This is a genomic window from Acinetobacter sp. SK-43, from assembly GCF_015351505.1.
In the GTDB taxonomy this organism is placed as follows: domain Bacteria; phylum Pseudomonadota; class Gammaproteobacteria; order Pseudomonadales; family Moraxellaceae; genus Acinetobacter; species Acinetobacter junii.
In genome coordinates this window covers 1-52,630 of record NZ_JADKPY010000050.1, presented here as the reverse complement: position 1 = coordinate 52,630, position 52,630 = coordinate 1, and the positions used below count along the sequence as shown (strand labels likewise).

The 52,630-nt window shown below is 37.5% G+C and carries 48 protein-coding genes and 2 pseudogenes; 19 read left to right on the top strand and 31 right to left on the bottom strand.

Annotated features, from left to right (window positions below; genetic code table 11):
• Positions 1-43 precede the first annotated feature (43 nt).
• Positions 44-865: an AraC family transcriptional regulator ligand-binding domain-containing protein gene (locus tag IRT38_RS10695; protein ID WP_227592158.1), complete on the bottom strand. Its 822-nt coding sequence runs from the start codon at positions 863-865 to the stop codon at positions 44-46.
• A gap of 123 nt (positions 866-988) precedes the next feature.
• Between IRT38_RS10695 and IRT38_RS10690 the strand changes: the two genes are divergently transcribed.
• The gene (locus tag IRT38_RS10690) at positions 989-1,687 is read left to right on the top strand and encodes an NAD(P)H-dependent oxidoreductase (RefSeq protein WP_194597663.1); all 699 of its coding nucleotides are present in this window, start codon (positions 989-991) and stop codon (positions 1,685-1,687) included.
• Between the two features lie 66 nt (positions 1,688-1,753).
• Here the strand turns inward: IRT38_RS10690 and IRT38_RS10685 are convergent, their stop codons facing one another.
• Entirely contained in the window at positions 1,754-2,500 is a 747-nt protein-coding gene (locus IRT38_RS10685) for a TenA family transcriptional regulator (protein ID WP_004954430.1), read from the bottom strand.
• 394 nt (positions 2,501-2,894) lie between these two features.
• Between IRT38_RS10685 and IRT38_RS10680 the strand changes: the two genes are divergently transcribed.
• Positions 2,895-4,073: a GGDEF domain-containing protein gene (locus IRT38_RS10680; protein ID WP_227592159.1), complete on the top strand. Its 1,179-nt coding sequence runs from the start codon at positions 2,895-2,897 to the stop codon at positions 4,071-4,073.
• A gap of 99 nt (positions 4,074-4,172) precedes the next feature.
• On the opposite strand, the gene aroC is transcribed toward IRT38_RS10680, so the two are convergent.
• From aroC to IRT38_RS10625, 11 genes are all read right to left on the bottom strand, one after another.
• A complete protein-coding gene (gene aroC / locus IRT38_RS10675; RefSeq protein ID WP_004954434.1) occupies positions 4,173-5,264 on the bottom strand; it encodes a chorismate synthase in 1,092 nt (363 codons plus the stop codon).
• Positions 5,265-5,275: 11 nt separating this feature from the next.
• Positions 5,276-6,286, bottom strand: a complete 1,011-nt coding sequence (prmB, locus tag IRT38_RS10670) for a 50S ribosomal protein L3 N(5)-glutamine methyltransferase (RefSeq protein ID WP_042893544.1) — start codon at positions 6,284-6,286, stop codon at positions 5,276-5,278.
• A gap of 125 nt (positions 6,287-6,411) precedes the next feature.
• Positions 6,412-7,617 (bottom strand): tryptophan synthase subunit beta, encoded by a 1,206-nt coding sequence (gene trpB / locus IRT38_RS10665; protein WP_125298696.1) that lies wholly within the window; start codon positions 7,615-7,617, stop codon positions 6,412-6,414.
• Between the two features lie 37 nt (positions 7,618-7,654).
• Positions 7,655-8,842: a vWA domain-containing protein gene (locus tag IRT38_RS10660; protein WP_004915807.1), complete on the bottom strand. Its 1,188-nt coding sequence runs from the start codon at positions 8,840-8,842 to the stop codon at positions 7,655-7,657.
• A 12-nt stretch (positions 8,843-8,854) separates the two neighbouring features.
• Positions 8,855-9,706, bottom strand: a complete 852-nt coding sequence (locus tag IRT38_RS10655; RefSeq protein ID WP_004915804.1) for an AAA family ATPase — start codon at positions 9,704-9,706, stop codon at positions 8,855-8,857.
• Between the two features lie 39 nt (positions 9,707-9,745).
• Positions 9,746-10,132: a hypothetical protein gene (locus tag IRT38_RS10650; protein ID WP_125298695.1), complete on the bottom strand. Its 387-nt coding sequence runs from the start codon at positions 10,130-10,132 to the stop codon at positions 9,746-9,748.
• A complete protein-coding gene (locus IRT38_RS10645; protein ID WP_004961809.1) occupies positions 10,125-10,430 on the bottom strand; it encodes a YcgL domain-containing protein in 306 nt (101 codons plus the stop codon). The genes IRT38_RS10650 and IRT38_RS10645 overlap by 8 nt, the downstream gene beginning before the upstream one ends.
• 102 nt (positions 10,431-10,532) lie before the next feature.
• Positions 10,533-11,675 carry a ribonuclease D gene (locus IRT38_RS10640; RefSeq protein ID WP_194597662.1) on the bottom strand — a complete coding sequence of 381 codons (1,143 nt, stop codon included), beginning with the start codon at positions 11,673-11,675 and terminating at the stop codon, positions 10,533-10,535.
• Positions 11,676-11,962: 287 nt separating this feature from the next.
• Positions 11,963-12,559 carry a recombination mediator RecR gene (gene recR / locus IRT38_RS10635; RefSeq protein WP_004915789.1) on the bottom strand — a complete coding sequence of 199 codons (597 nt, stop codon included), beginning with the start codon at positions 12,557-12,559 and terminating at the stop codon, positions 11,963-11,965.
• A 67-nt stretch (positions 12,560-12,626) separates the two neighbouring features.
• Positions 12,627-12,956, bottom strand: coding sequence for a YbaB/EbfC family nucleoid-associated protein (locus tag IRT38_RS10630; protein WP_004915785.1), 330 nt, complete (start codon positions 12,954-12,956; stop codon positions 12,627-12,629).
• A gap of 12 nt (positions 12,957-12,968) precedes the next feature.
• Complete coding sequence (locus IRT38_RS10625) at positions 12,969-14,156, bottom strand: O-succinylhomoserine sulfhydrylase (RefSeq protein ID WP_004954447.1); 1,188 nt, start codon at positions 14,154-14,156, stop codon at positions 12,969-12,971.
• Between the two features lie 346 nt (positions 14,157-14,502).
• Here IRT38_RS10625 and IRT38_RS10620 point away from each other — a divergent pair, with 346 nt between their 5' ends.
• The 5 genes from IRT38_RS10620 (at position 14,503) to IRT38_RS10600 (ending at position 19,003) form a co-directional block, all read left to right on the top strand.
• Positions 14,503-15,588, top strand: a complete 1,086-nt coding sequence (locus IRT38_RS10620; RefSeq protein WP_004915776.1) for an alpha/beta fold hydrolase — start codon at positions 14,503-14,505, stop codon at positions 15,586-15,588.
• Positions 15,589-15,591: 3 nt separating this feature from the next.
• A complete protein-coding gene (locus IRT38_RS10615; RefSeq protein WP_194597661.1) occupies positions 15,592-16,464 on the top strand; it encodes an NAD(P)-dependent oxidoreductase in 873 nt (290 codons plus the stop codon).
• A gap of 351 nt (positions 16,465-16,815) precedes the next feature.
• Positions 16,816-17,085 carry a YARHG domain-containing protein gene (locus IRT38_RS10610; protein WP_004954451.1) on the top strand — a complete coding sequence of 90 codons (270 nt, stop codon included), beginning with the start codon at positions 16,816-16,818 and terminating at the stop codon, positions 17,083-17,085.
• A gap of 89 nt (positions 17,086-17,174) precedes the next feature.
• Complete coding sequence (locus tag IRT38_RS10605) at positions 17,175-17,588, top strand: HIT family protein (RefSeq protein WP_004954452.1); 414 nt, start codon at positions 17,175-17,177, stop codon at positions 17,586-17,588.
• A gap of 248 nt (positions 17,589-17,836) precedes the next feature.
• Positions 17,837-19,003 (top strand): porin, encoded by a 1,167-nt coding sequence (locus tag IRT38_RS10600; protein ID WP_194597660.1) that lies wholly within the window; start codon positions 17,837-17,839, stop codon positions 19,001-19,003.
• A 62-nt stretch (positions 19,004-19,065) separates the two neighbouring features.
• On the opposite strand, the gene IRT38_RS10595 is transcribed toward IRT38_RS10600, so the two are convergent.
• Together IRT38_RS10595 and IRT38_RS10590 are read right to left on the bottom strand one after the other, a co-directional pair.
• Positions 19,066-19,692 (bottom strand): YidB family protein, encoded by a 627-nt coding sequence (locus tag IRT38_RS10595; protein ID WP_075696476.1) that lies wholly within the window; start codon positions 19,690-19,692, stop codon positions 19,066-19,068.
• Positions 19,693-19,823: 131 nt separating this feature from the next.
• A complete protein-coding gene (locus IRT38_RS10590) occupies positions 19,824-20,285 on the bottom strand; it encodes a DUF6231 family protein (RefSeq protein WP_125297330.1) in 462 nt (153 codons plus the stop codon).
• Positions 20,286-20,322: 37 nt separating this feature from the next.
• On the opposite strand from IRT38_RS10590, the gene IRT38_RS10585 reads away from it, so the two are divergent.
• Entirely contained in the window at positions 20,323-21,192 is an 870-nt protein-coding gene (locus IRT38_RS10585) for a DUF2797 domain-containing protein (RefSeq protein WP_004954464.1), read from the top strand.
• A gap of 42 nt (positions 21,193-21,234) precedes the next feature.
• Here the strand turns inward: IRT38_RS10585 and lpxB are convergent, their stop codons facing one another.
• Positions 21,235-22,410, bottom strand: coding sequence for a lipid-A-disaccharide synthase (gene lpxB / locus IRT38_RS10580; RefSeq protein ID WP_194597666.1), 1,176 nt, complete (start codon positions 22,408-22,410; stop codon positions 21,235-21,237).
• Between the two features lie 243 nt (positions 22,411-22,653).
• Here lpxB and IRT38_RS17555 point away from each other — a divergent pair, with 243 nt between their 5' ends.
• From IRT38_RS17555 to IRT38_RS10545, 8 genes and pseudogenes are all read left to right on the top strand, one after another.
• Positions 22,654-22,947 (top strand): hypothetical protein, encoded by a 294-nt coding sequence (locus IRT38_RS17555; protein ID WP_227592157.1) that lies wholly within the window; start codon positions 22,654-22,656, stop codon positions 22,945-22,947.
• A gap of 3 nt (positions 22,948-22,950) precedes the next feature.
• Positions 22,951-24,507, top strand: coding sequence for a PepSY-associated TM helix domain-containing protein (locus tag IRT38_RS10575; protein ID WP_194597659.1), 1,557 nt, complete (start codon positions 22,951-22,953; stop codon positions 24,505-24,507).
• Complete coding sequence (locus IRT38_RS10570; RefSeq protein WP_004915745.1) at positions 24,504-24,794, top strand: hypothetical protein; 291 nt, start codon at positions 24,504-24,506, stop codon at positions 24,792-24,794. Before IRT38_RS10575 ends, IRT38_RS10570 begins: the two co-directional genes overlap by 4 nt.
• Before the next feature lie 116 nt (positions 24,795-24,910).
• Positions 24,911-25,798, top strand: coding sequence for a sulfite exporter TauE/SafE family protein (locus tag IRT38_RS10565; protein ID WP_112987505.1), 888 nt, complete (start codon positions 24,911-24,913; stop codon positions 25,796-25,798).
• 118 nt (positions 25,799-25,916) lie between these two features.
• On the top strand, positions 25,917-27,008 hold the full coding sequence (locus IRT38_RS10560) for a 3-deoxy-7-phosphoheptulonate synthase (RefSeq protein WP_194597658.1): 1,092 nt from the start codon (positions 25,917-25,919) through the stop codon (positions 27,006-27,008).
• A gap of 176 nt (positions 27,009-27,184) precedes the next feature.
• Positions 27,185-27,691, top strand: a complete 507-nt coding sequence (locus IRT38_RS10555) for a hypothetical protein (protein ID WP_099949503.1) — start codon at positions 27,185-27,187, stop codon at positions 27,689-27,691.
• A gap of 77 nt (positions 27,692-27,768) precedes the next feature.
• Positions 27,769-29,882, top strand: a pseudogene (locus IRT38_RS10550) (TonB-dependent receptor).
• Between the two features lie 3 nt (positions 29,883-29,885).
• Positions 29,886-31,350: pseudogene (locus IRT38_RS10545) on the top strand (PepSY domain-containing protein).
• 51 nt (positions 31,351-31,401) lie between these two features.
• Here IRT38_RS10545 and IRT38_RS10540 read toward each other — a convergent pair.
• The 15 genes from IRT38_RS10540 to ybaK form a co-directional block, all read right to left on the bottom strand.
• Positions 31,402-32,142, bottom strand: a complete 741-nt coding sequence (locus tag IRT38_RS10540) for an adenosylcobinamide-GDP ribazoletransferase (protein ID WP_194597657.1) — start codon at positions 32,140-32,142, stop codon at positions 31,402-31,404.
• Entirely contained in the window at positions 32,139-32,738 is a 600-nt protein-coding gene (locus tag IRT38_RS10535; protein ID WP_194597656.1) for a histidine phosphatase family protein, read from the bottom strand. Before IRT38_RS10535 ends, IRT38_RS10540 begins: the two co-directional genes overlap by 4 nt.
• Positions 32,728-33,798: a nicotinate-nucleotide--dimethylbenzimidazole phosphoribosyltransferase gene (gene cobT, locus IRT38_RS10530; protein ID WP_194597655.1), complete on the bottom strand. Its 1,071-nt coding sequence runs from the start codon at positions 33,796-33,798 to the stop codon at positions 32,728-32,730. Before cobT ends, IRT38_RS10535 begins: the two co-directional genes overlap by 11 nt.
• 1 nt (position 33,799) lies before the next feature.
• A complete protein-coding gene (gene cobU, locus IRT38_RS10525) occupies positions 33,800-34,318 on the bottom strand; it encodes a bifunctional adenosylcobinamide kinase/adenosylcobinamide-phosphate guanylyltransferase (RefSeq protein ID WP_151958353.1) in 519 nt (172 codons plus the stop codon).
• Between the two features lies 1 nt (position 34,319).
• Positions 34,320-34,943, bottom strand: coding sequence for a 2'-5' RNA ligase family protein (locus IRT38_RS10520; RefSeq protein WP_194597654.1), 624 nt, complete (start codon positions 34,941-34,943; stop codon positions 34,320-34,322).
• A 75-nt stretch (positions 34,944-35,018) separates the two neighbouring features.
• A complete protein-coding gene (mtlD, locus tag IRT38_RS10515) occupies positions 35,019-37,148 on the bottom strand; it encodes a bifunctional mannitol-1-phosphate dehydrogenase/phosphatase (protein ID WP_194597653.1) in 2,130 nt (709 codons plus the stop codon).
• A gap of 197 nt (positions 37,149-37,345) precedes the next feature.
• Positions 37,346-38,605, bottom strand: coding sequence for an MFS transporter (locus tag IRT38_RS10510; RefSeq protein WP_312847018.1), 1,260 nt, complete (start codon positions 38,603-38,605; stop codon positions 37,346-37,348).
• 24 nt (positions 38,606-38,629) lie between these two features.
• On the bottom strand, positions 38,630-40,900 hold the full coding sequence (locus IRT38_RS10505) for a TonB-dependent receptor (RefSeq protein ID WP_194597652.1): 2,271 nt from the start codon (positions 40,898-40,900) through the stop codon (positions 38,630-38,632).
• Between the two features lie 9 nt (positions 40,901-40,909).
• On the bottom strand, positions 40,910-42,145 hold the full coding sequence (locus IRT38_RS10500) for an MFS transporter (protein WP_194597651.1): 1,236 nt from the start codon (positions 42,143-42,145) through the stop codon (positions 40,910-40,912).
• Complete coding sequence (gene actB / locus IRT38_RS10495; RefSeq protein WP_004281762.1) at positions 42,142-42,513, bottom strand: protein ActB; 372 nt, start codon at positions 42,511-42,513, stop codon at positions 42,142-42,144. Before actB ends, IRT38_RS10500 begins: the two co-directional genes overlap by 4 nt.
• Positions 42,510-43,148, bottom strand: coding sequence for an acinetoferrin biosynthesis acetyltransferase AcbD (gene acbD, locus IRT38_RS10490; protein WP_194597650.1), 639 nt, complete (start codon positions 43,146-43,148; stop codon positions 42,510-42,512). The genes actB and acbD overlap by 4 nt, the downstream gene beginning before the upstream one ends.
• Positions 43,149-43,175: 27 nt before the next feature.
• On the bottom strand, positions 43,176-44,993 hold the full coding sequence (gene acbC / locus IRT38_RS10485) for an acinetoferrin biosynthesis protein AcbC (protein WP_194597649.1): 1,818 nt from the start codon (positions 44,991-44,993) through the stop codon (positions 43,176-43,178).
• Positions 44,990-46,471: an acinetoferrin biosynthesis monooxygenase AcbB gene (acbB, locus tag IRT38_RS10480; protein WP_194597648.1), complete on the bottom strand. Its 1,482-nt coding sequence runs from the start codon at positions 46,469-46,471 to the stop codon at positions 44,990-44,992. Before acbB ends, acbC begins: the two co-directional genes overlap by 4 nt.
• A complete protein-coding gene (locus IRT38_RS10475; protein WP_194597647.1) occupies positions 46,464-48,248 on the bottom strand; it encodes an IucA/IucC family protein in 1,785 nt (594 codons plus the stop codon). The genes acbB and IRT38_RS10475 overlap by 8 nt, the downstream gene beginning before the upstream one ends.
• A gap of 316 nt (positions 48,249-48,564) precedes the next feature.
• On the bottom strand, positions 48,565-49,032 hold the full coding sequence (gene ybaK / locus IRT38_RS10470; RefSeq protein ID WP_194597646.1) for a Cys-tRNA(Pro) deacylase: 468 nt from the start codon (positions 49,030-49,032) through the stop codon (positions 48,565-48,567).
• A gap of 161 nt (positions 49,033-49,193) precedes the next feature.
• Between ybaK and IRT38_RS10465 the strand changes: the two genes are divergently transcribed.
• From IRT38_RS10465 to IRT38_RS10455, 3 genes are all read left to right on the top strand, one after another.
• Entirely contained in the window at positions 49,194-49,499 is a 306-nt protein-coding gene (locus IRT38_RS10465) for a hypothetical protein (protein WP_004915688.1), read from the top strand.
• A 196-nt stretch (positions 49,500-49,695) separates the two neighbouring features.
• The gene (locus tag IRT38_RS10460; RefSeq protein WP_194597645.1) at positions 49,696-51,069 is read left to right on the top strand and encodes an ABC1 kinase family protein; all 1,374 of its coding nucleotides are present in this window, start codon (positions 49,696-49,698) and stop codon (positions 51,067-51,069) included.
• 244 nt (positions 51,070-51,313) lie between these two features.
• Positions 51,314-52,600 (top strand): acyl-CoA dehydrogenase family protein, encoded by a 1,287-nt coding sequence (locus IRT38_RS10455; protein WP_194597664.1) that lies wholly within the window; start codon positions 51,314-51,316, stop codon positions 52,598-52,600.
• Positions 52,601-52,630: the final 30 nt, after the last annotated feature.

The window sequence follows — 52,630 nt, the reverse complement described above, 5'->3', positions numbered from 1 at the left end:
TTTTTCTATCATGATTCTAGACTAACATAATCATTTTGCTAGTCTAGAGCCTTTCCAAATAACGCTGCAACGTTCTTGAAGACATATTTAACTGCTTGGCAACCTCAGATAAGTTCAATTGACCAATATTCTTTTGGATCAGACTTATTTTTATTAGCTCAATGATCTGCGATCGTATAATTGACTTTGTTTGTCTGCTTTTTATGTGTTTATCTGTATCACGAATACACTGTTTCTTTGCAAGTTTAAAAACAATCTCATCAGCAGTCTCTAAATGTATATTCAGTAACTCTCTGTCAAAGCAAACAGTATCCGTTACTTGCTCAAATTTATAAGCAAAATTATTATCGATAAATAATTGTTTTTGCTTAAGAAAAATAAAAATATCTGATTCGGTTTTTATCAACTTACTTATGATATTCGCAAAACTTGCTACAAGAAATGCTATAAATTTATTTGTGCTCTCAGATTCACCTAGCATATGAGTAAGATATAAAAATGCTTTTTCACCTTCAATTTCCAATCTCAGCTTGAATACACCACAGTATAGACCAATAAATTCTTCTAACACTCTCAATGCCTGATCAAGATTTTTTGAGGACATTGCAGCAATACCAACATTTCCATAATGAGATACTTTCATTTGGTTTGCCATAAGGATTGGAAATGCAGCATTACCAGTTAAACGGACTGATTTCTCAAGTAATTGAATAAAAACCTTCGAATCAACATACCAATACGTTTTTTGCAAATCTTCAAGTGTAATATGTTTGTCAGCAAGAACTTCCTCTGATGAAATCCCCCATTCTTCTATAGTTTCAATCAATAGATTTACATATGTACCTGGTAACCTAGAAAGTAGCATTGACACTCCATTAATCATTTACATTGGCGTGAAATGGTAAATATTGTCGGGTCATGAACTATGACAGCTTTTTTATTTACGGCATAGTAAAAAGACAAAATTCCTCATCAAGGCCAATATTAAATGAATATTTTGATTGTTCATGCACATCCTGAACCCAAGTCCTTCACATCATCTTTAAAAAATACTGCTAAAGAAAATCTTGAAAAACAAGGATATTATGTAGAAATCTCTGATTTATATGAGATGAATTTCAATCCAGTTGCATCACAATTAGATTTTGAATCACTCAACCAAACTGATTACTTTAATTATGCACTTGAACAACGTCATGCACAGAAGAATCAAACACTTGCGCAAGATATTCAGATAGAAATCGATAAAGTTAAACGTGCAGATCTGGTTATATTCAGCTTTCCACTATATTGGACTTCTGCTCCTGCAATCTTAAAAGGATGGATTGATCGAGTATTTGTTTCTGGTCTCTTTTATGGTGGAAAACGCTTTTACAATCATGGCGGAATGACTGGAAAAAAAGCGATGCTGTGTCTGACTCTGGGTGGTCGCGAGCATATGTTTGGTGATAAATCAATTCACGGCTATATTGAGACTTACCTATCTTCAATCCAACGAGGAAGTTTGGCTTATGTAGGTTTTGAGGTGCTTCCGCCATTTATTGCTTATCATGTTCCTTATATTAAAGATGAAGATAGAATGAATATCATTGAAAATTTTGAAGATTATTTAAACAATATAGATCAATTTACGCCTTTAGAGTTTCCAAAATTAGAAAACTTTGATGAGAAACTTTATCCGCTTTAACAAAATCAAAATTATAAAAAAACAGTCACACTTTTATAAAAATGTGACTGTTTCAATCATTAGAACTTAGTTTTTATGTTGAATCTTATAGCACTCATCCAAAGCTAACTCATAATAAGCCAAACCATCTTGAGCTGCCTGAAAAGCTTTTTTCTGTAAAACAGGATCTTTATCACATAATCTTTTGATTAATTCCATCGCTTCATATGGATGTAAATCATCATAATGCGCATGAGCTCTCAACCAAGCCAATGATCGTTTATTGATATTGACTTCAGGATGTGAAGTATAAGTTTGAATCCCTTTGTAGACTTGGATTGTCCAATCACCTGTCGCCCACTCAATGGCTAAATTTGTTGCAGCAATACTTTCAGCCAAGCCACCTCTAAAATTTACATCCCACAAATAATGATTCACAGCATTCATCGCCGCAGGAGGCCTAACGTTATTTAACATCTCAACAGTCAAACCGAATCCACCTGCCCAATCTTGATACCAATTTAAATGTCTTTCTTCAACTTTGATATTTTGGATTAACCAGTCTCGGGTTTCGGTTACACCATCTAGAGCAAAGTTAGTCGCTTTAGCTAATGCACCTGCCATGTATGACGGAAAATGAGCAACCAATGGATAAAAATTTAATAATGCAGAACGGAAACACTCTAGGCTTAAATCCCCATTTGCCATGTCCACAAATAATGGATGTTTACTCACTCTTTCTTTAGCAGGTACAAGCTCATCCCAGAACTTTTGCGCCCAATCAGAATGAGGCGTGATTTCTAATTTTGTGCTGTATTGATTCATAGCAGTCATTGCGATGCATCCTATTTCGTATGACTTAATTCAATCACTCTGTATGTGAATGATGCTTTTTTCTAAATTGTATCTTATTGCTCCAAATATACAATCATTCTTGGTAAATTTGTAACAGTTTTTAAGGGTTTGATATTTTATTCGTCTGAATCATTATATTATTTAATAGATTTTAATAAATTCGATTAATGGATGATGCGTGGGGACTAATTAAAGTTGAATTTTGTACTAATTATTTTTTTATTATCGAATAAAAATTTTTAATTTAATTCCATGCAACATAGTTTTTTAAATAATCCCTATTTTACATGTATAAAAATATTTGGGAGTGGTGAGAGATAAGATGAAGTTGAAGGCTTCCAATATTTTGGGACAAGAACAAATCGACTTGTGAATTTCTCGCGGGCTAAATTTAGTTTGGTTTCCTAAAGAATTAGAATCGATCTACAAAGATCAGTATAGAAATGAAGCAGCTTATGAGTTTCGTTATAGAGCTCCTATTATTTTAGGATTATATGCATTTCTAAGCTTTGGTATCTATCAAGTTCTTCCTTCAGGCATGCGTTTTGAATGGTTTGCTTATTATGGCTGGGTCGGCATTATCATTATGTTTGCTTGGCTACTTTCTTTTGTGCCAAATCTTAATAAATGGTTTGATCATTACGTTTGTTTGGGTTCAATGGGTGCCGTTGCAATCACATTTACCCTCATTAACGTACTTGAGCAAGGTCAAAATAACGTTTTATTCCACGCAGCAATGATGTATGCCGTTGTAATTATTTATGGCTTCGTTGGAATGCGTTTTTACACAGCCATTATTGCTGGCTGGGCTGGTGGATTGATTGGCGTAGCTGCAAGTACTTGGCTAAATGGTTCTATTGATTGGACTTATTTACATCGCACATATACTTTTAGTAGTTTTTTAGGCATGGCTTTAGCTTATGCAACTGATCGACAACATCGAGAAAACTATCTACAAAATTGCATGATTGAACTGAATCGTCTTGAGTTGATGCGTCAAGCACAGCAATTATCAATTTTATCTCAACAAGATGCTTTAACGGGCTTAGCAAATCGTCGCTATCTAGATGAAGTACTTGAGAACGAATGGAAAAGAGCCACTCGACATGAGATGCCACTTACCATCATGATGATAGATATTGATTTCTTCAAACTCTATAACGATACACTAGGTCATATTCAAGGTGATCAATGCCTTAGACGTATCGCAATTATGTTGGGTTCGATTGCATCAAGAAGTGGAGATTTAGCTGCTCGGTATGGCGGTGAAGAGTTTTTGCTATTGTTCTCTATGACTGATCGGGATCAGGCTATTATTCAAGTTCAGCGCTTAATGGAACTAATTAGAAATATTGGTATTGTGCATCCTCAAAGCAATATATCTAAGCACGTTACGATCAGTGTTGGTGTGGCAACAATTACACCAACATTAAATGACAGTCTTTCAGAGTTTGTATCTCAAGCAGATCACGCATTATATATTGCTAAAAGTAATGGTCGGAACCAATATCATATTGCAACATCTAATAATAAAGTTTCAGAGTTATTATAACCACCAAAATGTAATTTAAATTTATTTAAATAATTTTATATTATTTTAACCACTAATAAAAAAGACACCTATTAATTTAATAATAGGTGTCTTTATATTTTATGGTTCTATAGGTTTAAATGGCGGAACTACATCTGCATTCTGAGCACGATGTCTTAAAAAATGATCCATCAATACTATTGCCAACATTGCTTCTGCAATAGGTGTAGCACGCACACCTACACACGGGTCATGTCGCCCTTTCGTTAATACATCTGTATTTTCACGATCAATCGTGATTGTTTTACCTGGTGTTGTAATACTAGCAGTCGGTTTTAGAGCGATTGCAACACGGATTGTTTGTCCACTTGAAATACCACCTAGAATTCCACCAGCATGATTTGCAAGAAAACCATCTGTAGTGAGTTCATCACGAGTTTCGTGACCAAATTGACCCGCAACAGCGAAACCATCCCCGATCTCAACGCCTTTTACAGCATTAATGCTCATCATCGCATGTGCAATATCAGCATCTAATCGATCAAAAACAGGTTCACCCCAACCCACAGGAACCTTCTCAGCGAGGATTTCCAGTTTAGCCCCACAACTTGTTCCTTGCTCACGTAATGAAGTCACAAGTTGTTCAAAACGAGGGACAGCATCAACATCACCACAAAAGAATGGATTATTTGGAACTTCATTCCAATCTAATTTCTCAGCAACCTCATTACCGATTTGAGTGACATGACCACGAATATCGATTCCAAATTTCTCAGCTAAGTATTTCTTTGCAATAGCACCTGCAGCAACACGCATAGCTGTTTCTCGAGCGCTTGAACGACCACCACCACGATAATCACGGAAACCGTATTTTTGCGTGTAAGTATAGTCAGCATGACCAGGGCGGAAAGTTTGAGCAATATTACCGTAATCTTTTGATTTTTGATCTGTATTACGAATTAGTAAACCGATCGAAGTTCCGGTTGTTTTTCCTTCGAAAACACCTGATATGATTTCAACTTCATCAGGCTCTTTACGTTGTGTTGCGAACTTAGAGGTACCTGGTTTACGGCGATCTAAATCACGTTGTAAATCAGCTTCACACAGTTCAAGACCCGGTGGCACTCCATCGACAATTGCCATTAAGCCAGCACCATGTGATTCACCACATGTTGTTACCTTAAAGAGTTGCCCAATACTATTCCCTGCCATGTTTTAGCCCCTTAACTTTGAACAGATTGCTGAAATATTTCTTTATAACGGCGGCATTGTTCAGCAGTTAATGCAAAAATACCAGAACCGCCTTTTTGGAAAGTGAGCCAATGGAAGTCAACTGTATTGAAGTTTTGGCGCATTGCCCATTCTGAGTTACCCACTTCGATGACGATTAAACCATCTTCAGTCAAATAATCAGCAGCTTGAGCTAACATTTTGCGCACTAAATCCAAACCATCCTGACCCGCAGCAAGTGCCAATTCAGGTTCATGCAAAAATTCTTCTGGTAAATCGGCCATATCTTCTGCATCCACATATGGTGGATTGCTGACAATAAGGTCATATTGATTTTCAGCTGGAATTTTTGCAAACAAATCAGATTCCAGTAATGCAACTTGATATTGTTTGTTGTGATGTTCTGTATTAATGGAAGCAACTTCTAAAGCTTCTTTAGAAATATCAGTAGCATCTACTTCAGAATCAGGAAATGCATAGGCTAATGCAACTGCAATACAACCAGAACCTGTACACATATCTAAAATACGTTGCGGTGTTTTTGGATTTGGATTAACAGGTAAGCTATTTAAAGCTTCAAGCATTTGTCCATTTTCATCTAAGCAGTATGGTGCAAAACGCTGTTCAATTAATTCAGCAATTGGTGAACGCGGAATCAAAACACGCTCATCGACATAGAATGGCTTATTAAAGAAATATGCCAAATTCAATAAGTATGAGGTTGGAACTCGTTCGTTGATTCGACGTTCTAACAAACTGAGGAATTCAGCCTTTTCACTCGGCAAAAGTTTCGCATCTAGAATTTCTGAATCTGCATTCCACTCTAGTGATAAAGTTTGTAAAACTAAAGCTGAACTTTCTGCAAAATAATCTTCAGTACCTTGTCCTAAGTGTGCGTCATACTGACGAAGTGCGGTTACACCAAAACGAATAAAATCTCGAATGGTTACTAAATTTTCAGCCGCTTCTTGTAAATGTTCAGGGCTGATTGTAGGTCGCTCCACTTAGGCGTCTCCAAAATGCAAATAGCAAAAACGCTATATTCTAACGAGATTTAAGCCTATTTAACAGTAAAAAACCGCTTCTACAGACTAGAAACGGTTTATGAAATTTAAATCAAGGTAGAAAATTACAAACCCAACTTTTGAGCAACATAGTCTGAATCCTTATCTCCACGACCAGAAAGATTCACGACGATCTTCGTATTTTTATCCATTTTAGGTGCTTCACGTAATGCCCAAGCCACCGCATGGGAGCTTTCTAGAGCAGGCACAATACCTTCGACACGCGAAAGCGTCATAAATGCATCTAAACACTCTTGATCTGTTGCTGTTTCATATTGAACACGTCCCAACTCTTTGAGAAAGCTATGTTGTGGTCCTACACCAGGATAATCCAAACCTGATGCAATCGAATGCACAGGTAGGGGTTCTCCTTGATCATCCTCAAGCACATAACACGCCATACCATGAATTTGACCTGGCTTACCCAATGTGAGTGTAGCTGAGTGTTTATCCGTATCTAAGCCATGACCTGCTGGCTCAACCCCAACAAGTTTTACTTCAGGGGTATTTAAAAATGCAGTGAAAGCACCTATTGCATTTGAACCACCACCTACACATGCAACTACATAATCAGGGTTTTGTCCAAAACGTTCGTTTGCTTGAGTTTTAATTTCATTTCCAATAATCGACTGAAAGTCACGTACCATTTTTGGAAATGGATGCGGTCCAACTACAGAACCAATCGCGTAAATATAATTTTTAGGATCTTTTAAATATTCTTCAAAAGCACTATCAACTGCATCTTTTAAAGTTGCAGTCCCCTGAGTAACTGAAACCAACTTTGCACCCAAAATTTTCATCTTAACGACGTTTGGATGTTCTTTTTCGATATCTACTTGTCCCATATGAATTTCACACGGAATACCGACTAATGCACAAGCAGTTGCTAGAGCAACACCATGCTGTCCTGCACCAGTTTCAGCTATGACCTTGCTTTTGCCCATATATTTAGCAAGCAAAGCCTCTCCTAAACAGTGATTAATTTTATGAGCACCAGTATGGTTAAGATCTTCTCGTTTTAAATAAATCTGTGCTCCACCTAGTTGATCGGATAGACGTTTTGCATGAAATAAAGGGCTTGGGCGACCAACGTAATTTTTAAACAAATCATTAAGTTCATCTTGAAATTCAGCTGTATGACGAATTTCTTCATAAGCATTGTTAATTTCGTCCATTGCCTCTTTTAAATGAGGAGGAATAAATTGACCGCCAAAATTACCAAAAAAGCCTAATTCATTAGGCAAAGCAATGCCATTAATTTGATGTTCCATGTCTTTTCCTGTTCTTATAAAGTATTAATGTCAATTTTTAGCGTGATAAATATCGTGTCATATCCTCAATCCCCTTGAGGGTCATCGGATACATATGATTTTCAAAAATCTCTTTAATCCAGCCAATAGTCTGTGTGTAATGCCAATAGCCTTCTACTTCAGGATTTAACCAAGCAGTTTTATCAAAATGTTGGCGTAATCGTCTTAACCAAACCTCACCAGCTTCATCATTCATATATTCAACTGAGCCACCCGCTGACTTTAGCTCATAAGGCGCCATACTCGCGTCACCTACGATAATGACACGATAGTCACGCCCATATGTATGAAATAAATCCCATGTATTCATACGTGTAGAACTACGACGATGATTATCTTTCCAAACATAGTCATAGAGACAGTTATGGAAATAGAAATACTCTAGTGTCTTAAATTCTGACTTGGCAGCGCTAAACAACTTCTCACATTCAGCAATATAAGCATCCATGGAGCCACCAACATCAAATAGCATCAAAACCTTAATACGGTTACGGCGCTCTGGAACTAGTTGTACGTCTAAGATACCCTGTTTTGCAGTCTCTCGGATCGTACCATCTACATCTAACTCTTCTGCTGCGCCTTGTCGCGCAAATTTACGTAAGCGACGTAAAGCAATTTGCATTTGTCGTGTACCTAAAACTTGATCATCATCAAGATTTTGGTATTTACGTTGCTCCCATACTTTTACAGCCGAACGTTTGCGTCCTGGCCCACCAATACGCACACCTTCTGGATGATCACCAAAGGCGCCAAAAGGTGAAGTTCCACCTGTACCAATCATGCGGTTGCCACCTTGATGCTTTTTATGTTGTTCGCGTAAACGCTCTTCCAACATTTTCATCAATTCTTCGAGGGAACCGGCCTTTTGTAGTTCTTCACGTTGCTCTGGTGTTAGATGTTTCTCTAAAAGCTCAAGATCAAACCAATCTTTAGGTAGTTTATGAACCTGTTTAAGCAATTCATCTAAATCGAAAGTTTCAATGCCATCAAAATAATCTTTCATAGCACGATCAAACTTATCAAAATATCGTTCATCTTTGACTAAGACAGTTTTAGCCAATTGATAGAACTCGTCTTGATCTGCGAAAACAAGACCTGAAGCCACAGCCTGATTAAGATCAATCAATTCACGCGTGGTAACAGGAACGCCATATTTACGCAAGGTGTAAAACAGTCTCACAAACATTGGTAGACACTCTTAACGGCGTGACATAAAAGCTAAACGCTCGAGTAACTGCACATCTTGTTCATTTTTAATCAAAGCACCATACAGTGGCGGAATTGCTTTTGATTTATCATGATTGCGCAATACATCTTCAGGCATATCATCAGCCATAAGTAAGCTCAACCAATCAATCAATTCAGATGTTGATGGTGGTTTTTTCAGGTTTGGGACTTGGCGTAACTTGAAGAATATTTGTAATGCTTCGCTCACCAATGTATTAGAAATACTTGGGAAATGAACAGCAATAATGTCGCGCATAGTTGCTTCATCAGGGAATTCAATATAATGGAAGAAGCAACGACGCAAGAATGCATCTGGAAGTTCTTTTTCATTATTTGAAGTGATGATAACGATAGGTCGTTGAGTTGCGGTAATTGTTTCCCCTGTCTCATAAACATAGAACGACATTTTATCGAGTTCATGCAACAAATCATTTGGGAACTCAATATCTGCCTTATCAATTTCATCAATTAATAATACACAACGTTCTTCGCTGGTAAATGCTTCCCACAACTTACCTGGTTTAATATAGTTTTTAATGTCATATACACGATCGTCGCCTAACTGGCTATCACGTAAGCGAGATACAGCATCATACTCATACAGACCTTGTTGTGCTTTAGTCGTTGACTTGATATGCCAAGTAATCAATTTCAAACCTAAGCTTTCAGCAACCTGCTCAGCAAGTAAAGTTTTACCGGTCCCTGGCTCACCTTTAACTAATAAAGGCTTTTGTAAAGCTCGTGCAGCTTTGACTGCAAGTTTGAGGCTATCGGTTGCAATATATTGATCTGTACCAGTAAAGTGTTGTGTATCAGCAGACATTTTAAAACCTTATTTTTCTATATTTAACTGTGTGAATATTTAAACCGTGTGTCCTGTTTTATTTGCAGTGTATTTAGACCAGCAAAACCCAACCAGTAATCCTAATCCAATTACAAATAAAATTAAGGATAAATTTGACCAAATAAGAACATGCTCTTTGGTAAGTACACCGAAGATCAGTCCAAAGATTGCTGGGGCTAATGCAGAGTTAGGCCCCTCAGAGATGGTTGGTGTGACTAAAATTGCAAAAACAATAATCCAAAGTATTCCGCCTACTGGATTCGGTAAACGCGACATCAAACGATACCAGCACCATAAGGCAATCAATGTTCCAGTCACATAAACAATAATGGCTACATTTTCTTCTGGAAATTGATCAAAGATCGAAAGAATTTGTGACCATATTGCCGTTAGAGTCTCAAGCACCGCGTAATCCCTCAGGTTCTACAGCATTCGGGTTGATAAGACCTTCTGGTGGCATTTGAATAAAAAAGCCTTTGGTTTGCAAAGAGTCTAATACATGTAAGACATTTACACGTGCAAGCTTACGCTCAGCATGCAACTCTAAGTGCATTACAAATGTTGCTTTACCAAAAGCTTGCAAGACATTTTCAGGAACGACTTCTAGAGGATTCTCTTGATCTTTATCCTCGGGATAGTTTGGACGAGCAATATAAATATACATTTCGTCTTTTTTACTCGATCTATAAATATCGCAGTGCATGTTTACTCACAACCATTATCAATCAAAAACAGCATACATGAAAAAAACTGTAGGTACATTAAGGAATGTTAACGCTACAGTCGTATTTTATACTGTTCTTATTTACCTAGAAATCTTCATTTGAGTTGTTAAAAACTCAATATCTTCTTTGAAAAGTGCAATTAACGGCTCTGTCAAAAGATCATAGCGCCAACCTAATAAATAACTTGGTAAATCTTGTTCATCGAGATGAAAGACCACATGCTCATAAATCGCATTTAGCCACTTCTTACGTAACAACACTTCCTTTGGAATACCTGTTTTATTGACCACCATTTCGATCAATAGATCAACACGAGGTGCAATTTCTTTGGAGTTGTTTTTGACAGGACGTGCCAAACGCAATGGCCACTCATCTTCAGGGGGTAAAAATTTCAGTAGATCTAAAATTGTTTTACCATGCTCACGAACAATATTTGGTCGCATGTCTTTAACTTGTGCCAACTGGAAAGTATTTCGCGGATTCTTTTCGACTAGATCAATCATTGTGGCATTTTTAAGTATGAAACTACGCGGTTGATTCATCGCTTTGGTAATTTGTTCACGCCAGATGCTTAATTGTTGCAATTGCATCAACTCACGCCTAGAGTGACGATAATTACCAATATCCGTATAAAGTTCAGATAATGGTGTCTCTAATGCGATTTCTTTAGTTAGATTTTGGCAATCCTCTAAAACATAGGAATATAAACCCTTTGTTTGAAGATCAAACTTCAGTCTTTCTGCCAGCTTATTTAAATATAGTACGTCATTTGCGGCGTAACTCATTTGCTCTTGACTAAGTGGACGTGCTAACCAGTCCGAACGTGTTTGGTCTTTATCGATATCAATATTCAAACAAGTTTTTAATGCATTTTGATAGCTGACCTGCAAACCATGACCAAGAAAAGCCATGGCGACTTGCGTATCAAATACATTTTTTAATGGTTTTTGATCTGCGTAATGATAAATCAGATCAATATCCTCACCACATGCATGAAAGATATTCTGCTGAGCTTCAAAAACCTTATGCCAAAATTCAGATAAATCTAGCGCAGCACCATCTAACAACGAAACCTGATCATTTACATTGATTTGGCAAACGCCTAATTTCGGATATAAGGTATCAACCTTAATAAACTCAGTATCAAGTGCGTATGTGGAACAATGTTCCATTTGATTGAGGAGAACAGCTAGATCTTTTTGCTGTTGGATAAACTGAAACATAATTGCTCAAGTAAAAAAATTAAAAACATAGCGATGCAACGATTTCATTGCAGTTATTGCTCAAGCGAGATCAGATGAAAAAATTTACTCAGTATTCCACATGCAAAACATGAAATTACTCCCTATTCCATTTGTAAATCAGCGAAAGTCCATTTCGCCAGCCAATAGTGCCACAAATTTAAATAATTATAGCTATGATAATGTAAGACAAAATGTAAAATTTAATTACTTGTTTAAATTAACAGCATGAATTTAAAATAAATATATAAATTATATCGACCTTAGTCTTATTTCATACGCATTCGATTATGTACAGCCTGACTCAAAGTGTGACTGTCTACATATTCCAATTCACCACCCTGAGGTACACCTTGTGCAATTCGAGTCATATGTATTGGTAAGTGTTTTGTCGCTTCTACCAAATAATGTGCCGTTGCTTGCCCTTCAACCGTTGCATTAGTCGCTAGGATCACTTCTTCAATTTGACCTTCACTTAAACGCTGCACTAAATATGGGATGCCTATTTCCTCAGGTCCAATACCATCAAGTGGTGAAAGATGCCCACCTAAAACATGATATTTACCTCTAAAGCTTCCACTTTGTTCAATTGCCATAACATCAGCAGGTGACTCAACCACACACAGTAAATTTGAATCACGCTCTGTCGACGCACAAATATCACAAATTTCATTTTCAGTGAGTGAATGACAAATTCTGCATTCGTGAATATGACTCGAGGCCTCATGCAATGCATACGAGAGTGCAAAAGCACCTTCACGGTTCTTCATCAATAAATGTAATGCCATACGCTGTGCAGACTTAGGACCTACGCTCGGCAAAATACGCAATGCTTGAACCAATTGTTCAAATCGTTCACTAAACACAAATTAACTCGAATATTTGTAGAAAGAATCCCCCTAAGCTTATTTTTCAAACTTAGGGAGTAATCAATTAGAACAAGCCAGATAAGCCCGGTGGTAAACCCATACCAGAGTTTGCACCTTGCAATTTCTCTTCTGAAATCGCTTCAGCTTGACGAGCAGCATCATTCATCGCAGCTGCGATCAAGTCTTCAATCATGTCCGCTTCATCTTGCAATAAATCAGGACTGATCTCGATACGTTTTACAACATGGCGACAAGTCATAGTTACTTTAACTAAGCCACCACCTGCTTCAGCATGAACTTCAGTTTTCGCAAGCTCTTCTTTGGCTTTTTTAAGATTTGTTTCCATGTCTTTTTGCATGCGCTGAGCTTGCTGCATGAGCATATTAATGTTCATAACTTTCTCTCGTTAAATTAAATCTAAACCACGTGACAGATCACGAATAATATCATTGATATCTTCTAAACCAACAGATACACGGATTAAACCTTCCTCAATACCTGCTGCTTGTTTGGCTTCAGCCGACATTCTACCATGTGAGGTCGTCGCAGGATGTGTAATTGTTGATTTGACATCACCAAGATTACTTGTAATGGATAAGAATCTTGTATTATCAATTACAGTCCAAGCACCTTGACGCTCTCCTTTCACAACGAATGAGACAACTCCACCAAAACCTTTTTGCTGTTTCTTAGCCAATTCATGACCTGGGTGATCTGGCAATCCAGCATAATATACCTTTTCAACTTTATCATGCTGCTTGAGCCATTCAGCTAATATCTGAGCACTCGCACAATGCGCCTTCATACGTAAGCTCAATGTTTCTAAGCCTTTTAAGAATATCCACGCATTAAAAGGACTCATTGAATTGCCTAGTGTACGGATCACACCATTGACTTCTTCAAGTAAATCATTTTTACCAACAACGGCACCACCCAGTGCACGTCCCTGACCATCAATATATTTAGTTGCAGAATATAGAACTAAATCTGCCCCGAATTTGATGGGTTGCTGTAATGCTGGGGTACAGAAACAGTTATCTACAGCGAAAAGAGCACCATGTGCATGTGCAATATCTGCAATCGCCTGCATATCACCAACTTGCGCTAGAGGGTTTGATGGTGTTTCTATAAATAACAAACGAGTATTTGGCTGTAAGGCATTTTTCCAACCCTCAAGATCGTCTAAATCGACAAACGTGACTTCAACCGCGAATTTAGCTACATATTTTTCAAATAAGGCAATAATTGAACCGAATACAGCACGTGAACAAATGACGTGGTCACCCGCTTTTAAATACGCCATACAAATTGCATGTACAGCAGCCATACCAGAACTTGTTGCAACTGCACGCTCAGCACCATCAAGCGTAGCTAATCGTTTCTCAAAGGCTTGTACTGTTGGATTGGTATATCGAGAATAAGTATTGCCTGCTACTTGACCTGAAAATTTCGCAGCAGCATCAGCAGCGCTTTCACATACAAACGATGAGGTTAAAAAAATAGGTTCACTATGCTCACCTTCAAAAGTACGGTTATGACCAGTACGAATTGCAAGCGTATCTAGTTGATATTCTAAATCATCATTTGGATTCATCGTTTTGTATGCCTTATGATTAATGGGTTCAGGAACACTCTATTCTATACTCTGGACAGTTTTGCAAATTGCAAAGAATGAACCCATAGGTTTCTGCCCATTTTAACTTTGGCTAAAATTTTCTCACATTTGAATATAAAACCAAGCAATAAGATCACTATTGCTCTCTTCTAGAATCCTATCTGATTAATTTACGCACAAAAATTAAATTCATATTACAAAGTGTTATTAAATTCCGCCTAAATGTGCCAACATTTTGAGCGCCTAAGGTATTTAAGGTCAAGGCGAAAGATACAATAATCGCTTAGACTTCGTGCAATCTTGACTCATGATGAGACTTAAAAAGATGAAATCGCTTGTGGAACAGCAAAAAATAAATTTTAAACATCTCGCTATGCGTGTATTTGAAGCAGACAAATTAGTCTTATCCCAATCTACACCTTATCAAGTTATTGCCGAATTTAAACAAACACGTGTCAGATTCTATGCTTCTGAAAACAAGCGTTATAAGGAACCTCTTGTTTTCGTTGCACCACTTGCGATTAATATGGATATATACGATTTATATCCATACCGTTCTTTAGTTAAACACTTTCAAGAAAGCGGCTTTGACGTGTACCTGATTGATTGGGGTAAATTAACTTATAAAAATTATCATATTGATTTCTTATCATTTATAGATAAGTTCATTCCACGTTGCATTGAAGCAATTCAAAAGCATTCGAAATCTAAAGAAATCTCGTTACATGGTTGGAGTATGGCTGGCATCTTTGTCACACTATATACAGCACGCCATCAACCAGATGCAGTAAAAAATTTAATCGTATTGGGTAGTCCAATTGATAGTTATGCATCAGGTTATATTGGTAAGCTATATAAAACGCTCGCTTATGTGACAACACGTAATGCGACGATTAAAGACTATATTTACAATCGTCTCCCAAAACTCATGATTCATTCACCAGGTTTTTTAAATTCTTTGGGCTTTAAGTTACTCGATCCTAAAGGTTGGATCGACGGCAATATCCAACTGCTTAAAAATCTCGATAATCTAAAACTGGTTCAGGAAGATGCAACTTTAAGTCATTTTCTTAACAATATGATTGATTATCCTGGTGGTATTAATCAAGACATGCTGTTTAATGTTTGGATGCAGAACCCATTAAAAAATGGTGCAATCACACTAAAAAACAAAACCATTGAATTAAAAGGTATCAACTGCTCTCTATTAGTTGGCGCTGGGAAAAGTGATCAACTGGTAACGGCTGATGCTGCTTTTCCATTAACTCAGTTGACAAATAGCCAAGATGTCACGTTTACTCTTATACCTGGCGGACACTTAGGTTTAATGTCTAGTCAAAATAGCTCAATCGAGTTTTGGCCGACACTTACAAAATGGCTAGAAGAACGTTCAACACATTTAAAAAGGTAATCTATGACTCAATCTGTTGCATTTATCGGTTTAGGTGCCATGGGATATCGCATGGCTGCTCATTTACCAAAATATTTCGACACCGTTTATGTTTGGAATCGAAATTTTAGTAAAGCCGAACAACATGCAACAGAATTTGGAACAATTGCCGTTGAACTCGAACAAGCAGCGCAAGCCGATGTGATTTTTTCTTGCTTACCGACCAGCCAAGATGTTGAAAACCTAATAAGCAGTATCAAAATCAAATCAGGTGCAATTTGGATTGACAGTACCAGTGGTGTCCCTGATGCAGCGCGTCGTCTAGCTGAACAGCTCAAAGCTCAAGATGTAGCATTTTTGGATGCACCCGTCAGTGGTCAAACTATAGGTGCAGAAAATGCAACCTTAACATTTATGGTAGGTGGTGATATTGATGCATTTGAACGAGCCTATCCTGCTATGTCTGCTTTAGGAAAACTTATTCAACATGTAGGCGAGTCTGGCGCAGGCTTTGCAGTAAAAGCAATTAATAACATGTTGCTCGCTGTAAATTTATGGTCAGTAGCTGAAGGTTTTACAACATTAAAAGCACATGGCGTAAATCTAGATGCCGCCTTGAATTGTATTAATGCTTCTAGTGGTAAAAGCCTAGTCACTGAGAATATTTTCCCTCAACGTGTTTTAAGTCGAGAGTTTCCTGTTACTTTTGCCCTGCCTTTATTAGCAAAAGATACGGGAATTGCCCTAGATTTGGTACACGATGCAAAATTACCTGCACCTATACTATCTTTGGCACAAAGTCTCATTCAAGCTGCAAACTTAACTGCTGAATCCAATAGTGACTTCTCAGCTGCAATTAAAATGTATGAATCTTGGACTAAAATCACGCTTAAATAAGACCCTTTATTTATGCAATATTCTATTCATCGACACTTTTGATATCTGAAATTTATGAGATAGCATTGCATAAATATGTGGTGCTTTAAATATTACATTTATTTCAATGCTTATAACTTGAGATTATTAAATTACATTTAAAGCCAATTAACTTACTTTAAGTCAATGAAAAATATATTTTTTATTTTTGAATATGAATAAATCATGAAGTAAAAATTACACTCAAACAATACACATTGATTGAAATTTCATGAATAAGCCTTATATTGGTAAGTACGTAGGGATCAAATGCCATATGAATATCGTTTCATAAAGCCTTGATTTATACCTTTTTGAATAGAGGAACACCTCATGAATAAGTTTACGGTTGCAGTTATTGCAGGATTAATCTCTTTTACTGGTTTTAATCTCCAAGCTGCCACACCAGAACAAGAATGTAAAAAGTTGCAAGATGACTACAACCTCATCTATGCATCAAAAGGATTCTGTTTTAAAGACGCTGATGCGAAAGCTAAATATGGTAATGAAAACTGCCATACGACTAAGCCAAAATTTTCAGATAAAGAGCAACAACGTCTCGATCAAATCAAAGCTAGGCAAAAAGAGCTTAATTGCAAATAAAACTACTTAAATAGTTCATTTATAGCTCTCTTATTGAAATCAATAAGGGAGCAATTTTTTAACTTAGTACATCATATAAAGGATTAATCATGGCATACGATGACCAAAATATTTTCGCGAGAATTTTACGTGGCGAATTACCTGCGATTAAGGTCTATGAAGATGATCAAGTACTCGCATTTATGGATATTATGCCCCAAGCGGAAGGTCATACGCTTGTTATCCCAAAAACACCTGCAGTAACTCTACTCGATTTACCTGCGGATGCTGCTGCATACACCATTCAAATTGTGCAAAAAATTGCTCGAGCGATTGAAACTGCATTAGATGCAAAAGGTATTGTTTTAATGCAATTGTCTGGCGCTTCTGCTGGACAAACTGTTCCTCACGTGCATTTTCACTTAATTCCAAGTTCAGTACATGAGTTGGGGCGTCATGCTGCCAAGATGGGAGATCAAGAAAAAATTAAAGAATTAGCAGAAAAAATTAAAGCTGCACTGTAATTTTTCACATAATAAAAAGCGAAGTTATAACTTCGTTTTTTATTATTACTATAAAAATCAATAATAAATATAATTATTACCAAATATAAATCGTCATCAAACTGTCATCTTTCTTTCACTTCTCTGTCACAAAGTTTTCCGATACTGCATACAAGTCAGTGAGCTGTGTAACTTTTTGTACACAAGCAAGCTTATAACAGTAACTAAGGCATTAGCCATTTACAAAAAAGTGTTTTGGAGAAATCTCAATGAAAAAATTGCTTCTTGCTGCTACTGTAGCAACTTTAGCCATGAATGCAGCGCAAGCAGCACCAACATTGTATGGTAAGCTCAGTGTGACTTTGGACAATATTGACAACAACGGCTTTAAAGATGAAAGCGTAACTAAAGTGAACTCTAATGCTTCACGTATTGGCGTTAAGGGTGAAGAAAAATTGACTGATAACTTATCAGCAGTTTATTTAGCCGAATGGGAAATTAGTGCGGATGGAGACGGTGATGTATTTAAAAACCGTAACCGTTTTGTCGGTATTAAATCTAACGGCGTTGCAACTTTAAAAGTTGGTCAACACGATTCTTACTTCAAAACTGCAGCTGGTAATAACCAAGATATTTTTAACGATCACAATGAACTTGACATGACTGCAGTTTTAGCTGGTGAAGATCGCCCAAAGAATATTATTGGTTTTGAGACTGATAAAAAATTACTGGGTGGCTTAGCATTTAACATTATGTTCCAACAAGGTGAAAATGCAGCAACATCTGCAACTGCAAAAACATCTACAACTTCACTAGCTGGCGTTACTAAAGAAACAACTGTAGTTACAAACTATGGTTTAAAAGATGCACGTGATGGTTTTGGTGATGGTGTTTCAGCATCTCTTACGTATGAAAACAAAGATATGGGCTTAGCTGCTGCAGTTGCTGCAAACCGTGCGATCGCTTCAAAATTCAATGCTTATGATTTGTCAGGTATTTATACTGATGCTGTGCGTGTAACAGGTTCTTTAGACTTGGGCGCAATGGGTGCTAGTGGTTTAGTATTGGGTGCTTTATGGCAAACAGCTAAGCCTACAGATGATGTTGTGGCTGTCATCACAACGACTAAAGAAACTAATAAACCAGACACAGTCAAAAATAATTCATTTAAAGGCTTAAAAGAAGATGCTTATGGCGTAACAGCTGCGTATGCAATTCCATCAACACCTGTGAAGTTAAAAGCACAGTACATTTCTGCAACGACTGAAGTCGATGGTATGAAAGACCGTCAACAAGACCTTTACGGTGTAGGTGCTGACTACCAAATCAACAAACAAGCTCGTTTCTACGGCGTTGTGGGTCAACAAAAACGTGATTGGTTAGCTTCTAATGATGCCAAAACAGGTATTGGTTTAGGTATGGAATATAATTTCTAAATTGAGATTATCGTTCTACAAAAAAAGGGCATTCAAATGAATGCCCTTTTCTTTTTGATTGATTATTTTTTTAAGAATCCACTTACTAAATTTAAGACATTCTGAATATCTTGATTTGCTTCTTGAGGATTTGTACTAGAGCCTTGTGGTGTCAAAGAATCAATAACTTGTGGTAGAACTGATGCTATTGCACCATAAATTGCCTGTTTAGGCGCTTGTGTTTGTTGTGCAACTTGTTCAACATCTTGATCATCAAATAAATTTTGAATATTTTGAGTTGGAACATCTTGAGCATTTTGTTGTTGTGGATCGACCCAACTTTGGACCTGATTTGCTAAACCTGCATTTTTTAGTTTATCTAAAGCACCTTGCAAACCGCCTTGTTTTTGAATCCATGCAAGAATTAAAGGTAAAACTGCTATCAGTAACGTTTGTGCTGTACCACCGCGGTTACTAGTATTGGTCTGAGTAGAATTACCACTATTCCCCGCACCTAACTGACCTAATACTGAACCAAGAATTCCGCCTAAACCGCCTTGTTGTTGGTTTTGATTGTTTTGTTGTTGTCCACCAAGTTGACCTAAAACTGAGCCTAAAATTCCGCCCAAACCACTTTGCCCAGTCGTTTGCTGTTGTCCACCTAAAGCTTGTTTCGCCAGTATTTCAACAATATTTGCTAAATCCGTCATGACTTATCCTTTGGAATTATTTATTCCAAAAGAATACGCTGCTTTGAAAAAACAAAACAAAGATGATTTGTTAATTTTTGCAAGAACTTGCAATCAAAAGCAAGGATTTAGCTTAGCTAAATCCGGCCTGATCACCAGCGGAACTTATCCCAGTTTTCAGGATTTGCCCAGAACTTAGAATTAAACCAGTCAGGAACATGTTTATAAGTTAAAATATTAAACTGCCATAAAGCAAAATCGCTTTCATGCGTGGTTTTATCAATCAATTGAGTAAAACCAAGTGAACGCAGTAACTTTTCATCAGTTAATTTACTCACGACAACGATACGTTTTGCCATCAAATCTCGAAGCTTGACTAATAGTTGGGATTTTTGAGAATCACTGATAGTTTGCATTTCTTCTGTATCAAATAATACAAAACCTAAATCATATCGCTGCGTAAAAGGCAGATTTAAAAAGTCAGTTACGTTAAAATAATTCCATTGAATAGAAGCATTTTGGTCAATTTTCTGACCTATACAAAGTGCAGTATGAATCGGCTGCTCTTTAGATAAATCGTCTAGCATAGAAGTGATGACATTTTGTTCAGCCATACTGCAACCCTTGATTGAGAAAGATGAGAGTTTATTAATGGAACTACAGGGCATTTGCCATAAAATGCATGCAGCACTCAAAACGCATAGTGTAACTGATCAATCAACACGCAAGGCAAATGTTGAATATAAATTTATCCTAGATCGTTCAGAAACTGATCTACCGTTTGTGTTGGGTCAAGAGTTAGAGATTGAATGGACTGGAAATATTTTTTGTACATCTTGTGGTGCAAAGACACCTAAATCATATTCGCAAGGACATTGCTTTAAATGCTTTAAAACAAAAGCTGAATGTGACTTGTGTATTATGAAACCTGAAACCTGTCATTATCATTTAGGTACATGCCGTGAAAATGATTTTGCACACAATGTCTGCTTCCAACCACATATTGTTTATTTAGCGAACTCTAGTGCCTTAAAAATCGGAATCACCCGTATCGTGAATATGCCAACACGTTGGTTAGATCAAGGTGCGACACAAGCTCTCCCAATCATGAAAGTGGGTTCACGCCGTTTATCAGGACATTTAGAAACATTATTTGGCACTCAAATCGCTGATAAAACTGATTGGCGTAAATTGCTTAAAGGCGAAGCTGAGCCACTAAATTTAATTGAACAGCGCGATCAGATTATTGAAGAATTTGCACCTAAGATTCAAAGTATTCGTGATGAGTTCAGTCAAAATCTAGAGTTTAATGAAAATCTAGAATTACTAGAAAATGAAATACCACATGAGTTTATATACCCTGTGGAACAATATCCTGAAAAAATAAAATCACTAAATTTGGATAAGACTCCAAAAATACGCGGTGTATTACAAGGTATCAAAGGTCAATACCTGATACTTGATATTGGCGTGATCAATATTCGAAAATATACAGGTTATGAACTAATTCTTCGAGCTTGAATGACTTGAATACAGGTGGCTACGTTGCCACCTTTTTATTTATCAAGAGCTCAAAGAGTTCAATATCGCTTGGACTGGATCTTCAGTATTCCCTGAGATGAGCTGCTTATGCATACTAAGATGTTGCATCATTTGAATATGTGCAGTTTCGTGATCCATCAATTTCTCAATTGAAGTTGCTAAATGCTGTGGCGTTGCATCTGCTTGTATTAATTCTTCAATTACCTTTTTGCCAGCAATAATATTGGGCAAAGAATAATATGGTATTTTGACTAAAAATTTCGCAATTAGATAGGTTAACCAGTTTAATTTATAAAATGTCACCATCGGACGGTGCAATAACATCGCTTCAAGTGTCGCTGTGCCAGATGCTAAAGCAACTATGTCACTCGCATTCATCACCATACGTCCAATTTTTGATTCAGCATCGGAATTTTCTAAAACATGAATTTTAGCCTTTAAACTCGTCCCTACATTCTGTAAACCCTGCTCTATCTGTTGCTTACGAGCATCATTGATTGCAGGTATCAGAAACTCAAGCTCTGGATATTTTCGATGTAAAATCTCGGCAGCATCCGTCAATAATGGCAATAATCGTTCGATTTCACCGCGACGACTGCCTGGAAGTAATGCGATGTGAGTTTTATTTGCTGCTAAACCTAATTGATGTTTCGCTTCAATAATCGGATTCTTGAGAGGTAATTGTTTTGCTAAAGGGTGTCCTACAAATGCTGCTGGCACCTCATAATTTTCATAGAATGTTTTTTCAAATGGAAACAAACAAAGGACTAAATCTATACTTCGTTTAATGCCATGAACTCGTCCTTGACGCCAAGCCCAAACTGAAGGACTCACATATTGAACTGTTTTGATTGGTAAATTGTTTTCTTTAATCGTTTTAGATAGACGTAGATTGAAATCTGGCGCATCTATTCCTATAAAAATATCTACGGGACGTTCAGTCCATCGTTCAACTAGACCATCACGTACAGCAAATAATTTTTTTAGGTCTTTTAGGACTTCCACAATTCCCATCACAGATAGTATTTCCATAGGATAATAACTATGAAAACCTTCAGCGATCATTTGCGGACCACCAATACCTTCAAATTCAACATCTATGCCTTGTTCGCGAAAACTACGCATGAGTTTAACTCCTAGCGTATCACCAGAAACTTCACCCACGACGATCCCAATTTTTAGTTTTTGCTTTAACAAGACAACTGCCCCATTCAAATGTTTGAAATATTTTAACAAAATGATTTTACATTGAATCGCATCAAAGATGACAATTTGTTCTTGATTAGTGAACATTATGAATCATCTGTATTAGCACTAATTATTCTTATATCCATTTATATTTACGATTAAAGTGAAATTGAATAGAATTGATTAACACATTAATATAAACAAGAATCATTTTCATATGTAATTTATTCTATTTAACATCATTGTGAACTCATGTCTAAGACTTCTTTAAATACATATAGCGATAAACTAAATGTTTTATTTCGCTTCTTTTTAACGTTTGTGATCGGGTATGTATGTACAGCTTTTTTATGTATAAGCCTTACTCAAGTTTTTCAGACCTTTTTAGCAAATGCTGAAGCAATTTATCTAGCAGCATTCATTTCCATATTTTTTTATCTCAGCTTTATCATTGTTGGATTTTGTTTTACTTCTTTATCTAAGCTCGCCCTAACAAGTTTCGCACTCACCTTATTTCTATTTGGCTTATCAGCAGGTTTGAATTAAAAAATGCAGAATAAAAGTGTTCGCCAGTCAATGGCTTGGCTACATACTTGGACGGGCTTAATTTTCGGATGGCTGCTATTTGCTATTTTTTTGATGGGTACAAGCTCCTACTATCGGCATCAAATCACATTATGGATGCAGCCACAACTTGCGCAATATCAAATCAATCAGGATAAGGCAATCCTAACGGCAACTCATTACCTATCCCAAAATGCTAGTGATGCTAAAACGTGGTATTTAAAAGTTGCTAATTCTGAAGAACCTGTAAATAAAATTTATTGGGAAAAAGCTAGTGGTGGTTACGAAAGTAAAAGCTTAGACGCTAATACAGGCAAAGAACTTCAATTATCTCATACTCAAGGCGGCGACTTTTTTTACAATTTTCATTTTCAGCTATACGGTATGCCTGTGTTTATTGGCAGGCTCATCACAAGCCTTGCAGCATTCATCATGTTAATTGCACTGGTATCTGGCATTATTACCCACAAAAAGATATTTACCGACTTCTTTACACTCAGAACATTTAGATCACAACGGTCTTGGCTTGATTTTCATAATGTGACATCAGTTTTAGCTCTTCCTTTTTTTCTGACGATAACGTTTACAGGCTTAGCCATTTTCTTTTATTTATATCTCCCTTGGGGAATGAAAAAACTCTATCCAGAAAATCCTTATCAATATTTCACTGAAATACGAACCGTAGCTACGAATTCAAATACGATAACATCCCCTCAAATAAGCAACATGATATCGACAGAGGATCTTTTGACTCGAATCAAACAACAATGGGGAGATCGATCACTTGCTACTTTTGAGGTTAAAAATCCAAATACGGATCAAGCCGTAATAACGATCAAACAACTTGAAGATCGTTCAATCACGCTAAATCAACCGCAAATCGTATTTGATGGAACGGGAAAGATATTAAGTAATACTAGAAATAATAGTGCTATAGCTACCCTAAATGCTGGAGTTTATGGACTTCACATGGCAACTTTTGCCCAACCTTTTTTAAGATTTGCCTTTTTTTGCTCAGGAGTTCTTGGCTGTCTGATGATTGCGTCAGGGCTATTGCTGTGGAGTCTTAAACGACAAATTCAGTATAAGTCCCCAAAATTCCATTTTGGTTACTACCTTGTTGATCGCTTAAATATTGCAAGTTTTATTGGTCTTCCGATTGCTATGTTGAGCTATTTTTTAGTGAATCGGTTGATTTCAAGTCCTAGCGCTGATCTTAATTATGAAATTTATACATTTTTTAGCGTTTGGATGCTTAGTTTTGTATTGGCTTTATTCACACCTAAGCAATATTTATGGAAATCTCAGATTGTGATCTTTGCTCTACTCGCTTTTAGTTTACCCTTATATAACCTGTTCTATTTGCTTAATCATGACCTTATAGCAAACTTGGAAAGTTACTGGTTATTTCTACGTGTTGATCTATTCTTTGTTGCTTGTGCTTGTTTTGCAGCATTCATATATAAAAACATTCACCCAATACAAATCAAGTCAACTCAGAAAATTAAAAGCAAACTGATTAAAAATGGAGTGAATGTGTGATTTTATTTAGTTTATTACTGACTTTAATCGGTATGTTCATCTTGTATCGTTGTAGTTCTAAACAACAGTCTAATGTTCATTTGAAATATCAAAAAATAATGACGACCTATCAAGTGCAATTTCGAATCTTAGCTTTTCTTTTATTCCTAATTTCAGGAAGTTTATTATGTTGGATTGAGGGAATATCGATCGGATTCGTCAGTTGGTGGATATTTGCAACACCAATCACCTTCCTATTGGTTTTAAAAATCAATCGTGTCTTAACACCTAAAGTCAAACACAAATGACGTTAAAAAATCTTCCTTTAGCTTTTTTTTGCATAAGTAAATCATTATTCATCACAACGAGTTATCTCAAAAAAGCATAAGATATGCCTGTTTTTGCATAATTAGGCATATTGGTAATGTTTGGTCCTATTGAATTTATCATGGCTGGGGTTTTGGTTGGCTTCTGTGTAGGTATCACAGGTGTTGGCGGTGGTTCTTTGATGACTCCTATTCTTATTAGCCTTTTCAAAATTGAGCCACATATCGCAATTGGTACTGATTTGCTCTATGCATCAATCTCTAAATTCTGTGGCTCAGTTGTTCATGCAAAGAAACTCAATATCGTTTGGCCAATCGTTATTTGGCTAGCAATCGGTAGTATTCCTGCATCATTCGCAACCTCATGGGTTTTAGAACATTATTTAAGTCAATCAACGAACTACAAAGCTGTATTAACGATGGTACTTGGTTTTATGCTGACTTTGACAGGTATCTCGATTGTCTTTCGTGCGCAAATTGAAAAGTTCTTTGACCGTTTCCGTAATCGTGAACAAGCAAATATGGAAAGCGAGCAACATGCTTTACAACATAAACGCCATTATATCGTCATCATGGGGATCATCTTAGGTGTGTTCGTTACACTATCATCTGTAGGTGCTGGTGCTTTTGGCATCATGGCTTTAGTAATTATGTTCCCAAATCTACCTATGATTCGTATTATTGGTTCTGATGTTGTACACGCAGTATTATTGACAGCAGTTGCTGGCCTAAGCCATATGTCTTCAGGCAACGTCGATTTTACATTATTGATGTGGTTATTGGTTGGTTCTATTCCAGCAATTATTGCAGGCACATTGATCAGCTCGCATATGCCAGAACGTTTGATTCGTAAAATTCTAGGTATCACATTATTTGCGCTAGGGATTAACTTTATGGTTAACCCGATCAAAGCGAAACCAAAGCCAGTAGAAACTCAACAAGCTGTCGTGATTCAGCAAACAACAACTTCTACAAGCGCAGTTTAAGTAGCAAAATGCCGATTGTTTCTACACAAAATATGATTATAACTAGTTAATCAGTCGGCTTTTCGTGCTATATTCGTAGACAAAATAACCTCTTCTTTTGATTAAATTTGTGACAGCAATGAATACTCTACAGTCAAATCCAGTTTCTCAGCCAGATATCGACGACGTTAACATTAAAAGCATTCAAACTTTAATTACCCCTGCGGAACTGAAAGCTGATCTTCCTTTATCTGCGGCTGCGTCGCAAACTGTATTACAAGGACGTGCAACTGTACGTAATATTTTAGATGGTAAAGACAAGCGCTTGTTTGTCGTTATTGGCCCTTGTTCGATCCACGATCCTAAAGCTGCAAATGAGTATGCTGATCGCTTGAAAGAGCTAAGTGAAAAAGTAAAAGATACGCTTTATTTAGTTATGCGTGTTTATTTTGAAAAACCACGTACAACAGTAGGTTGGAAAGGTTTAATTAATGACCCTGATATGAATGACTCTTTCAATATTGAAAAAGGGTTACATATTGGTCGTGGTCTTTTACTAGAATTAAATGAAAAAGGTTTGCCTTGTGCAACTGAAGCACTTGATCCGAACTCACCTCAGTACTACCAAGATTTAATTTCTTGGTCAGCGATTGGTGCTCGTACAACAGAAAGTCAAACACACCGTGAAATGTCTTCCGGATTATCTTCACCTGTTGGCTTTAAAAATGGTACAGATGGCGGTTTAACAGTTGCAACGAATGCAATGCAATCAGTAAAACACGGTCATAGCTTCTTAGGCTTAAATGAAAACGGTCAAGTTGCAATTATTAATACTAAGGGCAATCCTTACGCACACGTAGTTTTACGTGGTGGTAACGGTAAGCCAAATTATGATGCAACTTCTGTTGCTGAAGCTGAAGCTGCTTTAGCAAAAGCTAAAGTAAGCAATAAAATCATGATCGATACCAGTCATGCTAACTCAAACAAAGATCCATACTTACAACCTTTAGTTCTTAAAAACATCACAGAGCAAATTCTTGATGGTAATAAGTCAATCGTAGGCATTATGGTTGAAAGTCATTTGAAAGGTGGTCGTCAAGATATTCCTGAAAACTTATTTGATCTTGTTTATGGTCAATCAGTAACTGATGGCTGCATCGACTGGGAAACAACAGAAAAAGCCCTACTAGAGATGCATGAAGCATTAAAAGACGTTTTACCAAATCGTTAATCTTTAATATAGATATAAAACAGGCTCTCATGAGCCTGTTTTTTTTACGTAAAAAGCTCGATAAATCCCCAATAAAGTGATCTTGAATACTGATTCATCTGTTTAAGATATGTTTTGTAGTGCAATGTTTTTTTAACTATACTGCTGCCACATTTCCACTGTGTCGTATCACTGATATGAAGTCCAGTTTCCGTCAACATTTGCTAAAGTGGCGTACCTCTCTTGGTGCGATTACTTTGCTTTGTTTACTCTGGCATATTTTCTTACCCACGATGGTTCATATTGGCGTTGTACCTTCACTGTATGCAATGCCGAGTCACTGCCAAGTTACAGATATTCAAAATAGCTTAATAGATTCAGATAGCCATTCAAGTCATCACCATCATGCTATGCACGATAAAACGCAGCATGAACAGCATCTTCAACATCAAAAACATAATCTACTTAGTGATCATGCTAAAGAAGTTTTTGCGCTTGCAAGCAAGATCATGAAGCATTGTCCTTTATGTACTTATGGTGTTGACGCTGCTGCAATTGTTCCTTTTATTGCAATTATTTTTGTATTTTTATTGGCTTGGTTTACTCGTGTACGATGCCTATGCTATGCGTGGACAGAAGATCTGCATATACCACGTATCTACTATATTTTCCCAATTAAACAAGCACCTCCACTTGCTCTATAAAACGCAATTCCGTAAATATCGTATCCAGTGAGAACTGCGGTACCGCCTTGTTTATTGCTTTTTTTATAGAGTTTGATATGAATACTCAATTTCGTTTGTCAGTATTAGCTGCTGCGTGCCTTTCTGTTACTTACAGTTCAATTGCTTTAGCTGAAACTTCATCAAAAGATGAAACCAAAACCTTAGCGACGATTGTCGTCACTGCAAGCCGTGAGGGAGAATCGATTAGCAATACTCCTGCTGCGATTAGCAAAATCAGCAACCAAGATATTGAAGATAAACATGCAACATTCATTGGTCAGTTAGTGAATCAAACACCAGGTGTTTTGATGAATGACTTGGGTAATGAGCAGCACATGATGTCTATACGCCAACCAATCACGACTGCGGCTGTTTATCAGTATTTAGAAGACGGTATATCTGTGCGTCCTGTAGGTGTGTTTAACCATAATGCATTATATGAAGTGAATTTGGCTGGGATTGATAGTATTGAAATTCTGCGTGGTCCAGCCAGTAGCTTATATGGCAGTAATGCGATTGGTGGAACAATCAACTTCTTGACCAAAGCACCCAGTTTAACTCCCACAGCTGATTTAGGCGTGAGAGCAAGCTCTGAAGGTTATCGTCGTATTGATCTAGGTGCATCGAATACCTTTGATACCGAATTTGGAGAGCATGGCTTTAGAGTTTCAGGCTATGCCAGTGATCGCGGTGATAGTTGGCAAGATCACGCAGAAAGTAATAAGCAAAGTATCACTTTGAGGCATGATTGGCGCATATCTGATGCCACCCAAGTTAAAAATATCGTCAGTTATAATCATCTCAAAGCAGATATGACGGGTAGTTTAAATGCAGAGGATTTCAGTAAACGATCTGGTTACAGTTATCAAACCTTTACCTATCGTGAAGTTGATGCAACAAGACTTTCATCTCAATTAAGTCACAGTTGGAATGATCAAAACCAAAGTCAAGCGACACTGTATTATCGTGATAACACCACTGAACAGAATCCAAGTTATAACATCCGTACTGATGTTAAGAATGGCAAACCTACTGGAACATATACTGGCCAAACTACATATAATGCCTTTCAGTCTTATGGTTTAAATTTACAACATTCCATTAATTTTCACCCTGTGAAATTAATTGTTGGTGCGATGTCTGAACATTCGCCGAACCAAGCAAAAAAACTAATGATATTGAGGTGTTTCGCGATCTTCAAACACGTGTTTATACAGGGTTTAAACAACGCCAATTACTGCGTGATTTTAATGTCGATGTCAATAACCAAGCGATTTACACACAAGCAAATTGGCAAGCTTTACCAAACTTAAACTTAGTCGGTGGCGCTCGCTATGACTGGATCAGTTATGACTTTGACAATAAGCTTATTCCTTCTAAAGTGACAGGTGCTCCAGATGAAAAACGTAATTTCCATAAGGCCAGTCCACAACTCGGTTTTGTTTGGAATATTACGCCTGAATTAGATCCTTACAGCAATTGGTCACAAGGCTTTATTCCACCTGAAGTGAGTAGCCTTTATGGAGCAAATTTAGTCACACCTGACCTGAAAGAAGCAACCTTTGATAACGTTGATCTAGGTTTGCGTTTCAAGTTATTGGATGATCGCTTAGATGGCGAAATTACTTTATATCGCCTAGAAGGTAAAGATGAAGTGCTTAGCTTTACTAAACCTGACAACACACGTGAACCTCGTAATGCTGGAAAAACTTTACATCAAGGCATTGAAATTGGTGGAACATGGAAACTCAGCGAACGATATGACCAACGTTTAAAACTGTCAGGCAGTATAGCAAAACATGAATATAAGCAATTTCAACCCTCACTAACACTCGACTATAGCGGCAATACGATGCCTAGCTCGCCAAAAAGCTTTGGAACAGTTGAGTATCAGATTAAACCTATACCAGAACTATTACTTTCAGTCGAAGGTATGTATGTGGGTTCATACTGGATAAATGATGCCAATACAGAAAAGTATGATGGACATTCGATTTTAAACCTACGTGCAAATTATCGTAAAAATTCCTATGAGGTTTATGGGCAAATTCTCAATGCTGCTGATGTGCATTATGCAGAAATTACCTCTTTTAGTAATAACCAAGCCAGTTATACACCTGCTGCACCACGTACTTATTTATTAGGTTTACGTTATCATTTTGGGAAATAAGTCATGAATGCCAACCAATTGAAAAAGCTACTAAAGTTTCATCGTGGCTTTGGAATGGTACTTGGCATTCTCGTTTTGATGTGGTCTTTAACTGGTGTGTTGCATCCAATTATGAGTGCAACCCAACCACAACCTGCAAAACGTATGCCTCCATCCCAACAGCTTGATTTGAGGGATGGATTGTCCGTTCCTCAAATCTTAGAAATGCAGAAAATTACCGAATTTTCTGCAATACAAGTGATTGAACTTAATAAAGATCTTATCGCTTATCGAGTTTTAAAAACCTAATCAAAATATTGCTGAATATTTTGATCTTCATACTGGGCAACTTATTGAAGATGCCGAATTAAAAGATGCAAAACGTCTTGCAGTTTGGTACACCAGCTTAAGCCAACAACAGATTATTTCTGCTGAACTAGTGACTCAATTTAGCGATGATTATCCAAGCGTCAATCGTTTATTACCTGTTTGGCGTGTAGATTTTGATACTGGTTTAAGAGCTTATGTCGATCCAGCACAATCTCGATTAGCAACGATTTCCAATGATCAGAAAATGTGGATGGCACGGATCTTCCGCTTAGGACATACATGGACTTGGGGAGATCAACCGTGGGCAGGACAAAATCTCTTGATGCAAATTGCTTTAATTGGCATTCTTGCTTTGACCTTGATGGGAATCGGGTTGTTCTTCAAAATTCACAATCGTAAAAATCATCGTTTAGGTAAAAAACCAATTCGATTTTTTCATCGTTATCTGGGCATCAGTTTAAGCGTTTTTATTTTGTTATGGGTGTTTAGTGGTTTTTATCATGTTTGGCATAAAAAACCTGAACTTGTAAATATTCAGCCCATCTTCCATACGCAAGATCTAAATCCTGAAGCATGGCAATTGGCAGTTCAACACCCGATTCAGCGACTCAATGTTGTACCGATCGCTTTTGATCAGAATCAAGCTCATGCAGGCTGGATGATTCAATTGACTGGAAAACCACAGTTACAAGGGAGCATGACCGCAGCGAAAGAACATGATCACCATCATCATGCAAAAGATGCTGCCCCAGCCATTGAGTTAATTGATGCTCAACATGCTAAAAAGTTGAATCCTCTTGAGCAGAACAAATATTTGGCAGCATTTTATTTAAACTTGCCTTTTGAGCATTTTACTCAAAGTTCATGGGTTACACAGTTTGATGGTGAATATGGTTTTATCAACAAACGTTTACCTGTAATCAAAGTTGAAACTAATTTGAATGATCAGCTTAGACTTTATATCGAACCAAGTAGCGGTGTTATTGCGGCACAAGTAAATCAGCAAGATGCCTTAGAGGGCTTTAGTTTTGCATATTTGCATAAGTGGACATGGTTACCGATCGATAAAACGCTTAGAGACATTCTGTTGGCAACAATTGCGGGACTGATTACAGTATTGGTAATCTTAGGAAGTGTATTGGCAATTCGAAAACGTTAAAGCGGAATTGATCCTTCTTATTTGAGAAGGATCAAGCCTATAAAAATTCACTTAGATATAAAAGAAAGCAATCACAAAAGTTAATATTAAGCCTGTCTCACTCAACTCAATAGCAGCACCCACCGTATCACCCGTGATACCATCGATTCTCTTAATAAACAAAATTCTTAAGTAAACCAATATCAATAAAAAGCTGATTAAAGCAACTAATCCCATCCATTTAAATGCACAAAGTAATGTTGATGTAATGACAAAAACCATCCATGCTAGTGTTTTAGGAATAGAATCCGTTATTGACCGCCCTAATCCATTTGCTCGAACATATCGTGTTGTGAGAAATAAAAATAAAGGAACACTGCGACCCAGTATGGGTATTAAGATTAAAAATGCAGAGAGCCGTTGTTCTAGCAAGACATATAAAGCTGAAAACTTCATCAAGCAAACAATAACTAAACTTAGAACACCGATAGGACCACAACTTGGGTCTTTCATGATTTTTAAGGTCCGTTCCCGATCACCAAAACCACCTACCCAAGCATCTGCTGTATCCGCTAGACCATCTAAATGAAGTCCACCTGTAAGCCAAATCCAAATCACTAAAATAATGGTTGCAGCAAGAATAATCGGTAGTTTTACGAGAAGAATTGAAAGTCCAAATAGGGTTAATCCTATTAGCAAGCCTACAAGTGGATAAAAAAGTACAGATTGACCATTTTGCTTTGCAGTTGGTATCTGTTTTAGTTCGATGGGTAAAACAGTCAAGAATTGCAAAGCGATCCAAAATGGTGTCATTCTTTGATTTCCTCAAAACAGAGACTATCGTTTTTATACATTTTTACTGAATACAGTTGCCCAAGCTCAGCAGACATTTTTAATAAATCATTGAGATGTTTATGTCGTGCTAAACAAGTGAGTAATTTAATCACACCACCATGCGTAACAACTAATGCTCTATTCCATTGATTTATTTTCATTTGAGTGTGGATTTCATCAAAGCCAACTTGAACACGCTGTAAAAATTGTTCTAAAGACTCACCATTTGGTGCATGATATTTTGTTGGAAATTGCCAAAAATTTGCCAATAACTCGGGCTCATTTTCATAAATGCTTTGAGTCGAAATACCTTCCCAATCACCAAAATACATTTCTTTGATATGCATATTTAATTGCAAAGGTATTTCGAGTTGCTCTGCTAAATTGATCGCAAAGACATGACAACGCTGTAAAGGTGAACTAAAAATAACATCCCAATTAGTACCTCCAGCGACATATTGCTGTATGGTTGATTGCATCTGCAACCAACCATTTTCTGTTAGTTCATCATCAGTATGCCCACGTAAAGTATGGCTTAAAGTTGTTTCACCATGTCGCAGTAGATCAAGGCGCAACTTTATCTCCTGTCACTGCAGCTTCGGCAAAGGTTGCCATTTGATTATGTAAAACACATGCCAATTGCAGCATCAACAATGCCGCGCCTGCACCACTTCCTTCACCTAATCTTAGATTCATTTTTAAAATTGGCTGTGCATTTAATTCTTTAAGAATACGAACATGACCATATTCTGCTGACTGATGTCCAAATAGCATCCAGTCACGACAACTTGGCTGTATGCGAACAGCACATAAAGCTGCAACGGAACTAATAAAACCATCCACCACAATAGGCAAACCAATTTGAGCACAACGTAAATATGCTCCTGTCATAGCAGCAATCTCTAAACCACCTACTGCAGCTAAAATTTTTAAAGCATCATTCTTAACACTGGATTGATGGAGTTCAATTGCCTGATTGATGACTGCAATTTTATGTTGTAATTGTTGATTATTAATTCCTGTTCCGACACCTGTCAGTTGTGCTGCATCTTCATTCAACAACAAACATGCGATGGCTGAAGCAGAACAAGTATTGCCAATCCCCATTTCACCAGCGATAAAGATATCAGCCTGTTCTGACTGAGCTAACTCCACACTAGTTTTACCTAATGCTAATGCAGCAAAACATTCTTGTTCAGTCATTGCAACATGTTGAGCAAAATTGGCTGTTCCTGCACGAATACAATGTCGCTCTACACCGACATAATCATAGGGATCGCCTACCGTTCCACAGTCAATCACTTGTAACCGTGCCTGATGATTTCTTGCAATAACATTAATTGCTGCACCGCCAGACGCGAAATTTTGAAGCATTTGACGTGTCACGGCTTGAGGATAAGCTGAGATATTTTCTTCAACTACACCATGGTCACCTGCGAAAATCGTGATCCAAGGTTTTTGAATTTGGGGATGAACTGTACCCTGTAAACTTGCTAACTGAATCGCAAGCTGTTCTAACTCTCCTAAAGCCCCTGTTGGTTTAGTGAGTTGTTGTTGTCGCTGTTCGGCTAGATGTTTTACTTCCAAATCAATTTGTTGTGCCGATTCTATGTACCAAGCATTTTGCTCAATCATGTTATTTCTCATCTTTTAAAATCATTGGAAAGCCTGCAACACAAAACATCACTTTATGAGCAAGCTGACCTAAAGCTTGGTGCAATCGACCAGCTTCATCCACAAATCGACGGCTAATTTCACCCATCGGCACGACGCCTAGCCCTGTTTCATTACTGACTAAAATAATTTCAGATTTAAGTTTGGGTAATATTTCTAATAACTTGTCTGTCTGTTGCTGCTGCAAATCTTGATCTTCAGCTAACAATAGATTGGTCAACCATAAGGTAAGGCAATCAACCAAAATGATTTGATGTTCTTGATCTAGTTTTAATAATTGATCCGCCAGAAAAATAGGCTCTTCACAAAGTTTCCATTGCTTAGGTCTTTGCTGTTGATGATGTTGAATTCTTTGCTGCATTTCATCATCTAAAGCTTGCGCCGTGGCGACATAAATCACAGGGATTCCACGCTGCTGAGCTATATTTTCAGCCAATCGGCTCTTACCCGAACGTGCACCACCCAAAATTAATTGCAACATATTAACCTAATACCATTTGATGATAAGGATATAGTAATCCTTGTAAAATCTGAGCCTTATAATAACCGAAAGTCAATTGATTCACTTGAATTTTAATTCTTTTGGCTTCAAAGCTTTTTATTCGCTCCAAAACAAGATCACTACTCCATGCATCGCTATAAAGTCCAATCGTAATATGTGGACAATATTGCAGTGCCGCTATTTCATTCGAGACAAGTGCAAGCTGAGAACGGATTTTTTCTAAAATTTTTTCTCGATCGATGATTTTAATAAATAAAGCACTACTAAAACTATCGATCGTTGTGAGTTCTAATTCAAAGGGTTCAAGTTGTATTTGATTGATAGATTTTAGATGTTGTAAGAATTGTTCATGTGAAAAATCATCATTGTATGGAGAAAGATGGCTATTTAGAAAACCGCACACGAATAACGTAATGTGATACTGACGTTGATTCGACCTAATAAGAAAATCTGAGAAATGTATTTTGATCGAATCTAAATATTCAACTAACTCTGGTTGATCAATTTCGATATACCACAAAGCATAATCTGTACGACCATGATGCCATTCTGGATAGTCGCGAATTTCAGTTTTTACGAGTTGACTAGATGTTTGTAATAACACAACGACAATAACGCTCTGACAGTTGTGTTATTCAAACATAATTTACTGGCAAGATTAAATAATTTTAAAAATCATTTAGGCTGTTTCAAACTCGGCATTTGTAACACGAAAAGATTGCCCTAGCTCTGAAATCTTTAATTCAGCAGACATTGCTGTATAAATCGAGTCAAACAAATCTTTCCTTTCATGCTCAGTAATGTCCATTTGCTCAATAGAGTTTTGTAAATGCGTAATCACATCATCAACAGGAATTTCTAAAAGCTTAACCGAGTACACATAACCCGAAACAGCACCTTGTAATAAGTACTTATATGGCAATTGTTGCACGATATGATTTTCAATACTGCCGAGTACGCGTTCGTTGTAACCCAATTTTCTCAATGGATCACGAGCAACACGCTCACATGGATCTTTATAAGCAGAACGGCATGAGCTCATAAAACTTTCAGCCATGCGATCAAGTTGTTTGGTTTGATTCGGAACGATATTTACCAATCCAGCTTTCACCTCACTCACCAATTGCTCAGCAAATTTCTTGATCTTGTGATCTGCTAAAGCAATTCCAATCATTTCATGATCAATAAGACGCGCCTGCCAAGCGATCATGGCATGGCAGCCATTCCAGAGGCGATTTTTAATGATTTGAATATCTGAGATTTGATCAACTAAGATCATTTGGCGCATTTTATTTAACAGCGGACTTCGATTTTCAACATAGATCGGCATATCTGTTTCGCTATGGAATAAAATTAAATCCATATTTTGTAAAAACTGCCCCGCTTGGAATTGATCGCGCATTTCCTCTAATGATTGGCTGAGCTGTCGTTCCTGTTTTTCAGTTAATGCCGTTTCATCTGATAACTCAATCGTTTCTTCATTCAAATCAGCTTGATACTGTTTAAATAATCGATGCTTAATATTGAGTTGGCGATACAAGGCTTGATCAGTCAATTTTGAGACCATGCGATTGACCACCGTATCACAAAAATAATGCTCACTTAAAATATGCTCAGCAATATCTTCATCCGTGATCTCAAGCAAAGCTTCACGAATATGTTTGAGCACCAAATATTTTGCACAGACCTTGTTTAAAATAATTAGGAAAGTGATTGGTTCATGATTATTCAAGTCTTGTGACATGAAACGTGCCAATAAACCTTTAGCAATTATTTTTGATTCAGATGCTATCGCATGTTCAGGCAAACATAATGCAACAAGACTTGATTGCGTGTACATTTCAAGCATCTGTTTGTCATTATCAGCGTCAATAACAGTCAAGTTATCAATTCGCTCATCAAAAGATGATTGCCCATATCGAATACTGTAGCTACCAAAACTGTTCACTGATTCCAAATACAATTTATTTCGCGTGGAAGCCAAAATACGTTTTGGACGCGTATATCCATCCCAATGCGAAAGAATTTGAGCAATATACCCACCGCCAATTGCACCAAAACCATGAATCCCAACGGTTAATTGATTCAAACTTTGCGGAAATGGTTCTTGTAGTTGTGGCATATCCATTTCAGGAATGTACTGATCTAAAGCATTTAAATATTCATACAGATCCTGATAATAAAAATTTGCTTTCGCTAACATTCGATCATTTGGTTCTTTAATATCTTTAAATAAAATCGTAATACCACCTGCATCATGAGCCGAACAGATTCCATTTTCTGAATCTTCAAACATCAAACACTGACTAGGTTGTAAATTTAATTTTTGCGCAGCCGTAATAAAGATTTCTGGATGAGGTTTACCCTTTTCGACTTCATCCCCACACACTAACAGATCAAAAAATTTATAAACATTGGCATTAATTAAGTATTCTTCTGCTATAGCACGTCGACTAGATGTCGCAACTGCCATTCTTAGACCAGATTTACGTAATCGTTCTAAAACTTGAATTAAACCTTTTTTGATTGGAACACCATTGTGACGCACTGATTCCAACTCAAGCTCATCAGCACGTTTTCTAATTGCTTGATATGGAACATCTTCCCCATAAAATTTCTTTGCAAGTTGCTCCGCAGTTTTTGCGCTCAGACCTAAGCACTGCATTAAATATTCATCTGAAAATTCCTGTCCAATAAGCTCTTCTGATGCTTGTTTCAATGTTTCGAAGCGTAATCGCTCTGTATCAAACATTGTTCCATCCATATCAAAAAGTGCCCCTTGAACAGGAAAATCATGAAAAATCAACATCTTTACTCCTCTTATATTGTTTTACTTCTAATAGGCTAACCCAGAAATGAGCTTAAATTTCGACCGTTAAATAAATGAAATAAATTTGATTAATAAATAACCAAACAACCATCTATGTTTACGTCCTAAGATGTAGTTATGTAAGTTTCCTTGCTTTTTAAAAGAATATATGAATGATTTTTAATCACACTAAGCGTTTAATCTTCGACAAAAGAACTCACATCTTCTCCCTTTTTGACTAAAACCCACCCTATACATATCCCAACCAATATCATTAAAGCGAATAAAAAATAGAAAGGTAGATTTTGATCAAATTGATATAAATAAGTGCTAACTAGAGGACCAAAAATCAAACCAAAAGCTTGAGTTGCAGTGCAATATCCTGCCATTTTAACTTGTGAATCTTGTGTAACTGCTTGTGCTGCCCCTGTTGTAAATGCAGGTAATAAGCAAGCGACTGAAATACCATAGAAAATATAACTGGCTTGAAATACCACAATACTTTGTGCATAAAGAGATAGTAGCAACCCAAAGCACATGGTCAAAATGCCGATTAATACAAGACTATGTAGTTGTAGCTTAATCACTTTTACGATCAGCAACTGTGTCACTACCAGACAGATACCCACAACAACCATACATTGAGAGAAATACACTGCGCTTTGCTGACTACTCAGAAAGAATTTATCTTGTATATAAAATCCAGCAGTCATGTTTAATGTCACGATTGCAACATAAGTAGAAAAACCTAAAACCAACCAAATCAAACTTTGCTTGATAATATTTTGCTGATTCAAAACTGTATTTGAACTTTGTTCTGATGTCTTATCTGCATCTGATCTTATATCAGCCGTTTTCTTAAAAAACATACTGAGTGCCAAACTGACTAATGCCAGTAAAGCAACCGCGAACCACATCGGAAATAATAGTCCACCATACAATAACAACGAAGTCGCCAAAGGTCCGACAATCATACCAAAGCTGTTCATCGCACCAAACAATGCCATATTCTTGCTACGAGTCGTTGTTTCAGTTGATTCTGTCATGACATAACTTTGTAGACCAATTTGTGGCATTGCCATAAAAATGCCAGTCGAAGCACGACTTAAAACCAATAAAATAAAAATCAATACTGAAGACAAAATTGCATCTAAGCCCAAAGCCAGTATAAAAGTAAAAAGCGCCCATGTTATGGTCATTCCTATAAAACCATAATTCACTAAATTTTGCGGAGACTGATTACTTTTGTTCTTTGCGATCCATATTGAAGCGATCGCCATACAGATCGCCCCTGCGGATACGATGACTCCTCCTTGGAATTCGGATAAATGTAGCTGTCGAGTCAAAGGTGCCAGTAAAGGAAGTATCATGGAAAAACACGTTCCATTGATTAACGCAGCCAAAGCTAAAAATTTTAAATGATTATTCATCATGGAATTCATCAAAAGAAAAGGCATCTAAAAGATGCCTTTTGGATAAGATTAGTACTTGAGAGTGTAGCTCAAACCATAGGTACGACCTTGAGCAGCCAAGCTCGAAATATCGCCGTAAACCGTTGAAACTGCTTGGCTATAAACAGACTTATAGTCAGTATTCCACACGTTATATACACCAAAACCTAAAGTCCCTGGACCTGCTTTTGCATTGGCAATCACATCCATCACTGCAAAACCTTTGATTTCTGCTGGTGGACGAGTACTACCATTCGCAATCGCATCTTTACGTGCTTCATCCGTACCATCAATAGCCAAAGCTTGTACTCTTAAGCCTAAACCATCATTGAATTGCCAGTCGGAATAAACCGTTGCTTTCAAAGGTGCTACACGAATTGCATCTAACTCTTGCCATTTACCATTTGAGTTTTTGAACTGACCACGTGTATAAGCTAAAGTCCCACCTACATTCCAATCATCTGAAACGGTATATTTGACATTACCTTCAACACCATACACACGTTCATCTGTATCAATAACTTCAATTGCAAAACTTGGAGGACCAAATTTTAATGACTTATCAGATTTGTTATAGAACGCCGTGATCCCTGTGCTTAATGCATCATCTTGTAGACGCCAGCCCAACTCAAAACTATTTACTTTGATTGGATCAATTGTTTGGTTACTTACGACAAAGTTTGCAGGAACATCTCTTAGCATACGTTGTACATCAGGTAAATTTGCACCTTGCGAGAAATTTGCAAACACCTGTTGTGCATCAGTTAAATGATAAAGTGCGCCTACATTAAAGAGTGTTGCATCATGCTTAACTGAACCACCTTTTAAAGTTTTAGCTTGGTATGTTGGAACGAAATCGGCAACCATTGCTTCAGAATATGGAACTGAGTCTTTAACATCACTATCGATGCGCTCATGACGAATACCAGCTTGTAGATTTAAGCGATCAGTTGCTTCAAATTGACTTTGTAAGAAGAAACCAAGCTTTTCAGTATCTACCTCAGGACCAAAAGCATAATTATTTAAAGGCTTAAACTTAAGACCATTACTACTGATAAAAGTATTTAGATCATAAAGTTGTGCTGTTTGTTTGCCATTTTCTTTATCATAATCTACGCCATAAGTTAGATTTAATGCACGTTCAGCCAGATTGAGTTTACTCTGAAGTGCTAAACGAGCACCAAAAACATCAATATCTGTTTCTGATTGAGTAACAATAAATGTTCTTCCACCTGGAATGGATGCATGTGCTAAAGCATTTGCACTTGGGAAGAATCGCCCTTTTTCAGTACGATAATAGGCCTCTGCATTTAAAGTCTGACCAAGAAAATCCTGATTTTCATATTGTGCATTTACTGCACTGCGCTTAGTACGTGGTTGAGTATCAAGCTCTAAACCTTTTACAGCTTTTTGACTAGGTTTTGCCCCTAGAAGTAAAACAGATAAGCCTGGACCATAATCAGCGCCATATTCACTGTCCTGCTCATCATTATAGTATTGCGCACCGATACTTAATTTTTGCTTATCTGCCAACTGCCAGCTTAAACGACCATTCACATCTACAGTTTCAGTATCTTGACGATCTGTTTGTGCAACTTCTGGACCTACACGATCACCTCGACTATCTTGAATTTCACCGCGTTGTGTATAGCTAGCACCTATAAAACCACTCCAATCCCCTTGGTTAAATGATGCAGACTGAAACGCTTCATAAGCTAAAGCATCACTTTTGAAATTATCACCTGAAGTAACGCCGAGTTTGGTTTCAAAATTTACACCATCACCCGAACCTCTTTTGGTGATGATATTGATGATACCACCTGTAGCACCTGCACCATAAATACTACTTGCACCTGACACGACTTCAACACGTTCGATCATGTCTGGGCTAATGCTATTTAGCTGACGTGAACTATCGCGTGAGCCTGTTTGAGGAACACCATCAATCATATATTGCACAGTACGACCACGCATGGTCATCCCATAGTTACTGGTCGTACCTGAACTTGGTGTTAAAGATGGAACCAACAGTCCTAAAATATCTGCGGTACTTTTACCAGCAGCAGCTTGTTTTGCAATGTCTTCTTGGCTAATACTGTAAACAGTTCCCGCAATCTCAGCGATACTTTGAGCTGAGCGAGTTGCTGTCATAACAATTGGTGCCAGTTGAGTTGGCTTCTCAGCCTCAACCGTTGCACTTTGATTTACGGTTGAAGTCTGCTCGACATTTTGAGCATAAAGTTGCGTACTGATCGCCAAGCTGAGCAGTGTTAATGATGTCGAAAGTGAACGAACTTTCATAAATGACCCCTAGATGAGTTGTTGCGTTTGTTTTGCTTTGCTAATAAGCAGTTGACTAAGCAACACGCTTAAAACAGATGAAACTGCGAGAATGAGATAGAAGTTTCCATAACCATATGCTTTGGCCAAGAAACCTGAGACTGCACCGCCAATGAAATAAACCAATAGTTCGAAGCAAACTAAAATCGTAAAATCAGTACCAGCTTGTTCTTTGGAGCTGGTCTGCATGAAATGTGCATACAAGGCTGTCATCGCGATATAGCGGATGGCAAGAATGACAATGACAAAGCCACCAAGAAGTAAATGCCATTGATTCAACCAACTGAGTAAAACCGCAACACCCAACAAGGCATAAACCAAACTACGTGCCCAACCAGCCCAGATCAGCAATTGTGTTGCGGCTATTTTTTTTAATAAAAATGCAGCTGAAACAGCAGCTAATAATCCAATCCCTGCACCTATTACTGACATCAGTACGCCGATCTGTGCCAACGACCATTTCTGATCAATCAGCATCGGATTCAGCATCGCCATAGCTGGTGCTTCGACAATTCGATAACATACGATCAAGGCTAATGCCCATAACATTTCTGGACGTTTAAATGCACGGATCAAACTTGGCGGCTGTTTTGAGATTTTCTCTGCATTTGATTTTTCTTTAATTTGGAAAATAGCCAACATCGTCAATGCTGTCATAGCGGCTAAGGAAATCAGTGCAGTTTGCCAACCATAAAGCTCATACAGCCATAAAGTTGCTGCTCCACCAACCATACTGCCAAGCGCAACACCTATACTTTGCGCCATACTGCCTAGTCGATACTCAGATTCTGAAAAGGTTTCGACCGTATAGCCATCAATTGCGATATCTTGAGTTGCAGCAAAAGTTGAAATCCATAAACCGACAATAACAAATACACCAAGACCGTAATCGAATTGGGTAAGTGCCAAAGCAACGCCCCCCAACACCAAAGCTATTTGCGTAAACAAAAGCCAAGTTTTACGTTTACCGAGTTTTTTGAAATAAAAACGATCGATTAGTGGTGCCCAAAAAAACTTGAATGCCCAAGGAATATAGAGCAGCGACAACATGCCAATCCAACGTAAATCTACGCCTTGATGACGCAGAATCGCAGGTAAGGCCACATTATAAAAATACAGTGGTAAGGCATGCGCGAGATATAAAACCACCACGACACTCAGGCTCAAGGCTGAGACTTTCTGAATATTTAATGAATTTTGATTCATAAATACCTCTGCAAAGCCCATTGTGTGGCTTCAGCTTTATCTACGCTCACAAAATATGGAACATGCCAAGCTTTGTGCAGAGCTGGTGTATCCAATCGAATACGATCTTCTTCATCTTGAGCAATACGAGCAAAACCCAAGCAATATTGGTAAAAATCTTGTTTATATTGTTTATACCACTTGCCTTGGATTGCTCTATATTCCTCCGGAAATTCTGTATTTGCATCGGTTTGCATGATCAACACAAAATTTCGCTGATGTTCGAAATAGTGCTGAATTCGTGCTAACCATTGTTCAAATTCTGCAACAGAGACATTCGCCGCAAAGCGCATGTCTAAGATATGCATTTCATTGATATATAAGCTCATATAACACTCAGGAGTTTGGCTGGCTGATCTGCTAGCTGTTGTTGTGATGTTTGGTAATATTCCCCAAACTTGTTATAGAAAGTTTCTCTAAAGCAGTAGTACAACATCGCTGTTTTTTCAGGCATCGGTATTAAACGTTGGCTTTCATAACAAAGCTCTGCCACCACTACTGCATAAGGTTTAACGGTATGATCTGGCTCACCCACAATTTTTTTAGCTTTCGAATGTTCAAAAATGTAAAAGCTGAGTAAACGAATGGTTGGTCTCAAGAAACCTTTGCCAAACACAGATTTGTCACCAAACAGGAGATGCCAACCGAGATCATTGTCATCACCATCGTAATAACGACCTAAACGATCTCGTTTACCTTCATAAATTTCGGTATAGCCCACATCTTTGCCATCAATTCCGACGATTAATAAACGGTGATGGTCATCTGCTAACATTTTGTCGAAGTAAACTTGTAACTCTAGTTCCGATTTATTTAACTGCCACTGAGGAATTACATGTGGCTCATGCATCCATTGATGTAATAAAGGAATATCCTGTGGATATTGCACTTGGCGTAAGTAGTACTGTGTACCATCTTCAAAGTATTCAAAATAATCTGGTAATTGCTGAGAGATTGTTTTCATATCGAACCTATAAAATGACGAATAAAATTAGCCCGCTTTCGCTTGGCGTGGTTGTTCTGCCCATGTTTTCAATGTTTCTGGGCTAACTGGATTTGCAATAGGATCAAGGAAGACAGGAACAGGACGTTCTGCTTCATCGTTATAACTTGTGGTAAATAGACGTACACGGTTTAGACAAATTTTGGTGTAACTTGGACGCAGCATGGCGAATTTATCAGCACGTTCAGCCAGTTCTGGATGTTTTTGGTTAAACTCAACAATCGTTTTGGAAATGGTCTGCCAAAAATCAAGCTCAGAATATTCAGGATAGTCTTGCAAGAACACATTACAGATATAACGGTAATGCACCATGAACAGACCAGTGAAGATAAAATGGCTTAGATCGGTCGCTTCGTGACGGAGTAATAAATCTGCTTCAGATGGTAACTGAGTTAACTCAGGAAAATCCTCATCCACTAAATTGATGTCGTCAATGAAGTCTTTTAATACCATGGCTTTCGGCACACCATTTTCATGTACCAACATCGTGTTTTCGCCGTGTGGTGAAAATGCCAAACCATAGCGATACAAGCAAAGTAACAATGGACTCATGCACACTTGAGCAAATTGAGCTAACCAAGCTAAAGGACTTAATCCTGATGCTTTGATCAGCACGCTCAGGATCGATTGACCAGAAATATCACGATGTAATAGAGCTGCTTGAGAGAGAACTTGTTGTGATGAATCAACATAGCGATCAACACTTTCACGCCACAAACAACCGAATAGTTCTTTAAATTGATATGGTGCGCCGTCAATGCGGTCAAAACATGGCTGGTCAATGGTTAAAGTTGCAACCTCACCCAAGAAAATCACACCTGTATTTTGTAAGTCTTGATCTTGTTGATGAATCTGTTTTAACCATGCGGTCACTGCTGGAGCTGCAAGATTACGTTTTGAGGGTAATCCACGATAAACAGCAGTATTAAAAATACTGACTGGCAGTTTAATGTAATGACGTTGTAGATTTGATGTATTGCATAATGTGCGAATGGACTGCATTGGCACATAACTATCTTGACTAATATTCAGTTCAATAATTTTCTGATCAACAATCTCATTGGCATAAGTTGGCACGAGCCATTGGTGCCATTGCCATGCATGTACGGGAATCAAAAAATAATTTTGAGGGTCTAGATTTTTTTCTTTCAAAATTTGGATGAACTGTTGCAGCTCATTGGCATCAAATTCATGTTGATATAAACCACATGCACTCCAATCTTCAGTGCTTCGATACTCTGCTAAATCACGATGTACAGCTAACCACAACACTTTAACTTCAGGAGAAAGTTCTGGCGCTGAGCTAAGATAATCATCATAACCAAAACCCATACGCCCCTTACTCATGATGAGCCAAGGATGACCTCGTAGCATGCCTTCAACTTTGTAATGAGGCTCAGTCAAAACCGCTGTGCTTGGCAAACGCGTTTCATTGAACAAATGCGCTTCTGCCAACCAAGTATTATTCATTTCTTTGATCAAATATGCTTTGGTAAATGGCTTTACATTAGAACTGTCAGACATTGCGACAATAAACTCATGTAAGTTCCAAGCAGGTTGATCATTTTCCTGACTGTGAGTCACATCACGTACTGAAGCTTTCTGAATATTCCAATGTCCGAGTAGATATTGATGTCCTTGAAATTCATACTGACGATTGCCTAAATCTAAGCGATAATGCCCTGCTGACAATGCTTTAACTTCAATAATTTCTTCATATAGAAACTCTGCAATCGCCATTTCAATAAGACGTTGCCCTGCGGCACGCCATTGCTGCTGATTAATTTTTAAAGTTGCAAAGTTCATATCAGTTTCTCATAAGTTGAATGTACAGAAGCAGTTTGTGTCCATTTATTAGCACCACGACGATTAGGATGCGCCGTCATCACGTTCTGTTCTGTTTTCTTGAAAATTGAATGGTTTTTATTGGGAGAATTTTCGCAAAGGCACTCGTTTGATTGTGCTTTGTCATCTGCCATACAAATTTTTGGATTTTGAGAGAGATTAAAGTGTTGGAATGTCTGCGCTTGATTGCCTAATTCATAAAGAGGCTCAGCAAGCACTTGATTAATGATCGTTGCTGCACGATAAGCACCAAGACCTAAATCAGGTGTGCCGACACCATGACTATGCATTTCTTGATTTTGAACAAAGATATGGCCATTCAACCTGTGTACAACGCGATAGTCGTCTGTAATCTGCCAACGCTGTTTATGATCAAACTCGATATATGGCTTGAGCAACTGCATAAAACCAAAATCAGGTGTGAAATAACCCGTTGCGGCTACAAGAAAATCACAGTCGAGATGAAAAGACTGAGCTGTAGCACGATGCTGGAAATGCAGTCGGATTTTTTGTGTATCCAATGCTTCTGCATCTTTCAAATCACATTGACTATGCAAATGTGTCTGTATGCTTTGACCTGCAATGCTACGGTGATAAAGTCTTTGATAAATTTCCCGAATGGTTTTTGCACTAATCCCCTTGTATAACAAGGCTTGTTGCTTTAACTGCTGCTCTTTCTGCTGTGCAGACAAATCATAAAAATGTTGTGCATAATCAGGGCTAAAATGTTCTAAACCTAATGGCGCATACTCCATTGGGAAGAAACCTTGAGAACGGGTAAACCAATGCAAATCAAACTGATGATTGTCGGTATCTTGCTGTTCGTCAAACAAGTCGATAAACACTTCAGCTGCGGATTGCCCCGAACCTAGTACAACAACATCGCCATGTAAATCTGTATCTACATGCATCATATACTGTGCTGAATGCAGACATTGTTGCGGACGGACTTTCTGAATCTTTGCCAAACATTCAGGCAAATAAGGCACATTACCACTTCCAATCACTAAATGACGGCATAAATAACTTTGCTGAACACCATTTGATTCAACGACTACTTTAAAACCTATCGTTTGGGGTTCAATCCTCAAGACACGAGATTGGTATTCGATACAATCAAGTTGTTCTGCAACCCATTGGCAATAATGGTTATATTCACAGCGCGGAATATGTGGCTGCTCTAAAAAGTAAAATTTATACAAACGTTGCTGATGACGCAGATAATTTAAAAAGCTAAATGGACTGGTTGGATCAACCATCGAAACCAAATCAGCCATAAACGGTACTTGCAATACCGTATTAGGTAGTTGCATACCTGCATGCCAATCGAATTGCGCCTTTTGCTCAAAAAACACGTAATTGAGTGAGCTTTTGTTTTGTAGCAAACTCGCCAGACTTAAATTAAAAGGTCCTAGACCAATTCCAATAAAATCAAGCATAACTGACATCCTTCCGTGAAATACGCAGTGGATTTGGCAGTTGCACGTAAACAGACTGATTTTCGACAGGCGCGATCAATTCGTCTAACTCATGCAAGCGTGTCAGCAAGTTACCCTTATAAGGCAGAGTTGAATTGAACAGTAATCCTTGCAATAAGGTGCTATCAGGATATTGTTGTAATTGTTCTTCTAAAAATTCAGTTAAATGCGCTAACAATTCATCTTCAGTGATATAGCCTGTCGCACCGATGGCATTAATAATCCCAAACAAAGTATTGCCGAAGAAATAATAACTAAAACGTTCATCAACAAAATCTTTCGGACCTACCGCAAAGGCTTTTTCTTTCAGTTCAGGTAGCGCTTGTAGAATTTCATTCGCAAACTCTTCAATATAATAAAAACCTTGGTTATCACGTAACCATAAAGTTTTAGGAAAATGATTTTCGAGTTCCAATAATACATTTTGTTGATGTGACTCAAATGCCATACCGAAACGATGGTACAGATACATCAAGGGTTGCAAACTGACTTCGAGGAAACGAGTAAACCAATCTAAAGCAATCTCTGAAAAATCCATCTCAGGATGAGCTTTTGAAATCTTGGCAAATAATGCGTTAAAACGATTTAAAGATTTGCTTGGATGATCCTGACACAAGGATGCAATACAAGTGACTTGCTGTTGAGGATGGAAAGGCTGATCTCTAAAAATGCAGATACTTTCATTAACCACTTCATCATCAATTTTCAAGGCGATCCAAGCTGGGTCATTGACTGCCTTTAAACTTGGACATTTTTTTAGAATATTCTGACCAAACTCACTGTGACACAGACGATGTGTTAATTCACCACGATGACACTCTTTGGCTAAATTCACTCGAATAGAATTGGTAATCATCACAGAAAGAGATGGCTTCACCATCCACGGAGCGTTGAAGCTTGCCAATGTACGAATGGATGTTGTTGGAGAGAATTGCCAGCCACGTAAACCTAAATCAATCAATTGCCCTGTTTGCTTCAATCGTTCAAACCAAGCTTTACCCTGTAAATAACGAGCTTGCCAAGGATGCAATGGGAGTAATTTATATTCGCTATGGGTTTTAACTAGATTGAGATCATTTTCAGATAAATACCACTGTAATGCCGTTTTTAATTGCGCTGAAATAGGTTCATCAGTCGCACTACCTTCCGCAATGAAATCTTGGTGCACTAGCCAATAATGAAGTTGTGTCTTGCCTTTGTGTTCAGGTGAAAACTTTAGCCAATCCTCATGCACAAAACCTGTTCTACTTTTCGGCGCTGGGTGCATGCTATGCCCCAAAATCAATGCCTGTTCAGTTTCAATAAAGCTTTGACCAGCTTTAACCAAGTCATCAAAATCAGCTTCACGTTGTATTAAAAACTGTTGCAGTGCATCACGGCTTTGAATCCACTTTTCTAGTAAAGAAGCAGCATCCAAAGGTAAAGATGATTCAGAAACTAGTTCTTCAAGTAATAACCCAACGATTGCAACTGGACTGAATGATTTTGGCTGACCTGAAATTACGATTTGAGGAAGATTAGCTAACCGATGTCTACCAACACGGCTGACATAAGATAATGGGAAATCACATTGAGCATGAATAGAATTAATCGGAATAGATAACAGCGTCAAACCTTGGCTAAACGCTTGTTGTTGCGGACTTTGCTGTGTTTTATTAAGCAAGTGACCTTTGCCAGTTTCTTGCGTATATGCGTTGACGAAATGTTGTATCGCCAACCGATTGGCAAGTGATTGCATCTGTCGGTATCCTCTATAAAGAGAGAGTTAGTTTTTTTTCGAATGTTTGAGCTCAAAACACTTCTCAAATACAGCAACGACTGCATATAAGATTAAAGTAATGATAATAATTATCATTTATAATAGCAATTACAATATTTTCCTAGCAGTTTATTATTCAAAACATTGATTAATATAGATAAAATAAAGAAATAGATGATTATAGATACAAAAGATAATAATTCTCATTATTATATATTCTAATGAGAATCTGAAATTTTATTGTTTTAGTAGATTAAAGTATTAAAGCATAAGCTATAGGTGTCAGATAAAGTCCCTAACTATCCAATAGATCAGAGAAAGTTGCATTTAATAACTTTGCTAGATCATTAGGATCTAAACCAATATCCAGCCCTCTTTTCCCACCACTGACATATATTTTATTAAATGTCTGAGCCGTCGCATCAATGACGGTTTTTAGACGTTTCTTCTGCCCTAATGGACTAATTCCACCAACTAAATAACCAGTCAAACGTTCAGCATCTTTAGGATTTGCCATTTGTAATTTCTTACATCCCACCGCTGCTGCAACTTTTTTTAAATTGAGTTGATGGTTTACAGGTAAGATCGCAATAAAATAATTTTTTTCATCTGTGACCATTAATGTTTTGAAGACTTCTTCTACACGTAAATTGAGTTTTTCAGCAGCTTCTAAACCAAAACTCTTCGCGTTAGCATCATGTTCATATTCATGAATCGAGAATGCTATTTTGTTTTTTTCCAATAACTTAAAAGCTGGTGTCATTTGATATCTGGGTTATTTCGATGATTCTTAAGTTTGATAAGTGTAGCATTTTAAAGAAAATATTTTCAATTTGCTTAGGCTATTTTGAATAGTGTTCTTGATAATTATTTTTCAAACCTTATATAAAGACTGAATGCAATTGAGAAAGGCGCAAAAACTTCATGAGTTATAAACATAATAATCTGATGGCGATGCGTCAAAGCTACTGGGATGATGAATCTTCTTCTACCGTTCAAGCTGAAAAGCAATTTCTCCGTGATACTTTGGTTGAAGAAGGTATTTTCGAGAATGCGACTTTAGACGACACCAAGTACTTTTTCTTCACATTACCCAGTATTATTATCGTGAAAGCTCATGCTTTAGGTTTTCATCATAGTATTGTCAAACGTATGTTGATTAAGCATATACATACAAACCGAGCAGCTCTAATGCGTAAATCAGCACTAAAAATTCAGTTTAAAATTTAGTACATATGTATAAATAGCTGACTTAAGCGACCTCTAATTTGCTTAGGCTATTTAAATATTGTTGACTTAAATCACAAATTTAGACTGATAATTCAAGCGATTGAACTATTTTAATACGTTCAAACGCTGTAATATCCACTACAATTTAACTCTCGGCTTTCCTCCCCCTCCGATTTCAGCATAGGATTTTTCTTTCATGTCAGATCAGAACGATAAGCTCAAGAATCTAAAAACCTCGTCTGTGGATCGTCGCTTATCTATTGCAAAAGCTTCTTTACTTGCTGGAACTCGTTGGGCAACTGCAAGTGCTACCTCTATGTTTTCTAGTGAGGAAGAAAAAGAGAAGAAACGTAAAAAAGCGATGGCTGATCAAGCCCATTATTTGGTCTCTGAAATTGGAAAATTAAAAGGTTCAATTGTTAAAATTGGACAAATGATGGCTTTATATGGTGAACATTTCTTACCAGAAGAAATTACTCAAGCACTCAATACGCTGAATAATCAAACTGTTGCTTTAGCATGGCCTGGAATCAAAGCGCACTTACATGAGCAACTAGGTTCGAAACTCAATGATCTAACGATTGATCATGAGCCAATCGGTACTGCATCATTGGCACAAGTTCACCGTGCAATTCGTAAATCTGATGGTTTAGAAGTTGTATTGAAGATTCAATACCCTGGTGTTGCAGAAGCGATTGATTCTGACATGAATCTTTTCAAAAACATGCTGAAGCTCACACGAATGGTTCCTCAAACACGTGAGTTCGACCAGTGGTTTGATGAAGTTCGTGAAATGATGCACCGTGAAGTGAATTATGACATTGAGGCAGCGACAACTCGACGTTTCGCAGAACACTTGAAAGATGACCCGCGTTATATTGTTCCACAAATTGTTGATGAATTCTGTGCTGACAAAGTTCTATGTATGACATTTGAGCGTGGAGTACCTATCAACAGCCCTGTTATGCTTTCTTTACCTCAAGAGCGCCGTAATCAACTTGGTGAAGCTTCACTAGAAATTGCAGTACGTGAGCTGTTCGAATGGGGTGAGATGCAAACTGATCCTAATTTTGGTAATTACCTTGTCCGCTTAGGCAATGGTGATGATGTAAAGGATAAGATTGTATTGCTCGACTTCGGGGCGATTCGCCAATTTGATGACAATTTACTTTCTGTCGCACGTAATCTTATCCATGCAGGATATGATCATGACAAAACTGCTATGGTTAAAGCGATGACAGGTTATGAATTTTTTGATTCGATGCCTGAAAGTGTAAAACCAGGTATGGCGGATGTGTTTTTAATTGCGACCGAAGCTTTTAGTAACCCAAGCAATAATCCTGATATGCCTGCTGGTGTGATGGATGAACAAGATCGTTATGATTGGAAAAAAAGCCAACTACATAGTCGCGTAATGCAGCAAGCTGCTCAGTCTATGGCTTCTCGTTATTTCTCAGTCCCTCCTAAAGAATTTATGTTTATTAGCCGTAAATTCATTGGTGCTTATACTTTCATGACAGTGATCGAGGCGAAGACAAATGTTCGCAAAATGATTCGTCAATTTGCATAAACTAAATTAATTCAGTCATATTGACCAATCTGCTCTGTCAGTTTGGTCAATTTTTTTTGCTATAATTTTTTTAATTTTTTTAAATTATTTTAAATTATTTAAAAACATAAACTTATTTATCTTTATTCACTTAATTAACCCTTTATCCTTCTAATATTGACACGTCAAAGAAGACATAGTTTTTTTAGCTTTAGCATGCGAGCATAAATTCACAATCATCCTCTAGGATAAAATCATGTCAAATATGATGAATAAGGCTCAAGGTCTCGGGCTATCATTGATCACTAAAATCGCAGGAAGCGAAGTGCTCGATCAACTCAAATTAAGAAAGTTTGTAGAAAAGTCACTATACCAAGGTTCAAAAACTGGTTTTAAAGTTCTAACAAAAACTCAGAAAGCTTTTAAACCACAACCTATTGATAAACAACGTTTACCAAATCAAGTAAATAAAAATCTATTTGATTTAGGATTGACTGAAGAGCAACAAATGACATCAGATGCGATGTCACAATTTGCTCAGGAAGTGCTTTACAATTTAGCGCATGATGCAGATCACAATGCACAATTCCCAGAAGAACTTTGGCAGCATTTGGTTGATTTAGGCTTGAACTACTATGCATTACCTGAGGCTTTAGGTGGCGTTGCCGCAGAACAAAATATTGTCAGTAATATCCTAATTGCTGAAAACCTAGCTAAAGGTGATTTCAGTCTTACAGCTGGATTATTAAGCACATTCAGCGTGATCAATGCCATCACTCGTTGGGGATCAACACAAGTACAAAGTATGTATTTGTCTTGCTTTGCTGAAGACACAGATATTACAGCGACATTTGCATTTCAAGAAGCGACCCCTGCATTTAATCCATACCAATTAAAAACGAAAGCCACTGAACAAAATGGTCAGTACTATATCACAGGTGAAAAGACTTTAGTCGTTTTAGGCGATACATCTGATGTCTTCCTTGTCAGTGCAGAATCTAATGGTCAACCTGATATTTTTGTCGTGCAATGTGATGAAAGTATTGCCATCAAATCAAATCCAGCGATGGGTCTAAAAGCTGCTGAAACTGCTACCTTACAGTTCAATCAAACTCCAGCTTTACGATTAGGTGATGCTGATTTCGATTACACAGCATTTGTAGATCTTGGTAACTTGATGTGGTGTGCGATGGCTGTAGGTACATGTGAGGCGATTAAAGCATACTGCATCAAATATGCAAATGAACGTACAGCTTTCGGTGAGCCTATTTCTCATCGCCAAAGTGTTGCCTTCATGATTGCAGATATGGCTATTGAAATTGATGCAATGCGCATGTTGGTACTTAATGCAGCGAGCTTAGCTGAAGCGGGTCAACCATTTCATCGTGAAGCTTACCTTGCAAGACTTTTGTGCGCTGAAAAATCTATGAAAATCGGTACGGATGGTGTACAGATCCTAGGTGGTCATGGTTTTACCAAAGAACACCCTGTTGAACGTTGGTATCGTGATTTGCGCGCTACTGCAATCTTACATTCTGGCTTACATGCTTAATTGATCATTCGAGGATATTACAATGAATTT

Coding starts and splice junctions, on each gene's coding strand:
- IRT38_RS17555 (WP_227592157.1), top strand. CDS start 22,654: ATGTCTAAGACTTCTTTAAATACATATAGCGATAAACTAAATGTTTTA.
- IRT38_RS10500 (WP_194597651.1), bottom strand. CDS start 42,145: ATGAATCAAAATTCATTAAATATTCAGAAAGTCTCAGCCTTGAGCCTG.
- ybaK (WP_194597646.1), bottom strand. CDS start 49,032: ATGACACCAGCTTTTAAGTTATTGGAAAAAAACAAAATAGCATTCTCG.
- IRT38_RS10465 (WP_004915688.1), top strand. CDS start 49,194: ATGAGTTATAAACATAATAATCTGATGGCGATGCGTCAAAGCTACTGG.
- IRT38_RS10540 (WP_194597657.1), bottom strand. CDS start 32,142: ATGACACCATTTTGGATCGCTTTGCAATTCTTGACTGTTTTACCCATC.
- IRT38_RS10585 (WP_004954464.1), top strand. CDS start 20,323: ATGGAACTACAGGGCATTTGCCATAAAATGCATGCAGCACTCAAAACG.
- IRT38_RS10690 (WP_194597663.1), top strand. CDS start 989: ATGAATATTTTGATTGTTCATGCACATCCTGAACCCAAGTCCTTCACA.
- IRT38_RS10560 (WP_194597658.1), top strand. CDS start 25,917: ATGAATACTCTACAGTCAAATCCAGTTTCTCAGCCAGATATCGACGAC.
- IRT38_RS10455 (WP_194597664.1), top strand. CDS start 51,314: ATGATGAATAAGGCTCAAGGTCTCGGGCTATCATTGATCACTAAAATC.
- IRT38_RS10460 (WP_194597645.1), top strand. CDS start 49,696: ATGTCAGATCAGAACGATAAGCTCAAGAATCTAAAAACCTCGTCTGTG.
- IRT38_RS10475 (WP_194597647.1), bottom strand. CDS start 48,248: ATGCAATCACTTGCCAATCGGTTGGCGATACAACATTTCGTCAACGCA.
- IRT38_RS10655 (WP_004915804.1), bottom strand. CDS start 9,706: ATGTCTGCTGATACACAACACTTTACTGGTACAGATCAATATATTGCA.
- IRT38_RS10505 (WP_194597652.1), bottom strand. CDS start 40,900: ATGAAAGTTCGTTCACTTTCGACATCATTAACACTGCTCAGCTTGGCG.
- acbD (WP_194597650.1), bottom strand. CDS start 43,148: ATGAAAACAATCTCTCAGCAATTACCAGATTATTTTGAATACTTTGAA.
- IRT38_RS10510 (WP_312847018.1), bottom strand. CDS start 38,605: ATGCCTTTTCTTTTGATGAATTCCATGATGAATAATCATTTAAAATTT.
- IRT38_RS10605 (WP_004954452.1), top strand. CDS start 17,175: ATGGCATACGATGACCAAAATATTTTCGCGAGAATTTTACGTGGCGAA.
- IRT38_RS10595 (WP_075696476.1), bottom strand. CDS start 19,692: ATGACGGATTTAGCAAATATTGTTGAAATACTGGCGAAACAAGCTTTA.
- IRT38_RS10630 (WP_004915785.1), bottom strand. CDS start 12,956: ATGAACATTAATATGCTCATGCAGCAAGCTCAGCGCATGCAAAAAGAC.
- cobU (WP_151958353.1), bottom strand. CDS start 34,318: ATGTTGCAATTAATTTTGGGTGGTGCACGTTCGGGTAAGAGCCGATTG.
- IRT38_RS10565 (WP_112987505.1), top strand. CDS start 24,911: ATGTTTGGTCCTATTGAATTTATCATGGCTGGGGTTTTGGTTGGCTTC.
- IRT38_RS10625 (WP_004954447.1), bottom strand. CDS start 14,156: ATGAATCCAAATGATGATTTAGAATATCAACTAGATACGCTTGCAATT.
- cobT (WP_194597655.1), bottom strand. CDS start 33,798: ATGATTGAGCAAAATGCTTGGTACATAGAATCGGCACAACAAATTGAT.
- IRT38_RS10620 (WP_004915776.1), top strand. CDS start 14,503: ATGAAATCGCTTGTGGAACAGCAAAAAATAAATTTTAAACATCTCGCT.
- IRT38_RS10645 (WP_004961809.1), bottom strand. CDS start 10,430: ATGCACTGCGATATTTATAGATCGAGTAAAAAAGACGAAATGTATATT.
- IRT38_RS10640 (WP_194597662.1), bottom strand. CDS start 11,675: ATGTTTCAGTTTATCCAACAGCAAAAAGATCTAGCTGTTCTCCTCAAT.
- IRT38_RS10685 (WP_004954430.1), bottom strand. CDS start 2,500: ATGACTGCTATGAATCAATACAGCACAAAATTAGAAATCACGCCTCAT.
- acbC (WP_194597649.1), bottom strand. CDS start 44,993: ATGAACTTTGCAACTTTAAAAATTAATCAGCAGCAATGGCGTGCCGCA.
- IRT38_RS10555 (WP_099949503.1), top strand. CDS start 27,185: ATGAAGTCCAGTTTCCGTCAACATTTGCTAAAGTGGCGTACCTCTCTT.
- aroC (WP_004954434.1), bottom strand. CDS start 5,264: ATGGCAGGGAATAGTATTGGGCAACTCTTTAAGGTAACAACATGTGGT.
- acbB (WP_194597648.1), bottom strand. CDS start 46,471: ATGCTTGATTTTATTGGAATTGGTCTAGGACCTTTTAATTTAAGTCTG.
- IRT38_RS10660 (WP_004915807.1), bottom strand. CDS start 8,842: ATGTTTGTGAGACTGTTTTACACCTTGCGTAAATATGGCGTTCCTGTT.
- IRT38_RS10695 (WP_227592158.1), bottom strand. CDS start 865: ATGCTACTTTCTAGGTTACCAGGTACATATGTAAATCTATTGATTGAA.
- IRT38_RS10600 (WP_194597660.1), top strand. CDS start 17,837: ATGAAAAAATTGCTTCTTGCTGCTACTGTAGCAACTTTAGCCATGAAT.
- trpB (WP_125298696.1), bottom strand. CDS start 7,617: ATGGAACATCAAATTAATGGCATTGCTTTGCCTAATGAATTAGGCTTT.
- IRT38_RS10615 (WP_194597661.1), top strand. CDS start 15,592: ATGACTCAATCTGTTGCATTTATCGGTTTAGGTGCCATGGGATATCGC.
- IRT38_RS10610 (WP_004954451.1), top strand. CDS start 16,816: ATGAATAAGTTTACGGTTGCAGTTATTGCAGGATTAATCTCTTTTACT.
- actB (WP_004281762.1), bottom strand. CDS start 42,513: ATGAGCTTATATATCAATGAAATGCATATCTTAGACATGCGCTTTGCG.
- mtlD (WP_194597653.1), bottom strand. CDS start 37,148: ATGTTGATTTTTCATGATTTTCCTGTTCAAGGGGCACTTTTTGATATG.
- IRT38_RS10575 (WP_194597659.1), top strand. CDS start 22,951: ATGCAGAATAAAAGTGTTCGCCAGTCAATGGCTTGGCTACATACTTGG.
- IRT38_RS10590 (WP_125297330.1), bottom strand. CDS start 20,285: ATGGCTGAACAAAATGTCATCACTTCTATGCTAGACGATTTATCTAAA.